Below are 57671 nucleotides of genomic sequence, written 5' to 3' on the forward strand. Positions count from 1 at the left end.
GTGACTTTAGACTAAAAACCTTAAGGTGGTTATTGCGGCGGGGCTCACCTCTTCCCATCCCGAACAGAGTAGTTAAGCCCGCCTGCGCAGATGGTACTGCAGTTATGTGGGAGAGTATGTCGTCGCCTTTCTTTTAAGAATCCTCATCATTTATTTGATGAGGATTTTTTCGTTTTACAATGGTTCCATTAAAAAAATCTACTCAAAAAAAATCAGGCTGTCTTAGCTACCCAGCAGGGTAACCTTTTACGACTGCTTAAATCTCCAGGGAAACCCATTCTGAAACTAATTTGTAAAAGATTTTGTAAAGAGCACATCAAGAAAAGTATAATGGTGTGAATTCTTCGAAAATATATTATGCTTTTTTCTGTGGTTTATATTGATTTGTGTTTTAATGCTTGTTTTCTTTGATTTTATAGTCTTTTGTTGCTCTTGCAACATCTGAAGTGAAATCAAAAGAATATGCTTTAGAATGTTTGTTTTTTTGCTTTGTGACTATAATGTTAATTAGTAGGTGCGATTGTAATTCAGACTTAAAATTATATTGATAAATTTGTTCAAGAATATCTATATTATGAGAGAGTTACTTGATGTAATTAATAGTTTTCAGGAGATCGATTTTGAAACTGAAAATGCGATAAGAAAATATTTTGTAGAGGAAAGTTTTAAAAAGAATGAATTCGTTGTTTTTGAAGGTAAAATATGTGACAAGATATATTTTATTAAATCAGGGGCTATAAGGAGATTTTGTCTCGAAAATGGAATAGAAGTTACCAGGTGGATTTATACTGATACTCAATTTGTAACATCATTGAGTAGTTTTTTTGAACAAAAACCTTCTTTTGAAAGTTTTGAGGCTTCTGAAGATACTGTTGTTTATTCGTTATCTCATAAAGATGAAATTTTTTTATTACAATATCCTTTATTTGTTAGTTTTCATATGAAACAGTTGCGTTTGTATCTTTCTGGAATTAATGAGTTTCATCATTTGTTCAGGGTAATGAATGCCAACGAGAAATACATGTTTTTGTTAAAATCATTTCCGGAAATTATTAAAAAATCTAAATTAAAGCATGTTGCGTCTCTTATAGGTGTAAGTCAGGAAATTTTAAGTCGAATCCGCGCTACAATTTTTTGATATTAGGTCAATAAAAAGGTTGTGCTTTTTTATAATATTTGTAGTTAATGAAATAACAAAATGTTGAATAAAAGTATAGTAGATCGTAAAGCAATTATTGGAGAGAATGTTCATATTGGAAATTTTACAACCATTGAGGATGATGTGGTGATTGGTGATAATACGTGGATTGGTAGTAATGTAAATGTTCTAAGGGGGACGAGTATTGAAGAAGGCTGTCAAATTCATTCAGGGGCTGTTTTGGGTGGCACTCCACAGGATTTAAAATATAATGGAGAAGAAACATTTTTGAAAATAGGTGCCAATACAATTATTCGCGAGTTTGTAACTATAAATAAAGGAACTTTATCTAAAGGAATAACAAGTATTGGTGAGAATAATCTAATTATGGCGAATGCGCATATTGGGCATGATTGTTCTATAGGGAATCATTGCGTTATTGGTTTTAATGTTGGAATGGCTGGTGAGGTAACTGTTGATGACTGGGCTATTATAAGTGGTTTGTCAGCAATACATCAGTTCTCTGTGATTGGTGAACATAGTATGGTTGGTGGAATGAGTCGTATCGTTAAAGATGTTCCGCCTTATATAGTTGCTGCTCGTGAGCCTCTTTCGTATGTTGGTTTAAATGTGGTTGGTTTAAGAAGAAGGGGTTTTGAATCTCGTAAAATAAATGAGTTAAAAGAGATCTATCGGATTATTTTTCAGGAAAACAGAAATATATCTTTTGCTTTAGAATTGATAGAAAATCAATTTGAAAAAAGTCCCGAGCGTGATGAAATATTAAGTTTTATAAAGCAATCTAAAAGAGGAATTGTAAAAGGTGGTCATTTGTGATTGTTTTGATGTGATATGTTCAGGTTTGTGGGCTAATTTATCGAGTGTGATTTTGTGATAAAAGAACTTGGTAAGAGAATAGGTAAAACTCCATTATTTCTAATGGAGTTTTTGCATTTATTTCTTTTTTCTCAATGAAATAATAGTTTGAAGAATGACTGAGGTCATCACGAAAAATAATCCCAAATAAAATGATTGACTCATTTCGTTGCCTTCATTAAAAAAAACAAATGCTAAAATAATGGCATAAATCGGTTCTAAGTTAAAGGTAAGATTGGTTGTGAAAGCGGGTATCTTTTTTAATGCTTCAGCAAATAAAACATACAAACCAACAGTGCAAAATAATGATAATGAAATCAGGTAATAAAAGTCGGTTGTACTTGGAAGGACAGTTTCTACAGGAAAGAAAATGAGATAAAAAGGCATAAAAAGTCCCAGGCAAATTGTGCCTCCTGCCATCTGGTAATAATTGATGACTTTGCTGTCATAGGATTTTACTAGTTTTTCATTATAAATGGTGTAAAGTGCTGCAAATGCTGACGAGAGGCATCCTAATAAAATTCCTGTATGGTAAGAACCGTCAAAATGGAAAATCAGACTAATACCTAATAGTGTTATTGCGCTAAATACCAGTTGAGAAAAAACAAGCTTAGTTTTATTGAGTAAAGGTTCGAAAATAGCAGTAAAAAAGCTAGTTAAGCAATAACAAACGACTCCTATCGAAATGTTAGAGTATTTTATACTGGCATAAAAAAATACCCAATGAATAGCTATGAAAATACCAATTTTACCAATATTTATTTTTTCTCTAATGTTAAGTTTTGTTATTACTTTAGTCAGCTTTATCAGAAAAAATAAGATAATGGCAGAAAAGAAGGTTCTGTACCAGACTAAAAGTCCTTCATTGAGAGAGATGAGTTTGCCGAAAATACCGGTAAAACCCGAAAGTATTACAGCTACGTGTAACTTTAGATATGAATTTTTCATGAAAAAGGTATGCTCGAAATCGAACAAGATTTAATTAATTACTAGTTAAATATGAAGTACACAGAAACAGTTGATGTTTTATCAACTTGTAACTTCATCTTATTTTAGAAAGAAATTAAACTCTTGGCGGAGGAAGGCAACCTTTTCTATTCATTTTTTTTTGATTTTTGATTTTTTCAAATTTATGAAAAATATTTTAAAGCTTGTTTGTTGAATTAGTTGTCTTATGCAGTTTTTTGTTGTGTATTTTGTGAAAGGGAAATATTTCTTTGATGGAAATTGATATAAGGATTTGAATCTGAATTTAAAACAATGTTAATTCAGATGAAATGTTTTTTGTATTAGCCGATGAAGAGCGTGTTGTTATTGTGTTTTATTTAGGGATTCTGACTTTTGTAATTTTGGAAGGGCGCCTTATAAAAGGCATAAAAAAAACTCCTTAATTTCTTAAGGAGTTTCTTGGTGGGCGATGAGGGGTTCGAACCCCCGACCCCCTCGGTGTAAACGAGGTGCTCTGAACCAGCTGAGCTAATCGCCCTATTTTACTAGGTTGCTATCGTTTGTGATTGCGAGTGCAAATATAAGCCACTTTTTCAGTTCTACAAAGAAAACGCGCTAAAAATTTAAAGTTTTTTTAAAGTTTTTTCTATCTCGTTGTAATTGAATTTATTATATAGCAAGATTTTTTAGCCTTTTTACAATAATTTCAAGTTCTGTTAGTTTAAAGGCAATTCAGCAACGACAAAAGTACTTCCGCCAACATAAATAAAATCGTTTTCCGTCGCATTTTGCTTCGCAGCAGCAAAAGCTTCCGCTACAGAATCGTATTTTTCTCCTAACAAATGATATTTTTTAGCAGCTTCTTTCAAAATTTCAGTAGCTAAACCTCTCGACGAATCAGGTCTGCAAAAATAATATTGTGCATTTTTAGGAAAAAGAGGTAAAATAGAATCGAGGTCTTTGTCGTTCACAACACCTAAAACAATATGTAATTTTTCAAAAGTTTCTTTCTGAATCTGATTCATCACAACTGCTAAACCGTGTTTGTTATGTGCAGTGTCGCAAACAATTTTCGGATTTACACCAAGTTGTTGCCATCTTCCTTGCAAGCCCGTATTTCTAACTACTTTCAATAAACCAGCTTTTAAGCTTTCATTCGAAGCCTTAAATTCATTTTGAGAATTCAAAACAGCGATTGTTTGCTGAACCGTTTTTTTATTATGAAATTGATAATCCCCAATTAAGTCCGACGGAAAAATTTCTGTAACTAAATCAGAAGCAAAATAAACAGGCGCTTTATTTTCTTTGGCTTTAGCCAAAAATACAGGCTGAGTTTCATTCGTATATTCACCAATAACAACCGGAACATTTGGTTTTATAATTCCCGCTTTTTCACCAGCAATTAGTGCCGGAGTATTTCCTAAAAACTGAGTATGATCTAAATCGATGTTCGTGATAACAGAAACTAATGGTGTAATAATATTGGTGGCATCTAATCTTCCGCCAAGTCCAACTTCGATAATAGCAATGTCAACTTTTTCTGCAGCAAAATAATCAAAAGCCAAACCTACAGACATTTCAAAGAAACTCATGTCATTGGCTTCAAAAAAAGCTTTATGTTTTGTGATAAACTGACATACAAAATCCTCTGAAATTTCTTTACCACTAATTTTAATTCGTTCTCTAAAATCTTTTAAGTGTGGTGAAGTGTACAATCCGACTTTATATCCTGCTTCCTGCAAAACCGAAGCCAACATATGCGAAGTAGATCCTTTGCCGTTTGTCCCCGCAACATGAATACATTTTAGCAGATTTTGAGGATTATCAAGATGTGCTGCCAATAATTTAATGTTGGTCAAATCTTCTTTATAAGCCGAAGCGCCTTGAAGCTGATACATTGGAAGTTGATTAAACATCCAGTTTGTGGTTTCCTGATAGTTCATAATTGGATAAAAGAGTTGTGGATTGAAATAATTTCCGTTTTTTTTAGTTTTATATTACAGCGAAAATTATCTTTATTGCAAATTTCAAATATTTTTTAGAATTAATTATTAAAAACCAGAATTAATATATGTTTAGTTTTATTCAATTACAGACAGATACCATTGCAAACGCCGCATCTAACGTAGTTATCGAAAAAATTGCCCCAAATACAGAAATCTCAGTTTTAGGATTTATCTTAAAAGGAGGATTTTTCCTGATTCCAATCGCCATTTTATTATTCTATACTTTTTATGTTATTATTGAACGCTATTTGTACATTAGCAAAGCTTCTAAAATTGACAGCAGACTAATGCAGGATGTTGGAGATAAATTAAATGCAGGTAATACCGAATTGGCAAGAACTATTGTAGAAAGAAGTAATACTGCTGCAGGAAATATTTTGAAAGAAGGTGTCCTGGTAATTGGAAGACCAATTGCTGAAATTGAATCAAATATGGATCGTGCTGCCGATATTGAGATTGGAGAAATGGAAAGACGTTTAGGCCATCTGGGGCTTATTGCCGGTATCGCGCCAACATTAGGTTTTATTGGAACAATTTCCGGAGTTATTAAGATTTTCTACAGCATCTCTGTTACGGAGAATATTAGTATTGGAAACATTTCCGGAGGTTTATACGAAAAAATGATTAGTTCCGGTTCAGGACTTATTGTTGGTATTATTGCCTATAGTGCTTATCACTTATTGAACGGAAAAATCGATGATTTTGCTTTAAAAATTCAGAAACAAATATTAGAATTTGTAAATATAATTCAAAGAGCATAAGATATGTCTATTAAGAGAAAAAGAAGATTTCATGCCGAAGTGGCGACTTCATCATTAAGTGATATTATGTTTTTCCTGTTGTTGTTTTTTCTTATTATCTCAACGCTTGCAAATCCAAATGTTATTAAAATGACTTTGCCAAAAGCGAAAGCGAATGAAAAAACAAACAAGCAATTAATTAGTTTATCCGTTACTGAAGATAAAAAATTCTATATTGACAAGGAACCAGTTGATTTTGAAAATCTGGAAACAAGTTTGATGTCTAAAATTGGAGCAGATAAAGAACAAACGGTAGTAGTCAGAATTCCGTTTAATTTGCAGGTACAGGACTTAGTTGATGTATTGCAAATAGGAGTGAAAAACAACTTGAAATTTGTCATCGCTACAAGTCCAAAGTAAGATTATCATCAGGGCGTGACCACAATAAAAAAATGGGCTAATCAGCATGACGTTGATTCGCCCATTTTTTTATTGTGGTCGGGCTATCCGCGCTACTTCGGTAGCCAGCTTCTATCCCTCACGCGTAAAAATAGAAAAAAGAGCATAGAAGAAAGATTAAAGAAAAAGTGGTCATAGAGTATATCATTTCGACGGAGAAGAAATCACACGTGAAACTCGATAAAGATTGGTGCTTTTAGTAACGGTTACCCGTGTGTCCTTCGACTTCACTCAGGATAACAAGTCAAACGATAAAACAATAAAAAAGGCTTTCTGAAAATTTTCAGAAAACCTTTTTTATTTGTGTAAATCTGTGCAATTCGTGTTTCTTAATCTAAACTAAAATTATAAATTATTTTTCCCACTTGTTTTGCCGGTGCATCAGCATCAGCATCCCATTTCGTATTCATTGCGGCAATTTTTGCCTGATCTAATAAACATCTTGCCGTATTTGTTGTTCCTTTTATTCCAGGAACTGCACTAATTGTTTTTCCGTTTTGGTCAACTGTAACTTCTACAACAACTTTTCCGGCTTCATCACAAGTGTATTTTGGTGCAGGTTTAGATAATGCTCTTCGATTTCCTAAGGAATAACCTGATCCGCCGCCAGAACCTCCGCCGCTGCCGGCTCCATAACCACTTCCCGTTCCAATTCCGTTTCCTGTACCATTGCCTCCACCGGTTCCACCACCAGAACCACCAGTGCCATAATATCCGTTAGAACTTAAACTTCCGTTTGCTTTTCCTTTATTTCCCGCTACTTTATCATCTCCATCACCACCTTTGTTAGATCCTTTTAAAATACTTGATAAAGCATCGTTTGTAGAATTTGAAACTTTTGGTTTTTCAGGAACAGGTTTTGTTTCTGGTTTTACAACAGGTACCGCTTTTTTAGGTTTTTCTTTTGTTGGAATAATTACGTCTTCGTCGTTAGTAGCTGTGTTTTCCTGTGTGATGATAGCTTCATCCGGAGTTGATTTTGCCGGAGCTTGTTTAACATTGTTTTTTACCTCCAGAACCTCACTTTTATAATTTGCCCCGGATCCTAAATCACTGTCTCCAAAGTTTACCGTTACGCCACCACCGCCACCGCCGCTTGCGAGAGCTGCATTGTTTTCCGGATTATAAGGAGGCCAAAAACGTATAAAAAATAGAAGCAATAATAAAACCGCATATATCGCTGTAGATATTAATAATGATTTCTTTTTATCTGAAGAATCCGTCGACGTCATTTTGATTCTGAGTTTTGTAATAGTATTTAATAAAAACGTTTAAAAGTAGTAAAAATTGTTTAGAATGAAAGCGCTGGGCTTAATTTAACCGCAGAGTTCGCAAAGCTTTTCTTTTTAATTTTTTCTTTGTGGCTCTGCAACTTTCCGAGAAATAAATTAGCGTGCTTTGCGGTTAAATAAAAAAACGAGCCAAATAATTAGCTCGTTTTAGAATAAAAGTATAAAGAAAATTATACTAATTGTTTCAATGCAATTTCAAAAGCAGTTGCACTAATATTTGTTTTTGACGAATTTAAAGCGTGAGCTTTTACAATCGCATTTTTTATAGTTTCTGATGTATCATTAAAGATAGCCTCATCTGTCATTTGAACTTTTTTCTCCATGAAATAAGCAAAAACTCTTGCCATTCCACAATTCGAAATAAAGTCAGGAATCAAACTTACTTTTCGATCTACTTCTTCCATAATAGAACCAAAGAAAATTTCCTTGTCAGCAAAAGGAACGTTTGCTCCGCAAGAGATTACTTCTAATCCGTTTGCAATTAAGCTGTCAATTTGAGCTTGTGTAACTAATCTTGATGCGGCGCAAGGTGTAAAAATTTCAGCACCAATAGTCCAGATCTTAGAATTGATTTCTTCAAACGGAATCATATTGTCGGCAACTAATTTGTTTCCGTCTTTGTTTAAAAACAGAGTTTTGATTTCTTCAAATGAAAAACCATCTTCCTTAATTAATCCGCCATCACGATCAATGATTCCAATTACTTTTGCACCCATTTCGGCTAAGTAAAAAGCAGCAGCAGAACCTACGTTTCCAAAACCTTGTACGATTGCTTTTTTACCTTTTATTTCTCCGCCATATGTTGCATAAAAATGACGAACTGCTTCTGCAACGCCATATCCGGTAATCATATCTGCAACAGTATATTTTCTGGTTACATCTGGTGAAAATTTAGGGTTTTCGATTACCTTAATAACGCCCTGACGTAATTGACCAATTCTGTTAATTTTATCAGCTTCCGTTGGTTTAAAATGTCCGTTAAAAACACCTTCCTGCGGATGCCATACTCCACATTCTTCTGTCATTGGGATTACTTCATGGATTTCATCAACATTCAAATCGCCTCCGGTACCATAATAGCTTTTTAATAAAGGCGAAACTGCTTTGTACCAACGCTGTAAAACACCTTTTTTACGAGGATCATTCGGGTCAAAATTGATTCCTGATTTTGCACCTCCAATTGCAGGTCCGGAAACAGAAAATTTAACTTCCATTGTTTTGGCCAAGGATAAAACTTCATTCATATCTAAGCCTTTTCTCATTCTTGTTCCTCCGCCCGCAGCTCCTCCGCGAAGTGAATTAATAACAGTCCAACCTTCAGCTTCTGTTTCAGAATCTTTCCAGTTAAAAACAATTTCAGGTGGTTTATTTTCAAATTGCTGTAATAAATCTTTCATTTTGTTGAGATATGTTTAGTTTGCGTAAAAGTATGAAATAGAATAATGCGAATAATGTATTTCATGTCAATTTTAACAAACAAAAAAAAGAAAGCCGAAAACGAACTCGTTTTCGGCTTTCGAATATGTGAATCATTTAAGATTATATTCCTAATAAATGTTTTTTCAGCGTTTCGTCAACTGGTTTGTTGGAAAGCCAGATACCAAATAATGCTTTTTTGAAATCAAATCCGGGAATTTTTCCTTTTAAAGTTTCATTTTTATAGACATTGATGGTTTGATCAAGTGGATTGTATGCCAGAATAAAAACATCTTTTTCAGTAATCGCATCACTTAAGAAAGTTTTAAATTCTTCTATTCTTGGTCGTAATTGTTCAAGATTGCTTCCGGCAGATTTTTCAAAACCGGTATTCATGGCCTTCGTTAATTTGTTTGAAGAAACCATTGAAGATGTAATTTCTATTCGAATTGCCATTTCTGTATCGCTGTCAATAATAAATTGCGGATCCTGACTTAACTGAGATAAGTATAATGCCTGGACATAAACTTCTAACCACATTTTTGATCTGCCACCAGCGCCATTAAGTTGCAAAGTCTTTCCCTGAAAATCAATTTTTCTTGGAACAGTAACGCCATTTACCTCTAATTGAGTCTGTGCAGAAACGGTCGAAAACTGTAAGCTAAAAAGGAGTGTAAATAAAAGTAAAATCTTTTTCATGTTCTGTCCATATTATAATTTTTAGGCAAAAATAATGTTAATTTATCAATTAAACCTCGTTATTAAACATGTTTTTTTATTCTTGATTTTGATTTTTTTTGTCGTATCCATTTAATAATCAAATTAGTAAGACTAGTTTTACGTGTATATACTCGTTTTAAGAATTGTTTAATCTTTTTTGATGTAGAATTTTACTAAAATGTTTAGAAATGCGCTATTTTAATCAACAATTTTATTCTTGAATTTTGCGGAAAATGTTGCAAAATTGATGTCAGTTACGCCAAATTTTAATAATATAACGAAAACGTTATCGTAATCATTGCTGATCTATTAATTTTGTATGCGCGCATTGTTAATTTGACATTTAAAAATTATCTTTGGAAGCCTTTTTACAGAAAAAAATCAATTCAAAAACAAAAAATTAACTATCACTAAACTGATTTTCCTGAAATGAGTTTAGAAAAACAATAAACATTTAGACTATGGATTTCAATCTTACCGAAGAACATTTAATGATTCAACAAGCTGCCAGAGATTTTGCTCAAAACGAATTGTTACCGGGCGTTATCGAACGTGACGAAAAGCAAATATTTCCAACTGAGCAAATAAAAAAAATGGGACAATTAGGTTTCATGGGTATGATGGTTGATCCTAAATACGGCGGAAGTGGCTTAGATGCTATTTCTTATGTTATTGCTATGGAAGAAATTTCAAAAGTTGATGCATCAGCTTCTGTAGTAATGTCTGTAAACAACTCATTAGTTTGTTGGGGACTACAGGAATTTGGAACCGAAGAACAAAAACAAAAATATTTACCTGGTCTGGCATCAGGCGAAATTCACGGAGCATTTTGCTTAAGTGAACCTGAAGCAGGAAGTGATGCAACTTCACAAAAAACTACAGCGATTGATATGGGCGACCATTATCTTGTAAACGGAACAAAAAACTGGATTACTAACGGAAACACAGCATCAGTTTATCTGGTAATTGCTCAAACTCATCCTGAATTGAAGCATAAAGGAATTAATGCTTTGATTATGACCAAAGATATGCCAGGTTTCTCTATTGGTCCAAAAGAGCAAAAAATGGGAATTCGTGGTTCAGATACACACTCTTTGATGTTTAGCGATGTAAAAGTTCCTAAAGAAAATAGAATTGGCGAAGATGGTTTCGGATTTAAATTTGCAATGAAAACACTTGCAGGTGGTCGTATCGGAATTGCTTCTCAGGCTTTAGGAATTGCTTCAGGAGCTTACGAACTGGCTTTAAAATATTCTAAAGAGCGTAAAGCTTTTGGAACAGAAATCTGTAATCATCAGGCTATTGCTTTTAAACTGGCAGATATGGCAGTTAATATTGAAGCGGCGCGTCATTTGTGTATGAAAGCAGCCTGGGATAAAGATCAGCATAAAAATTATGACGTGAGTGGTGCAATGGCAAAATTATTTGCTTCGCAAGTTGCAATGGATACTGCAGTTGAAGCTGTTCAGATTCACGGAGGAAACGGATACGTAAAAGAATATCATGTAGAGCGTTTGATGCGTGATGCAAAAATTACTCAGATCTATGAAGGTACTTCAGAGATTCAGAAAATTGTAATTTCAAGAGCTGTTATTGCGGGATAATTATACTTTTAAATATAATTTATTAAAAACCCTTTTAGACTGATTTGTCTAAAAGGGTTTTCTTTTTCTCCAAATGTCAAAATGTGAAAAAAAGTATCTACTAGATCTAAAGATTATTTAATCACAATTCTTAGTACTTTTTTTTAAATTCCTGAAAACTATAAATCATTAATTAACGTAAATTATAACAGGAGTAATACTAGTTTATTACACGTTTTAATTTTAAGTATCATATAGAAAAACTTATTTCAATATTAGAAACTCAAATAAAGAAAAAAGCCAACTCCATTTTATCGTATCCCTTGTCTAGAAATTAAACTTTAAAGAGAAATAAGTTTTTGATTTTAATCATCATCATTTTAATATGTTGCTTAAGATTACTTTGCTTAAATAAATCAATTATTTAATCTCTTAAATTAAACAGCCATGTTACTAAAATCAATACGTTACAGTTTAGATGAATTAATTTATCTGTTAGATCAGTTAACTGATAAAGAATATTCAGAAGTTCGCGATGCTTTAAATAATGCGACCATTGGCGAACACACCAGAACTATTATAGAAAAGTTTCAGTGCCTTGAAAATAGTTATGACTCAGGTATTTTGAATTATGATAAACGAGAGGTAAATGAACTAGTTCAAACAGAAACTAAATCGGCAAAAGAACAAATTACTGAGTTAAAAACAGGATTGAAAAGTGAAAACAAAATCATTTATTTAGAACAGGTAATTAATGGACTTGCGATCAGGATTCAAAGTAGTTACTACAGAGAATTACTTTATAATCTTGAATGTTGTAATCATCATCAGGCTTTAATAAAAGCGACTATTTCAAAATTAGGGAACACTTCGATGAATGCAAATTTTGAAATGGGACATTCTGCTATTAGAATATAGAAAACAATGTGCACAGTAAGTTATATTAATAATAACGGAGTTGTGGTGATTACTTCAAATCGGGATGAAAGAGTAATTCGGCCAGGCGCAATTTTGCCTAAAAGTTATTACCACAATAATAAAAATATTATGTATCCAAAAGACTCAAAAGCAGGAGGAACCTGGTTTGCAGTTGATGAATACGGAAATGTTTTAGTGCTTTTGAACGGTGGAATCGGAAAGCATGACCCAGTTTTTCCTTATAGAAAAAGCCGTGGATTAATTGCTTTGGATATTATCTCTGCTGATTCGGCAATAGAACTTTGGGAGCAAATTAATTTAGAAGACATCGAACCTTTTACGCTCATTTTGTATCAGAAATCAAAATTGTACGAGCTAATTTGGGATGGTTTTGTAAAAAGAACAACATCACTTAATGAGGCACAAAGTTATATTTGGTCATCTGTCACTTTGTATTCAAATGAAATTAGAAAAGAAAGAGCTTACTGGTTTGTGAATTTTTTAAGAAATACCGATGAAGTCTCAGCTTCTAAAATTTTTGATTTTCATCGTTATACAAAACCCTATGATTCTGAAAACGGTTTGATTATCAATAGAGAAAATACAATAAAAACCTTAAGTATAACTCAGACTGTCATAGAACAAAATAAAGGAACTATGCGGCATTATGATTTAGTTCATGCAAAAGATTTTTCGGCCTCTTTTATAAGTATTTAAAATAGGAGAAAGAATAAAATGTTTTTCTTTTGGTTTAAAATATATTTGCTTAACAGAAAGAGTATTACATAAAAAGAAACTTAAAATATTACTATATTGCATAAACTTTGACAAGCGTTCTTTAAGGAACGCTTTATGTTATTTTGTTTTTTTAAACAAATTATTTTAAAAGTATAAACTGTATGTTTTTCATTGTTTTAGAAATTATTCAAACAGTTATAGTGTATAAATATTTTAAATCATTTTCTTTAGAGATCTAAATCTTCATTTATGAAAAAACTTTACTTTCTGCTTCCTCTTGTTTTTTTGGCTTGTAAATCAAACCCGTCTGCGGGGGGTATAAACGAATCAAAATCTGTTTCTAAACCAATCGAAATTACTTATAAAGTAAAAGAGAATGAAGTTTCGAATTTTTTAAAATACCTTTCTTCAGATGAGTTAGAAGGTCGCGAAACCGGAACGAAAGGAATAGAAAAAGCAGCAGTATTTTTAGAAGATTTTTTTAAGAAGAATAATATAAAGCCATATTTTGCGACTTATAGAGATACGCTTACTAATTTTAAAGCGCCTGCTTTTAATATTGTAGGTGTTCTGGAAGGAACAGATCCGATTTTGAAAAAAGAATTTGTGGTTTTAAGTGCTCATTATGATCATATTGGAATTGAGAAAAAACAACAGCCTGATGTAATTTATAATGGAGCCAATGATGATGCGTCAGGAGTTACGGCTGTTGCTCAAATGGCTAAATATTTCAGCGAAACAAAATCGAACAAGCGAAGTATTCTGTTTGTATTTTTTGCAGGAGAAGAAAAAGGTTTGTTAGGATCTAAAAGTCTGGTTCAGAAACTTAAAAAACAAAACTTTAATCTGTACACACAATTAAATATCGAAATGATTGGTGTACCCATGAAACGTGATTATTTGGCTTATGTTACAGGTTTTGATAAATCGAATATGGCCGAAAAAATAAATGAATATACCGGAAAAAAAACAATCGGATTTTTACCAAAAGAAGCAGAATATAAATTGTTCTACAGATCTGACAATTATTCTTTTTACGATGTATTCAAGAAACCATGTCAGTCCATAAGTACTTTTGATTTTGAAAATTTTGAGTTTTATCACCATGTTTCAGATGAATTTAAAGTAATGGATATTCCACACATGACCTCTTTTATTCAGGAGTTTTTACCAGTTGTAACTAAAATCGCGACTACACCAACAGAAGAAATTACGATGAATAAATAATCTTTCGTTTTGTTGTATTTCCTTATTTTTGTGTTATGAAAAATATTATTGTTACCGGAACCAGTAGAGGAATTGGTTACGAACTGGCATTACAATTTGCTAATGCAGGCCATCAGGTTCTGGCCATTTCCAGAAAAATACCTCAAGCACTTTTAGAACATCAAAATGTGACTTGTCTTTCAGTTGACTTGTCTGATGAAGCTGCTTTAGCTCAGGTAGACCATTTTCTTTCTTCCAGCTGGAAAAAAGTTGATGCAGTAGTTCATAATGCAGGAGCTTTATTGTTGAAACCTTTTGCAGAAACTACTCAGGCAGATTTTGAAAGTATTTATAAAGTGAATGTTTTTGCAGTTGCAAATCTTACCAGAATTTGTTTGCCATATCTTCAAAAAGGGAGTCATGTTGTTACAATCAGTTCAATTGGTGGTGTAAGAGGAAGTCTTAAGTTTGCAGGATTAGCTGCATATAGCTCAAGCAAAGGAGCTGTAATTACTTTAACCGAATTATTGGCAGAAGAATATAAAGAGCAGGGTATTTTATTTAATGTTCTTGCTTTAGGTTCAGTTCAGACTGAAATGCTAAACGAAGCTTTCCCGGGATATCAGGCTCCAATTTCTGCCGAAGGAATGGCAACTTATATTTATGATTTTACTCTTAACGGAAATAAATACTTTAACGGAAAGGTTTTGGAAGTTTCTTCTACTAATCCGTAGTTAGTTATAAGTTATGAATTATGAGTGAAAGTGTTGTGAAAGTTAAAAGTTTTGAATTAGCTGTAAGAGGTGTTAATTTCTATAAATGGTTAGTTTTAGAAAAGAAAGAATTTACAATGAGTAAGCAATTTTTACGTTCTATTACTTCGGTGGGAGCAAATGTTCGCGAAGCAGTTAATGCTCAAAGTAAAGCTGATTTTATTCATAAATTATCAATTTCTCAAAAAGAATGTGATGAGTCTATGTATTGGTTAGAAATATTAAATGCAACAAATTACATTTCAACGGTTGAATTCGAATCCATACATCAACAATGTAGCGAAGTTTTAAAAATAATAAGAAGTATAATCATAACGTCAAAGAAAAATTCATAACCAATTTAACTCATACTTTATAATTCATAATTATTTTGAACGAAACTTTAGCTAAATATATACCAGAACATGCTGTAAGGCCTGTTTTTGAATTGATTGTAGCCAATCAGGTTCACCTTAAAATCGTAAATGAGCGTCAGACGCGACATGGCGATTACAGGAAAGGACCTGGTGGGAAACATGAAATTACGGTAAATGCCAGTTTAAATAAATATCGTTTTTTAATTACACTCATTCATGAAATTGCTCACCTGGTAGCATTTGAGAAATTTGGCAGAAATATAAAGCCACACGGAAATGAGTGGAAGTTTACTTTTCAGCGTTTAATGGTGCCTTATATCAGACCAGAAATTTTTCCAAATCATATTTTGCCTTTGCTGGCAAGACATTTTAAAAATCCTTCTGCGAGTAGCGATACAGACACTACATTGTCTTTGGCTTTAAAAGAATACGACAAAAGCAATGATAAGAATTATGTTTTCGAGATTCCGTATGGAAGCGTTTTTAGAATAAACAACGGAAAAATATTTAAGAAATTAGCAGTTAGAACCAAACGTTTCGAATGTATAGAAATAAGCTCCGGTAAAACTTATCTTTTTAATCCAAATGCGGAAGTAGAGTTAATAGATTAAAGTTTAAATATTTCAAAATAGAAAATTCCAAATTCCAATTTTATGTAAGATTGGGATTTGGAATTTTTTGTTGGAATTTGTCATAAGAAATTTAATATTAATTTTAAACGCAACTTACTCTACATTTGTAGAATTGCTATATCTTTGAAAAAATTAATTTTTTTATGGAAAGAATATTACTCAGCTTATTTTTTGTGTTGGTTTTCTCAAATTTTGTTTTAGGACAAGAGACTTCAAATTTGGAAAAAGAAGAAAAAACAAATCCTATAATCTACATTGAGGGTTTTGGAGGTCCAGCAGTTGTTAAAAATATTGGAATTGCCGGAGGTGCAGAATTAAATTATCAGACAGGAAAAAGCCTCTTTACTTTTAGATTCACAAATGCAGTTGGTTATGCCAGAGTTGAGGGCGATTATATTATAATTCCAAAGCGCTATAAAGGCGAAGATTTTAAAGAATATGCTTTATTGTATGGCAGACGATGGCTGAGTTCAAATCATTCATATAGTGTTTCTTTAGGGATAAGTCGCAACAACTTAGAAATAGCAACAAGAGATCTTGACGATAACCGTTTTCTGCGCGATGAAAATTATTATGGCGTGCCTTTTGAGGCAAATTATAAATGGTTTTACTCAAAAAAGAAACCAACACTTCTTTATTACATTCTAATACCTAGTGTTGGTGTTAAGTTTTATGGTAATATTGGGAAATATGCTTTTGTCGGCGTGGGAGTAACGTTTGGTTTTGGACTGAATAAAAAATACTAAATTAAATTCCAATATAAAAAATCCCAAATTCCAATTTTTACTAAGATTGGAATTTGGGATCTTTTAGATATGTAAACTAGGAGTTTTTTAAAACCCAATTATAGAGTTTTATAAACATTTGTTCCTGCTGTTGTTGAGAGGCTCCTTCGCCACCATGTCCTGCATTGGCTAAAATAAAAAAATCTGTATTTATCTCTTTTTCAATTAAAAGATTATGCATCAATTCAGATTGTTCAAGAGGTATAAATGTATCTTTTTCTCCATGGATAAAGAAAGTTGGTTTATAGTTATTTGAATAAAAAGGGCTGTATTTTTTATAAGATTCAGGTATGGTACCAGTCTCATTCCAATTAATGCCTGTCATAGAATTAATCATTTGAGGAATATTGTTATCAAATGATTGAAATTCATCTAGTTTTGTCGGGCCGCCATAAGATATTACCGCAGAAACCTGATTTAGAAAATCATATTTGTAAGCATATAACATGCTGAGATGTGCACCAGCACTAAAACCATATATTACAAAGCTATTTTTACGAATATTCCAGTTTTCTGAATTTTCAGTAATTTTTGTTAATGCAGAACCTATATCGTCCATCATGTCCTTGCAGGTTATGTCTTTATTGTTGGCTAATCTGTAATTTATATTCAGGACGTTAAATCCACTTTGTATAAAAAGCGTAGGATCAATATCGTTTTTATCTCCCTCTATCCATCCTCCGCCATGTATACAGATAAGCAACGGAGTGCTGGATGTTCTGCCTTTTTGTAAATAGATATCCATTTTTTGCAAAGAGTTCTTTCCATAAGAATAATTGAGCAATTTTACAGAGTCTGTTTTAGAAACCGCAGCTGTATCATCTGTGTCTTCTTTAGCACATGAAATTATAAAAACGGAGAATAGAGAAACGAGAATAAAGGTTCTGTAAAATTGACCGATGCATTTTTTTATTAAAACCCGGCTTTGAATCATAATAGTTTTTATATAACGTAAGCTGTAAAAGTATAAAAAATACTACAAAACAAAATTTATTTTTTGAAAGATTTTTCTTTTAATAAGAATGGGTTTTGCGCATAAATGAAAACGAAAACATAATAAATCTTTTGGTTTTTATAGGTTAGTATTATATTCTCTAGTTTTTAGAAGTAGAAATAAAGAATAAAAAATGATTGTAAAAGAATACATTGCTATTGTTTCCTGACCAATAAAAAAGGGATGTCAAAAAAATTGAAATCCCTTTTTTTATTTTTAAAACCCTTAAAGAATCTACTCCATGAGTTATCCTTTTAAATAAGCTTCTCTTACTTTTTTGAACAGGTTAGAAGAGTAAACAAATTTGACAATATCTTTGTTGTCTGTTCTAAAGATTTCTTCTTTAGTTCCTTGCCAGGCTTTTAGACCTTTTTTCAGGAAAACAATATTCTCGCCAATTTCCATTACAGAATTCATATCATGCGTATTAATTACAGTTGTGATATTGTATTCTTCGGTAATTTCTTTAATCAAATTATCAATCAAAGTAGACGTGTTTGGATCTAAACCTGAATTCGGTTCGTCACAAAATAAATATTTTGGATTATTTACAATAGCTCTTGCAATTGCAACACGTTTCTGCATTCCTCCTGAAATCTCTGATGGCAGTTTTTTATGTGCGTCAACTAGATTCACTCTTTCTAAAACAAAATCGACCCTTTCCTTAATTATTGCTTTATTTGAGTTGGTAAACATTTTTAATGGAAAAGCGACATTTTCTTCAACAGTCATAGAATCAAATAGTGCACTTCCCTGAAAAACCATTCCAATTTCAGTTCGTAGTTCTCTTTTTTCTTCTGGTGTTAAATCAGAATAAACTCTTCCGTCAAATTCAATAGTACCAGAATCTGGCGTGTGAATTCCTAACAGCGTTTTTAATAAAACCGTTTTTCCCGATCCACTTTGCCCAATAATCAAGTTGGTTTTTCCAGTTTCAAAAACGGTCGAAACACCTTTTAAAACTTTACTGTCACCAAATGATTTCTCTATGTTTTTTACTTCGATCATTATCCTAATAATAATTGAGTTAATATATAATTAAAAAGAATAATGCAAACAGAAGTCCATACAAACGATACTGTACTTGCTTTACCCACTTCTAATGCTCCACCTTTCATGTAATATCCGTGAAAAGATGGAATTGTTGCTAATAACATAGCGAAAATCAGGGTTTTAATAAAAGCGTATGTAATATGAAAAGGAATAAATTCCATTTGAGCACCCTGAATAAAGTCCTGACTTGTAGAGAATCCTCCGTATGCACAAGCAAGCCATCCGCCAAAAATTCCTAAAAACATACTAATTCCAATTACGAAAGGATACATTAATAAGGCTATTATTTTTGGAAAAACAAGATAGTTTAACGAATTAACCCCCATAACTTCTAAAGCATCAATTTGCTCTGTTACACGCATTGTTCCAATACTAGAAGTGATGTAAGATCCCATTTTTCCGGCCATAATTACCGAAATAAAAGTAGGGGCAAACTCCAGAATTACAGATTGACGTGTAGCAAAACCAATTAAATATTTTGGAATTAAAGGGTTTGTTAGATTTAGTGCAGTTTGAATCGCTACAACTCCTCCTATGAAAAAAGAGATAAAGCAAACAATACCAAGAGAGTCTATTATCAGATCATCGATTTCTTTGAAAATCAATTTTTTCATAACAGGCCATTTGGTCTGTTTATTAAAAATTTCTTTCAGCATTAAAAAATATCTTCCTATTTGAGATATATAACGAATTAACATCATAGTTTTTGAAATATTGGCTAAGGTAAAAAGAAGTTACGAGTTTTGGGTTATGAGACACAGTTTTTCGGTTTTTTTACCAATCAAATTAACTTTTGTTTCATTTTCTGAAAACGGTAATTTCTAATAAATTTAGCTTGTTCGGGGGTAACTAATAAAGGAGTTTTGGCTTTTTTTGCTTTCCAGAATCCTCTTATATAATCAAAAAACAACAAAGGCTTTTTTTTCATCATTGCCAGTTTGGCTGATGCGATTGCTGTAATCCAGAAACCGTATCCCAGAGTAAAAAAAGCTTCTCCTTGTTTATAACGTGCAGTCTTATTGTAATTTGCACCAGTTGGTTTTAAATGCTTTACATGTAAAGAAGAGTCTGTGACTATTTTCCAATCGTAATATTTACAAAGTAATTCGTCTACGGTATCCCAGCCCATAGCAGGTTTTAAACCGCCAATTTGCTGAAAAGTTGCTGCACGATATGCTTTTAGTGCACCGCGAATGTGATCTTTATCGGTTAGATTTTCTAAAATCCAGTCACCATTTTTTTCGATATAACAAAATCCGCCAGCCATTCCAATTTTTGGATCAGACTCAAAATGTTTGATGATGGTTTCAAAATAATTGGGAGGAAAAATTAAGTCTCCGTCGATCTTTACAATAATATCATAATTAGAATCCAGGGTTTCAAAACCTTTTTGAAATGCCTGAATCACTTTGCTTCCCGGTAAATGAATCGCATCTGAAGTTTTGTTTACAACAGAAATATATGGATTTTCTTTTGCGAAACTCAATACAACTTCTTCTGTCTTATCGGTCGAATTGTCGTTTACCACTACAACTTTTGATGGCAAAACAGTCTGAGAAACCAAAGACTGTAAAGTCAGGCCAATTAAATCTTGTTCGTTATGCGCGGGAATGACGATATAGTATTTCATTTTAAGAATTTTAGATTTTAGGTTTTAGATTCTAGATTGTTTGGAAGTCATCTAAAAATCAAAAATTTAAAATCGTTAATCTGCAATCTTAGTTCTTAACTTTTTCGGCAGCAACAATATAATATCTCGGGGTAAAATATCGTAATAAAGGTCTAAGTCCAAACTTTTTTACCGGATGTGTAAATTGTAAACGATCCGTTATTTTCCATCCTGTTTTTTCTAAAAGCCAGTCTAACTGCCAGTCTTCAAATTCATGATAATGTCTGTCCCACATATCTGTTTTAGAACGATATGCTGGTGAAAACCATAAACGTAACGGAATTGAAATTAACAATTTATCACATTTTACATTTTCTAAAATCGTATATGGATTTAATAAGTGTTCGAAAATTTCAAATGCTGTAAAAACAGTATAATCTTCTGTTTGTAAAGCCGTTTGATCGTTGTCTAAGTCTTCGCCTTTAGTGTTTTTTACCGTATAACCATTTTCTTCCATTATCTTAGAAAATGGATTTGGTACACCAAAATCAAAAATGGTTTCTGATGTGTTAACGTGCTTTTGTAAAAACTCTAAGGTAAGTTTGAATCTTTTATTCGGAAATGTTTTTTCGTACATTATATATGTTTTAAGCAACAAAGGCGCAAATATACAAAGTTATCTCCTTTCTTGTTTTTTTAATTGGAATGAAAATAGAAGTGTTTTTTTTGAAAAAAGTTTGGAATGAATTTCTCGCAAAGACGCGAAGTCGCAAAGTTTTGAAAAAAAATAACCATATAAGTGATGTAAGATATTTTAAGTTTTTTACTTAATTGAACTTATATCACTTTTATGGTTTAATAAACTTTGCGACTTCGCGTTTTTGCGAAATTATTTCACTCAAGATTGTATAAAAACTTTTTTAGTAGCGATAAACAAAAGCATTAATATTCATTCCGGCTCCAACCGAAGCAAAAATAACAACATCACCTTTGTTGATTTCGTGGTTTTCAATTTTTCCCTGAAGAATCAAATCATATAAAGTAGGTACGGTTGCAACACTGCTGTTTCCTAAATCATGAATACTCATTGGCATAATGTTTTTAGGAGCAGTTTTGTCATATAGTTTATAAAAACGTTCGATGATAGCTTCGTCCATTTTTTCGTTTGCCTGATGGATTAGGATTTTTTTGACTTCGTCAATGGCAATACCACTTTTATCCAAACAACTTTTCATAGCGCATGGTACGTTGCTTAACGCAAATTCGTAAATTTTACGTCCATACATTTTGATGTATTTAATATCGGGATCTAAATCAGGATTATATGATTTTCCAAAGTAAAGGAAATTAGCTTCTTCATTAGCATAAGTGGCGCTTTCATAAGAAAGTAAACCTGCATCATCTGTTGAAGCTTCCAGAATTGAAACTCCGGCTCCATCAGAATAAATCATAGAATCACGGTCATGATCGTCTACAACTCTTGATAAGGTCTCGGCTCCAATTACCATAACTCTTTTTGCCATTCCGGATTTGATGAAAGCATTCGCTTGTAAAACACCTTCGATCCATCCCGGACATCCAAAAAGAATATCATATGCTACACATTTTGGGTTTTTAATGCCTAATTTGTTTTTAACACGAGTAGCTAAACTTGGTAAAATATCCGTTTGATGTGTTCCAGTTTTTACGTCACCAAAGTTGTGAGCAAAAATAATGTAATCTAAAGTTTCGGCATCGATTCCTGCATTTGCAATTGCTTTTTGAGCTGCAAAAAAAGCCAGATCAGATGCTGTGTATTCCGGTTCAGCATAACGACGGTTTTGAATTCCGGTAATGCCTTTAAATTTTTTAATTACAACTTCATTCGGGTAACCAAAAGGAGTTCCATCTTCATTCAAAAAAATATGTTTGTCAAAGTCTGTATTTTTTACTTCTAAACCCGGGATATAACTCCCAATACCAATGATTTTTATTTTCATTTTTCCTTAATTATCCGATAAATTTATTGCTAAAGTATAAATAAAATCATGATAACTATCATAAAAAATACTATGCATGCATATAATTATGAAATAACAATTTTTTAGTTGATATATTGGTTATCTTCTAATGATTTTTTGATTTTTCCGAGATTTCAAACGTTTGAGATTGATTTAAGAGTTTGCTTTTATTTCGCTCATGTATTTTGAAATGTTATAAAAATAAATAAAACTAAAAGGAATGTTATAAAAAGAAAAAGTGTCTTCTTTTTAAAGTTTCAGGTTTCAGGTTTCACGTTATGTAGGAACCTGAAACCTGAAACCTGAAACAAAAATCAAAAAACAAACCCGACATGTTTTTAAAAACTTGTCGGGTTTTGTATGTATAGAAAAACTTATTTTTTAGTTTTCCATGTAAGCTTCAATAGGAGCACAGCTGCAAACTAAGTTTCTGTCACCATATGCATCATCTACACGACGAACAGATGGCCAGAATTTATTGTCAGCGATGTAATCTAACGGGTAAGCTGCTTTTTCTCTCGTATAAGGGAAATTCCAAGAATCTGTAGTTAACATTGCCAATGTGTGAGGTGCATTTTTCAATACATTGTTTTTATCATCAGCAGTTGCAGCTTCAATTTCTTTTCTGATTGAAATAAGTGCATCACAAAAACGATCTAATTCTGCTAAATCTTCAGATTCAGTAGGTTCGATCATTAAAGTTCCAGCAACCGGGAAAGAAACTGTAGGAGCGTGGAAACCGTAATCCATCAAACGTTTTGCGATATCACCCACTTCGATTCCGTTTTCTTTAAACGCACGGCAATCTAAAATCATTTCGTGAGCCGCTCTTCCGCATTCTCCGGTATAAAGAATTGGGTAGTGTCCTTCGAAACGCGCTTTCATGTAGTTAGCATTTAAAATCGCATGTTCTGTAGCACTTTTTAATCCTTCAGCCCCCATCATTGTGATGTAACCGTAAGAAATTAAACATACTAAAGCAGATCCGTAAGGTGCAGATGAAATAGCTGTGATAGCTTGTTCACCGCCTACTTTTAAGATTGGGTTTGTTGGTAAAAATGGAACCAGTTTTTCATTTACACAAATTGGTCCAACTCCAGGTCCACCACCACCGTGAGGAATAGCGAATGTTTTGTGTAAGTTTAAGTGACAAACGTCAGCACCAATTGTAGCAGGATTTGTTAATCCAACTTGCGCGTTCATGTTTGCACCATCCATATATACTAATCCGCCATTGTCGTGGATTAATTTCGTGATTTCAATAATTGAAGATTCGTAAACTCCGTGAGTAGAAGGATACGTTACCATTAAACAAGATAAATCATCTTTATGTTCAATCGCTTTTTCTCTTAAATCTTCTACATCAATATTTCCTTCCGGAGTCGTTTTAGTAACAATAATTTTCATTCCGGCCATAGCTGCAGAAGCAGGATTTGTTCCGTGAGCTGATGAAGGAATTAAACATACATTACGGTGACCTTCGTTTCTTGACAAATGATAAGCACGAATAGCCATTAAACCTGCATATTCTCCCTGCGCTCCAGAGTTAGGCTGTAATGTAGTTCCTGCAAATCCAGTAATTACATTTAATTGCTCTTCTAATTTTTTAAGCATCGTGATATAACCTTCAGCTTGTTCAACTGGTGCAAAAGGGTGAATGCTGTTCCAGTTTGGCATTGATAGAGGCAACATTTCTGAAGCTGCGTTTAATTTCATTGTACAAGAACCTAATGAAATCATCGAGTGATTCAACGATAAATCTTTGCGTTCTAATTTTTTGATGTAACGCATCAACTGACTTTCTGAATGATGATTGTTGAAAACATCATGTGTTAAGAAAGACGACGTTCTTTCTAATGAAGCTGGTAATTGACTAGTTTCAGTTAATTCAGAAACAGAAACAGTTTCTTTTCCTAAAGCTTCAGCAAAAATGGCAATAATTTGGTTGATGTCAGCAATCGAAGTTGTTTCGTTTAATGAAATCGAAACGGAGTCGGCATCTGGGTAGAAGAAGTTTACTTCGTTTTTCTCTGCAACTGCTTTTACTTTTTGAGCATCTGCTTTTACTAAAATAGTATCAAAGTAAGCTGTATTAGTTTGGAAAACTCCTAGTTTGTTTAAAGCTTCAGCAGTAGTAACCGCTGATGCATGAACTTTGTTTGCAATATATTGTAATCCTTTTGGTCCGTGATAAACCGCATACATTCCGGCCATAACCGCTAGTAAAACCTGAGCGGTACAAATGTTTGAAGTTGCTTTTTCACGTTTAATGTGTTGCTCACGAGTTCCTAAAGCCATACGTAAAGCACGGTTTCCGTTTACATCAATTGAAACTCCAATAATACGACCTGGCATAGATCGTTTGTATTCATCTTTAGTTGCAAAAAACGCAGCATGAGGACCACCATAACCCATTGGTACACCAAAACGCTGTGTAGTTCCAACCACTACTGCAGCTCCCATTTCTCCCGGAGAAGTTAAAGCAGCTAATGATAAAATATCAGCAGCAAAGGCAACTTTGATTTCGTTTTCTTTTGCTTTGGCAACAAAAGCACTGTAATCGTTTACTTGACCATATTTTCCCGGGTATTGTAAAATAGCTCCAAAGAATTCATTCGAAAAATCAAATGTTTCGTGGTTTCCAACAACTAATTCAATTCCAATTGGAGTCGAACGTGTCTGAAGTACAGATAAAGTCTGAGGTAAAATTTCTTCAGAAACGAAGAATTTATGTGTATTGTTTTTCTTTTGATCTCTTGTACGAACATCAAATAATAACGCCATAGCTTCTGCAGCAGCAGTTCCTTCATCCAATAAAGAAGCATTGGCAATTTCCATTCCTGTTAACTCGATAACAGTAGTCTGGAAATTTAAAATAGCTTCAAGACGACCTTGAGCAATTTCTGCCTGGTAAGGCGTGTAAGCAGTGTACCATCCCGGGTTTTCGAAGATATTTCTCTGAATTGGAGCCGGAACAATAGTGGGATGATAACCCAAACCAATATATGATTTGAATACTTTATTTTTCTTTCCTAATTGTTGAATATGATTTGCAAATTCATACTCTGTCATTGCAGGATCCAGGTTTAAAGGCGCTTTTAAACGAATATCGTCCGGAAGGGTTTCATAAACAAGTTGTTCAATAGATTCAACACCAATGGTTTGTAACATGTGTTGAAGATCTGTTTCTCTTGGACCAATGTGTCTTAAAGCAAAAGCATCTGTTTTCATTTGTAGTAGTCTAGTTTTTAAAGATCAAAAGTAATTTGCCGGGTGTTTTTATTTGAGTTAATCTCATGCTACACAAGGTTTATTACATTTTATAGTAAATGTGTTGTTTTTTTGTGGCGCAAAATTAAGTATTATTAATAATTTAATAGGTATTTTTAACTTCAATTTTTATCAATTTTATAACTAAAGAGTTGATTTGTTACCAATTGATTAGATTTGAGGGATGAAGCTTCTAAAACAAATTTTCGATTTTTATTTAAACAGCAGCATTCACGTGGCTTTATCATGTTATGCTTTGGTTAGGATAACGTTTTATTTTTTTCATATTCAATATGATGAGCCAATGGCTTTGTTTGTTTTTTTTGGAACAATTATAGGCTATAATTTTGTAAAATATGATGCTTTGGTTCGTGTTAAAAGAAAACCGGTTGGCAATCAGTTAAAAATTATTGCTGTACTAAGTTTTATTTCATTGTTTGCAGCAGGATATTATTTTTTTCAGTTAAAACGAATTACTCAAATTGTTTCGTTTGCCATATTTGCAGTTACGGCATTGTATACACTTCCGTTTTTTCCAAATCGTAAAAATGCCAGGAACTGGGCTGGCGTTAAAATTTATATTGTTGCACTTTGCTGGGTTGGGGCCACTTTGGTCCTGCCGTATATAAATGCCGAAATTCCGTTTACTGCTAACTTTTTTATCAAATGTATTCAGCGTTTTGTCCTGGTTTTTGTTTTGATTTTAGTTTTTGAGATTTTAGATTTGGCTAATGATGATCCGCATTTAAAAACAGTACCACAAACCATAGGTGTAAAACGAACAAAAATTTTAGGATTCTTGCTTTTAGTTCCGTTTTGGATCGTTGGTATTTTAACCTTTAGTATTCATGACCTCATTATAAATCTTATTATGGTTGTGATGTTGATGTTGTTTATATTATTTGCCAATCAGGAGCGCTCTAAGTATTATACTTCTTTTTGGGTAGAAAGTGTACCCATTTTCTGGTGGCTAATGATGGTGTTTTTCTAAATTTCTTTAATCTTCATAAGAAGTTTTTCTAAATATTTTTGATTTTTTTACTGAATATGTCTCTTGTTTTGTTTTTGTAAGGTGTTCATTTTTAAATATTTGTACTTTTTTTATTCCTTCATTATAGCATTTTTCTTTAAAAAATATATTTTAAGAATAATCTTATGACTCATTTTCTTTGTTTCATGACAAAGAATCGTTTTCCTGTAGCATTTTTTTGATGAAACTCAAATGTCTGATATAGTTTTGGTAGAGAAAAGAAGTAAAAGCTAGCTAAAATTATTTTCAGTATTTGTTTTTGGAATGTTTTTTAAAACTTTGATTTCGAGTTTTTTACATGACTTGAAAATACTTTTTATTGAAATGTTCTAAAAAAAGTAAATCAAAAAAGTGGAGCAGACCCCACTTAAAAAAACGAGGCGGATCTGAAAAGCCTTATGAGTAAGAAAACTAAACAAACAATGTCATGGAAAATAATCATAGTCAAGTATTGACTTCAACTCAGAAAGAAACAGGAGATGCATCGCTACCAAATTCTACCGCAGGATTATACAATACCCTTTGCGAAGCTTTGCATTTGAGTGACAAACAGTTTCAAATGATTCAGGGAGTTTTACCTGTTCAGACAGATGCATCCGGAGTGTATAATTTTGTTGATGGAATCCCACCAGTATCAGTTTCAACATTATACACCAGTAACCCAATTAATGGATTAAATGGTAATATGCAAATTGTTATTAGTGATGCAAAACCAAGTTTTTTAAGCAAACTGGCACAGGATAATTATGTTAATGAAAAATATTGGGTGGACGGGAATGTTGCCGTAGATCCAATTTATGCTCCAAATTTTGCAGATTTATACAATCAGGTAAATAATGGTTCATCAGCTAATATCATTTTTGATTCTGCAACTGCTGATACCAATATTGACTCTTCATGGGCCAAAAGTACAGGTTCTGCAGGAGTTGGTTTCTGGGGAACTTCTTCAAGCTCAGTTTCTACACAATTAAACCAAAAAGCATCTTCTTCCAGAATTACTGTAAATGTTACTATTGATAAGTACGCTTTTTTACAAGTACGTGCCGGTGGATGGTTTACTCAGGGCTTTTTTACAAACCAATACAAAGATCCTAATAAATGGCTTCAGGGACAGGCTGATTGGGATAGGGTTTTTGGACCTCAGGGTTCATGCCAAAATATCGCAAATCAAGTGCTTTTGGTAAACGGATATACAATCACTACTACTTCTTATGCTACTTATTCTGAATCAGAATATCAACAAATCGTAACCAGTAAAGATACAAATGTGTGGCCTTTTTATACTTCTCACTCTAGTTCTACTGTAACCCAAACTCACACACATGATTCAGAGGGATACATTACTACAACAATTACTTGTAAACCGGGAAGTTTGCAAATTTTAGGAATGGGAGTTATTCCAACTAAACTTGCTATCGAAGGGCCATCAGCTTCCAGATTAATCTAATTTTATTTAAAAAGTAAAACTATAGAGAGCACAGTTGATTCTGTGTTCTCTTTTTTTAATTGAACTTCAATTTTCAATTGTCTGAAATTGTAAAAAATAGATTTCGATATTTGATCAGGAAGTTCATTCGCAAACAGTTTTTACATTAATTTAATACTATCTAGTTATGATAAATATTTATGAAGAATTAATTATTAAAAAAATTGTATCGAGTCTTACTTTAGATTCTTCAAGTTTGAGATGGTTTCCTGTTGTTCCAATGCTTCCTTCAAATGATTGTGATTTGTTTAGTTTATTTGATATTGTACCTAATGATACATTTATTGCTAATACAAATGATCAGAGTCCTCTTTTTAGTACAACTTATGGTAAATTACTTGATGCTCAGGAAAAAACTTTTATAAGTGATCTGGCAAAAAAAAATTATGCAAATGAAAGCTATTGGTTAAACTGTAGTACAACCAAAAAGCCAATATTCAAACCAAATTCTGCCGAAATTACTACTGGATTATCAGGCGGATCGTCATTTGATTTTACTTTTGATTCCTCTAATTATCCAAGTCCGCCAAAAGAATTATTTCCATCTTATCCTAGTTTTTTGGTTTTTCAGCCTTTTTTAAATTTTAATGAAACGGCAGAGAATTCAAGATTTGTTTTCAAATTACACTTTGATAAGATCGCTCATATTTCTACACAATTAGGCGGGTGGTTTACTCAGGGCGCTTTTGTTAAAGCTTATCAGGATAAGAGCACCTGGAAAACAGGAAGTAATCTTGTAACCTGGGATGAGTTGTTTGGTACCAACGGAATTTTAAATTGGGTAACGAATGGTTTGTTAGTTGCCTCCGGGATGACTCTCGAAATTCAAATTTTTGGAAAGTATGATTTAAAAACTTTATTCTTTTTAAAAACCAATTTATTGACCTCTGTCTGGCCATTTTATTTGAGTCCGGAAAATACAACAAATAGTTTTGATATGTCTGAAGATGGCAATATTACAATTACAGTTACTACCTCAAAAACGCAGAAATTATTGCTGGCATTACAGGCTGAATCAATAAATGGTTTAATTACCTCAAACCATTAAAAAGGTCTTAGTACTCTTTAAATTTACCTCTATTCAAAAAAAATAACTGTAAAAAATCATTGTATAAAGAAAACCCGATGTATCAGCATCGGGTTTTTTATAAAAGGAAACCAAGTAATTACTTTGTTTTTTGTTCTGCCAACGCTTTATTTAAATCTGCTTTGGCTTCATCCAGTTTTTTTCTTTTCTTGTCAATTTTTTCTTTACTCTCCTGATTTTTAATTGCTTTATTTAAATCATCAGTTCTTTCTTTAAACTTTTGCTGTTTTTCTTTAACCTTTTTGTCAAGGTCAGTTGTAACTGTTTTTGTTGTACAATTTTTTTTGGTTTTCGCTATCGCTTCTTCAACCCCTTTTATTTGGTTTTGATTACCGGCTTTTTTTGCTGCAATTAATTTGGTGTTTAACTCGCATAATTTTCGTTCACAACCTTTTAAGTTTTTACAATTACTTTGCGCAAAACCTATGCAAACCATCATAAAAAATAATACAGTTAAAATTTTAGTCTTTATTGTCATAAGTTTGATTTTAAATTAAATACTGAGATTACTTATAAAAGTAAGAAATTTATTTAAGATTGTTTTTCTGAAACTTCTTTCAAAATTTTATTTCTTTCCAAGAGAAAATTTGTAAGGTGTTTTTCTAAAAATAAAATATCAAAAAGTTCCCCAAAAATTCCGAATGGCGTTTCATATTGCAATTTGTCTTTCATGATTGTAAAGCCGTTTTTTTCTTCAAAAACATGCTCATGTCTGAAAGATTTAAATTTGCCTCGTTCCATTTCATCCACAAAATAATCGTAGAAATTCATTGCTGTAATTCGGCTTTTGTGTGTGAGATAAAATCCGAAATGTTTACCACGCCAGGTTACCGTTTCGTTTAAATTAATCAAGCCAGAAGTTATTCCGGCAATAGCCACTTCACTAGTCTTACTCGCTGATTGTTGATGAATGTCTATGTCTCGTGAAACATCAAAGACGATTTGTTTTGATGCTTTTATTTTTGTGGTGAGATTTATTGTTGTCATAATTAGTTAGAATATTTTACTCCGCCGGAATAATACATAAGAATTTTTGACGGGTAAATTCAAGTCCCAGAGGGACGATATATTTGTAGAAATATGCAGTAAAAATTGTCGAGCCCCAGCAGGGTGAAATATTTATTAATTAGTACAAGATATTGCTATACCTATCCCTTATCATTTTTAAAATGCATTGTAAAAAAGAATGTTGCAATAATAGTTGAAAGTGAATACGAAATCGCAAGGTCAAACCACACAGTTCCATTTATAAGTGCTGTAGTTATAAAAACTCCGCTTATTACGAATATGATTAATATTGTTTTTTCATGAACTATTTTTATGTTTTTGTTTTTTAAAACAGTAGTAATGAAAATATATAAAAGATAAGTTGGTAAGGAGAGAAGTAATCCTATAATTACCATAAATGGATATAGTTGAAAAAAATCAGAAAAATTTCTTGAGCTCCAATTAGCACTATATCCATTTATTATTGAAAAGATGATTGTTCCCAACAATAATGTAAAAATCCAATGTCTTAAGAGAAAAATAGCATTCATTTTCTTAGTAAGTTTTTAAAAGCTTTATCAATATCCCCAAACTTAAATTCAAATCCATTATCCAAAAGTCTTTTCGGAATTACATTTCTGCTTTTCAAAACCAATTCAGTTTCTGTCCGAATGAAGAAAGATCCAATTTCAAGGAAAAATTGATTCAATGGAATTCCAAATGGAAAACCAACAGCTTTTCTAAGCTTTTTCATGAAATCTAGATTACTTATGGGCTTAGGAGAAACTACATTTATAACTCCGGTAATTTCTTTTTTGATGATAAGATCAACCGCATTCGCAAAATCTTCCTCGTGAATCCAGCTGATAAACTGATTTCCTTTTCCTTGTTTTCCTCCAAATCCTATTTTTGCCAAAGTCTTTAACGGAATTAAAGCGCCTCCATTTTTTCCTAAAACAATTGAAGTTCGCAAAGCTGTTTTTAAGGTATTTGGCGTTTGGGTTTTAAAGAATGCTTTTTCCCACGAAAGCGCCACATTTATAGAAAAATCATTTCCAATTTCACCCTCAGTTTCATCCATTTGTTTGTCTAATGAAAATCTATAAATTGTTGCTGTAGATGAATTCAGCCAATGTTTCGGCGGATTTTTACAATTTAGAACCGCTTTATTTAAAATTTTGGTACTTTCAATTCTGGACCATAAAATTTCTTTTTTGTTCTTTTTGGTATAACGGCAATCAACAGATTTTCCTGTGAGATTGATTAGAACGGTTGCGTTTTCTAATTCCTTTTCCCAGCCCGAAAAAGTTCGGGCATTCCAGTTTACATATTTAATTCCGTCAACGGATTGTGATTTTCCTCGTGTCAGAATTACAATTTCATCAAATTTATCTTTGAAATGATTAACTAAAACGTGTCCTAGAAAACCTGTTCCTGCTGCGATTATGAGTTTTTTCATTGGTGTAATTTCAAAGTCAATAATTCACGGATTTTTATTGTAAAGTAATTTTTTAAATTCGTGGCGAACATTATTTGTCAATTAAAAAATATTCTTTTTCTCGATATTAGGAAGTGCTTCATCAATTCTTCTAGCCAGTTCCGGAAGTTTAATCGTGGGAACTGCTGGGAATAAATGATGTTCTAAATGATAAAACATACTAAAAGTCATTTTGTTTTTCCAATTCCCTCGTTGCGTTCTGGCAAATTCTGGTGATTCTTCTGTGTCATGATGAACCGTCCAAACTGCAAAGAAAGCCATTAGAAATTCGGCGAAAACCATAATTATTATGTGATAAATCAAAAAATGAATTTGAAAATAAAAAATAAGGAATGTTACAATCGCAATAGAAACTAATTCTAAAATTACATTCTTGACATAATTTCTATTTCCTTTCTGTAAGGTAACTTTATGAATCAAAAACATATGAATTGGACCATAAAGTATAGCGCCGTACCAAGTCATACGAGCTGATTTTCCTTCATAATCTTCTTCAGACAAACAATATTTATGGTGACGAATATGATTGAATTTGACAGCATGAATTGAAACCATCAATAAAATACTGTTCGTATACAAAGTAAACCACGTTAAAAATTTATTTGTTCCTAATGAATTATGAAATCCATTATGAACTTGTCGTAATCCGGCTAAAAAGAAAAAAGCTGAAAAAGGCAGAGCAAATAAATAATATCCAAAATAAGCCAGCGTCATAGAAATTAAAAACCACGGAATGGTCAAATTGTTTTCAATCAGCATTTCTTTGAAAGTGAGATTTTTTAAATCTTTCCATTCTACCTTTTTGAGTATTTCCTGATGTGTCATTTTTTTATGATTTAGGTTTTTTTTTAAAACCCGACAGTCCCGAAGCCTCGTGATAAAACCTGTCGGGTTTCTGAATCAAATTAAGCTTTAAAAACTAATCTTTCTTCTCGTTGCGCTTCTTTAGCTTTTCTTTTTCCTCTAAAAAAGAAATATAAATTGAAGAACAACATGATGCCAAGATAAATAGAAAATCCTCCAATTTTATAACTTAATCTTTCAATTAATTCTTGATAACTGTCTTTGTTTAATTGCAGTTCCAAAATCATTAAGGCAAAACCAATATTTAAAAGATAGAATCCCGTTTCAAATAGTTTGTTGGTTGCTTCAGCGATTTCTTCTCGGCCTTTAAAAATGTCAAGCATAAATATTTTTCCGTTTTTGAAAAGTGTTTTAGAAACATAATAAGTTAAAAATAAAGCGACTGGTAAATAAATTCCGTAACCGATTAAGATTTTTGTAGTTTCCATAATATTTGAATTTTAGTTGTTATTTGATTAATTTTTGAATGTATTTGGTTATGATGAATATGTTGAGGTAATGTAATATCGAAATGATGAATACAATAATGGATGTTTTGATTCCGATGGTTTCTATCAATTGAGAAAACGAAACGATTTTTTGCCAGGAAATCAATGTCATGGCACAGTAACCAATGTTTAAAAGATAGTAAGCCAAAAGCAAAACCTGATTTATTTTTTGACAAATATCCGCGTGATTTGGGATTAAATCTGCAACGTAAATATTTCCGTTTTTATAGCAGATTTTTCCAACTTTTAGAATGATGAAAATCGTAATGCCGAGATATATAAAATATCCAATGATATTGAAATTCATGACTGTTTGGTTTATTGGTTTTTAATACATTTCTTCTAAGACTGGAATCAGCTCAATTTTTCTTTTGTTTTTAACCGTAATTTTTGATCCTTCAGCTAAGAAAACTGAAGTTGGTTTTTGAGTTTGAAGAAATCCAAAATCACGTCCATAATTTTTTTCGAAATCAATATCGATTTTATGGTTCAAAACTTCTAATTGTTCCCACCTTGGATGTGTCACCTCGTATTCAAAAGTTGTTGTTTCGTCTATTTTTGTATATCCAAAATAATGTTCTGTAATGAATTCAGCTTCAGAATCAATATCGATTTTATTTAAGCTATTTTTGGTTTCAATTTCAATTGTATTCCATTCTTTATCATTCTTCCATTGATAAATAAAAGTATTGCTGTTTTCGTTTTCAATGATTTCATGTCTCATTTTCTGGGTTTCATAATGTTCCTGATACAAAGTATTGGCAATAAAAGTGATGGCTTTTTTAGGAACAATTTCTTTGATGAAAACTACTCCGCGTTTCCATTCGCCGTTTTCAAAACGTTTTACATAGAATCTTAAATTAACCTCTTCAAAATTGATATGAAACGGAACTTTCAATCCTAGAACTTTGGTATTTTTAAACATAAAACCCACCAGGCTTACATAACATTTGTTGTTCCAGATATCTATTTCGGTTCCCGCAGGAACATATTTTTCTAAAACATCTCTATCAATCTGATAATTAAATAAGGCTAAATTTTTCCATTCTGCTTTTAAGAAATCCATGGTTATTGTTTTTAATTTTTTAAACTTTCAGAAAAAAATGAAAGTTTGAGTTAAATTTTTTTAGTTCAGTATTTTATTTCATCATTTTGATGACCAGTTTTCCCAACCAGTTATCATTAAACTCAGTCATTTTGTCTAACATATTATCAGCCTTTAAAACAAAATCGTATAATTTAGAAGTCTGATCTACAAAGTGTTTTTCTTCAGCAGAATCTTTTGCTTCAATTGTCGAAACTTCTTTTAAGATTTTAAGTGCAGGTTTAATTTCTCTTTTGCTTCTTTCTCTTGAAATTTTAACAGCTAATTCGTCCAGATCTTTTTCGGCAGTAAAAAATTCTCTGCGTTCTCCAACTTTAAATTCTTTGTAAACAATTCCCCAATCCATTAAAGCTCTTAGGTTCATGCTGGCATTACCACGGGAAATCTGTAATTCTTCCATAATATCTTCCATAGAAACAGCTTCGTTTGAGACCATTAATAATGCATGGATTTGTGCCATGGTTTTATTAATTCCCCATTGAGAGCCTAATGCTCCCCAGGTTTGTACAAACTTGTTTTTTGCTTCTTTGAATTCCATAAGTCAAATGTAATTAAAAGTTTTTAAACTTTCAAAAATAATTGAAAGTTATTTCTTTTTTTCTTCAGCAGGGGTTTTTACGTGTCGAATTATTTAGTGCTGTTCTTTAATTGTTTCATACCTAATTATGTCCATCTTATATCATTTTTTCTATTATGTCTACTTATCTGCTATAGTTTTGATGTAGAAATAACCCCAACTATTATTTAAAATGTTTTCTGAAATGTTTGAATAATAAAATGACAAATCAAGTAAGTGGAGCAGAACCCACTAAAAAAAACGAGGCGGTACCGAAAAGCCTTACGAGTAGGAAACCTAAATCACAAAGTTATGGCAGATTTATTAGCAGGTGCTTATTTAGCAAAAGGCACAATTGGAAATGTTGGAACACCAGGTGCTCCAATCGCAACATTTAGTTTAGTTGTTGTACCATCACAAAATTCTGTTTCTGGTACAGTAGTAATTACTCAGGCTGTAAATGGTCCTGATAGTCATATTGTAGTTCCTGTAAAAGGTAGAATTTATGCTACCGGTTTTGGAAATTTTACAAAAGTTGTTAGTCTTCAGGGAGAATATGTTCAGTCTTTCCCACCTCCTGCAATTGGTGCTTTTTTAGCTGAGTTTGATGCTCATTTAGCTATCGACAATGAATGGAACGGAACAGGTGGTTTCTCTTACTGGAGACACAATGTTGAAAATGTACCAGTAAAGGCAGCTAAAGAACTTAAAAGCGAATTAGTTTAAAAACTAAATTCTCTCTAAAGCAATTCTGATTTAAAAGGCTCGTCTTTACAGGCGGCCTTTTTTGTTAGATTTTTTTTCTGAGAAATACTTCAAATTTCGATTTAATCGACCTCAATTCAGTTTCCCAATAATTAACCATCAAAAACAAAATGAAAAGAAAACCTATAATTATTAGTTTATTAGTTGTTTTTATAATAGCAGCGACCTCAATATTTTTTTTGAATAAAGAAAAAATAATGGAAAAAGTTGGAGTTTCTTCCGGTTATGCTAAAAATACAACTGAATCTTGTAATTGTGAGGATAGCTGGTTTCCTCATACACAAACTCCCGCTCCAAAAGAAGGCGATGGAAGTCCGTTTGATTCTTCAAATACCACAAATTGTATTTTTCATCAATGGTCCTGGCAAAAATTTCTGTGGTTAACAAAACCTTTAGCAAACGGAAATCCTTTGTTCTTAGATTCTCTTACTGTAGTAAGTCCTGAAATGGCGCCTGTAAGTCCGCAATTAGGATTAAAGTTAGTATTAAGCTCCATCAATCAGGCTGGTCCTGAAGGTGTTTTGGTTTCTAATCCAAAAGTTGTTCCCGGAAAAAAAGCAGGAGATACAGTATTTTACTCTATTCATGTTAATAAGATATTATACGATAAAGCAATCCTGGCAGCAACTAAGATCAATAGCGGAGAAATTCTTCCGGATAATTTAGAAACTTTTCCTGTTGGTGCACTTGAATTAAAAGTGTCCTGGATTAGTACAACAGCTATTCCAAAAGAAAAAATTGCAGGTTATTTTGTTACCAAAGCCGCTGTTAAAAACAGTAAAGGACAATATGAGTCTAAATCTGTAGCATTATTAGGAATGCACGTTGTTGGGGTTGTAAAAAACCATCCTGAATTTATTTGGGCAACTTTTGAACATCAGGATATGGCACCGGTTTATAACTGGAAAGATAACTCTGTAGATTCTGCTACTGAAAAACTTTTTTATGAAAAAGGAAAAACTTCGGGATTAGGAGGAATCAACTATGATAACAATAAACCATTAGTGCCAAACAAAGCCTTTGTTTTGTATGAATATGGAGTGCCAAAGGTGTTAACGTCTAATGAATATATGAAAACAAGCCAGGCTGAACCTGCCAATTTTGATAACATAGATAACATCAATAAGTGTGTAGCTTCTAAACTAAAAGATGTTTTTAGAAATTATTTCTATAACGGATCGATTTGGTTAAACACTGACGGATTATCTCCTGTTCAACAGGCAAAAACCATTGTAAAAAGTAAAATATCAAGTGTTTTACCGGATTCATTAGCAAGAGGTTCTTCGAACTTGGCCAATATTACGATGGAAACTTATACGCAAACATTCAAAAAAGATGTACATGCAATCACTGCCGCTAATTTGGTAAACTGTTTTACGTGTCATCAGTCTAAAAACTTTGATACCATACGTAAAGGAAAATCGCCATTGTATTTAAGTCATGTTTTTGAATCTTATTTATTGGTAACGAAACCTAAGTTACAAAGCAATAAAAAGACTCTCGAAACAAACAATCGTATAGAAGAAACAAAAGCTTTAAAACTGAAACAGTTTGAACAGTTTGTGAAAGAGAACAAATAAAATGAACTATTCGTTTCTAATTCGAATGAATCCTATTTCGATAAAAAACAATCTGTCTTATTTTTTATAAAGGCTAAGACAATATTATAATTTCAAACAAATAACCCAAAAACAACTATTATGACCACATTTTCATCAAGCCCTAATTTTGCGAATGGCTTTCCTACGCCAGGACCGCAAGATCCAACACCTCAGAAAGTTTTGGATCACATATTTTTTCTTTCAGAAACAGATTGGAAAATTACAAGAGAACAAGAACATTTTGATTTTATTATAATTGGTAGTGGTTTTTGTTCTTTGGCTTTTGCCGAAAGAACTTTAGCTCAAAATCCAATGTCTAAAATTTTAATTGTAGAACGTGGACCTTTTTTCCTGCCAGAGCATTTTCAGAATTTACCTATTCCATATCAACATGTGCTGGGTGGATTATCAGAAACATTTCCGTGGACACTTTCGAGTAAAACGGCATTACAGCCACCGGGAAATATCCAGTTTCAACACGGAATGATTCCTTTTTTTGGAGGAAGAAGTATTATGTGGAGCGCCTGGTGCCCGAGACCAACTCAGGAAGAAATGCAATACTGGCCACAAGAAACCATAGATGCAGCAAAAGCGCATTTTAAATCGGCAGAAATTTTATTGAATGTAGTTCCTGCTGACAAAATTGACAGCGATTTAGATCCGTCAGTTTTAAAACACGTTGCATTGCAGCGTCCAGTTTATGGAGTCCTGCAAACAGAACTTCAGGAAATGCTGGCTTCTAATTTGGGCAAAGTAACTTCGGCAACGCGTAGTATGGCTGCACCATTGGCTGCTGGTTCAGGTGTACAGGAAGGTTTAGATTTTGCTAAATTTTCTACACCTTCAGTAATGTTGGATCTGGCTATCAAACAATCTGATTTAAGCAAAAAAGGACAAGGTAGTCCGTTAAAAATGGTTGCTAATTGTGTTGTGGAGCGCATTCATCAGCAAGATGGAGTGGCTACAGCTTTAGAAACTTCGAGAGGTGTTGTAAACGTTGGTGATGCTAAAGTAATTTTGGCTATGGGAACACTTCCTCCAACAACATTGATCTTAAATTCTTTTCCTCAGGTTAAAAAAGCCGGAGAACGTTTTACAGCACATTTTATCACTTCGATTGTGGCACGTATTCCACGCAAGGATTATGATTTTGCAAATCAGTTAAGTGAACTGGAACTTGCCGCAATTTATATGGCAGGAGTAAATTCAGAAAGCGGTATGCAGTATCATGTTCAGCTTTCGGTTTTATCAGATAAAGATCCGGTTAAAAATGCTCAAAAAGCAGCCCGCTATATGCCGGATGTTGTAGCTACAGCTTCTATGGCGCAACTTACAAGTTCTGAAGATTATTTGGTATTTGTATGTGCAGTTCTGGGAGAAATGGATTTTAGAAATCCGGATAATTACCTGCGTCCAAACGGACAATCTGATCCAACAACCAATGTGACACTTCAGGCAATAGCCAGTAAAACTGACTTGCAAACCTGGGATACTATGGATCACGGTACTTTTCAAATGCTGGAAGATGCACTGTCTCCAAAAGGAAGTACGGCTGTAGAATACTGGCATGGAAATCCAGATGAAGGTGTCTGGATGAGTGAACGTCCTCCTGTTAATCAACGCAGAGTGGGTGGATTAGTTCATGAAGGTTCCAGTCTTTGGATTGGAAAAGACGATGAGGGAGTTGTAGGACTTGATTATCGTCCAAACGGAGTAGAAAATGTATATGTTACCGGTGGTGCACTTTGGCCAGCAAGTGGTTCATGGAATCCAACAATGACAATGGTTGCTCTGGCTCAGGATTTGGCAGATAACCTGCATTATGAGTCTCATACCAAAATTAAAACCAGTTCTAATTCTTTTGTTTCAAATTAGTTCGTTATGGAAGATCAGGTATTAAGCGAATTACTCATAGATTTTAATAGTACACCATTAGATACAAAACCGCCAATGACAGTAGGTGATGTATTGGACAAAACAGATGGCGTTTATTTTTGTATAAAAAATCACGATTCGGTTTTTTTATGGGTAAATAAAAACTTTGCAGACTTAGTCGGGCAAAAACAGGAAGATATTATTGGTACAAGAGACAGTCGTGCCGCTCATGTCGCTCACGATCAGGAAGTGATGAGAAGCGGTGTTCCTTTACTGAATTTTTATGAAACAATTCAGGTTACTGAAGCTGACGGATCAATGGCCGATTTGGAAATTGTTACTCAAAAAGGACTTTTACGCAAAAAAGGCGGAAATGAAATCATAGGAATTACGGTTTGTTTTTCTAAACGATTTCCTGATGCGCATCGTGAAGCAGACCAATTGATTCAGAAGTTAAAGATGTTTCCAACCGGAATTGGCGGTTATTTGGCTCATGGTACAGAAAGCGATTTGACAATCTCAGAAGAAGCTTTGCCGAAACGATTTGTTGGTAGCAGAAAAGCATACTCTACTAATTATTTTCTTTTAAAAGAAGGTGAAGTGCTTAAAATGCATGCACTAAATCAGGATGAACAATGGTTTTTTCACCAGGGAAGTGCGATCAGGCTTCATATTTTTTCAGAAGAAGGGGAGTATAGTACTGTAACATTTGGAAGTGATCTCGATCAGGGACAATTCTTACAAGGAATTGCAGCTCACAATCATTGGTTTGGTGCTGAATTGTCAGGTCCGGATTATGCCTTAGCGAGTTGTAGTCTTGCACCTGCCTGGGATAAAAGAGACAGCTTTCTTCCAACTCCTGAACAAATTGAAACGCTTAAAAGAAAATTTCCGGAACAGCTGGAGATTATCAACAAACTTTTGTAGCAATACAATTGGCTTGTAAAATAATGTTGAAACTAAATGAAAACCGAGATAGTAATGTCTCGGTTTTCTATTTGTTATTTATCTTTTTAAAGTCCTGTTTTGAGGAAACTATAAAATTTTAAGAATAGTATAAAGCTTTTTTTTATGAATTATAAAGTTATGTTAATTCAGGAAATGAAATTTTGTATTAGATAATGGAAATTTATTTTTGTAAAAATCACTTTTTATGGAACTATATTACACCTTTTCAATACTCATAGTATTGGCTTCTTTCTTCGCCTATTTAAACCTAAGATTTTTAAAACTTCCCGGAACGATTGGAATAATGATTATTGCCATGTTAGTTTCAGTAGGAATTCGTCTTTTAGGAGATTCCTATTTTCCGGCTACTACAAAACATTTTTTTGAATTGATAAAAGAATTTGATTTCAACGAAATCTTAATGGGAGCAATGTTGAATTTTCTTTTGTTTGCAGGTGCACTACATGTAAATATGTCTGATCTTAAAGAACAAAAAGTTCCCATTATGATTTATTCTACAGTAAGTGTAGTATTATCGGCCTTAATCATTTCTGTACTGCTTTATAATATTGCCCCACTTTTAGGAATAAAAATTCCTTATATATTTTGTTTGGTTTTTGGAACCTTAATTTCTCCAACTGATCCCATCGTAGTATTGGGTGTTTTAAAAGAAGCTAAAGTTCCTAAAAGAATAGAAACCAAAATCGTTGGTGAATCATTATTTAATGATGGAGTAGCAGTTGTAATGTTTGCAGTTGTTTTAAAAATGGCAACTGATCCAACATTTGATTTAAGTTTTGGTTCTATAGCCTGGCTTTTTGCGAAAGAAGGAATAGGCGGACTTTTATTAGGAGCTGTTTTTGGATTTACAGCATCAAAGGTGATGAAGAAAATTGATGATTATAAAGTTTCAGTTTTAATCACACTTTCTATTGTAATGGGAGGATTTTTGATTGCTCAAAGTCTTCATGTTTCCAGTCCACTGGCAATGGTTGTTGCGGGACTGATCATTGGTAATTACGGAAAAAAAGTTGCCATGAGTGAAGTAACAAAAGACTATTTAGGGAAATTTTGGGAACTTGTTGATGAAATACTAAATGCTATTTTGTTCTTATTTATTGGCTTTGAATTGTTGTTGTTACCAGATTTGAATAAACAATTATTAACCGGTTTTGTCGCTATTTTTATAGTGTTATTCTCCAGAATTGCTTCTATAGTTTTACCCTGGAAATTCTTCGATATATTCAAGTTTTTCGGGATCAAATCTGCCTACAATAAAGGCTCTTTAATGGTGTTGGTATGGGGAGGAATTCGGGGAGGAGTTTCTATTGCGCTGGTACTTTCTATGCCTGAAGGAGAATATAAAAACCTGCTTCTGGAAGTAACCTATATTGTAGTGTTATTTTCAATCGTAGTACAGGGACTGACTGTTGGGAAATTAGCAAAAAGAGTTTTAGAGAAAGAGTAGAAGTAGAGTTAAGAACAAAGAAAATAGAGTTAAGAATAAAGAGAAAAGAGTTTCTGTCTTTTCAGTTATTTTACCAGAAAACGGGCTGTCTCAGAAATGATTCAGCCCGTTTTTTTAGATTGTCTCAGCGGAGCATAATATCTACAGGAAAAGGATTATGACTTGGTGCAAGCTCCGGAAGAGCGATATGATATATTTATTTTGATGTTTTCTATCTTTTATCTTCTTTAGAATAATTGGATTCTCCGTTAATATTAATTTCTCCGCCTAAAAAACGAGGTTCCCTATTTCTTAAAACATCTAAGAATGCTTTGAAAACAGAACCATATTCTCTAAAAGTTACATATTTATAACCCAAATATTCGCCCGAATTGGCAGAATATCCAACTGATTTAATTCCGAGTTTTTGCCCGATGTAAATAGCACGGTTCAAATGATATTCCTGAGAAATCAAAGTAGCTTTTTTAATTTTGAAAATATATTTAGCGCGATACATGGTCGAATAAGTGTCAAATCCGGCATAATCAATAAATATCTTTGTGGTGTCAACGCCGTGATTAAAACAGTAGTTTTTCATTACCGTTAATTCATCATATTCATCACGACCATTATCTCCCGAAAGTAAAATTTTATTGATTCGGTTTGCTTTGTACAATAAAATTCCGGCATCAAGACGGTCTTTTAAATATTTACTGGGTTGATCTCCATTAATTCCGGCACCAAAAATAATTCCGGCATCATTTTTTGGAAACTTTTTAAGTGAATAATAAATATGGGTTTTGGTTGTAGACTTAACATACCAATTTACAACAAGTATTGCTGCCAGTCCCACAATTGCAAGGTAAAGTAAGATTTTGAAATATTTTTTCACGGCTTATATTTGTAAGATTAAGATTTAAAACACGAAGATAGTTAAAGTAAAACCAAATAAAAAACCGAAGTATTTCTACCTCGGTTTCTAATATTCTAAGAAGTCTAAAAAAGTCTATAACAATCCCGCTCTTTTTAATAAAGCTTCCGGTTTTGGCTCCTGACCTCTGAAACGTTTGTACAAAATCATTGGGTGTTCTGTTCCTCCTTTTGAGAGTACATTGTCTTTGAATTTTGCTGCAACTTCAGGATTAAAGATTCCTTTTTCCTGAAAGTATTCAAAAGCATCGGCATCCAGAACCTCAGCCCATTTGTAGCTGTAATATCCGGATGAATAACCGCCCTGAAAAATATGAGAAAAAGCCGTACTCATTGCATTTTCTTTTACATCAGGATACAATTGCGTGTTGGCAAACTGTTCTGTTTCGAAAGCCTTTAGGTCTGAAATATTGGTTGGATCTTGTCCGTGCCATGCCATATCTAATAATCCGAAACTTAACTGACGCAAAGTAGCGATACCTTCCTGGAAACTCGCACTTTCTTTAATTTTCTGAACATATTCTATCGGGATAATTTCTCCGGTTTCATAATGATTCGCAAACAAAGCTAAAGCTTCCGGTTCGTAACACCAATTCTCCATAATCTGACTTGGTAATTCTACAAAATCCCAGAAAACAGAAGTTCCGGATAAACTAGGATAAACGGTGTTCGCCAGCATTCCATGTAAACCATGACCAAACTCATGGAATAAAGTAGTTACTTCATTAAAGGTCAATAAAGACGGTTTTGTTTCGGTTGGCTTGGTAAAATTACAAACATTCGAAATATGTGGTCTTTCGTTTACGCCGTCTTTTATAGATTGCGATTTGAATGAAGTCATCCAGGCACCGTTTCTTTTTCCTTTTCTCGGGAAGAAATCAGCGTAAAAAATCGAAACCAAATTGTTTTCAGCGTCTGTTACTTCGTAGGTCGAAACTTCTTCGTGGTATTTATCAATATCAAAAACTTCGGTAAAAGTTAATCCATATAATTTTTTGGCAACAGTAAAGGCGCCTTCTAAAACTTTCTCTAATTGAAAATAAGGTTTTAGTTTTTCATCATCTAAATTAAAAAGCTGTTGTTTTAATTTTTCAGAATAATAAGCACCATCCCATTTTTCTAATTCTTCGATTCCATCTAATTCTTTGGCGAAAGCGGTTAATTCAGCAAATTCTTTTTGAGCTGCCGGTTTAGCTTTTGCCAATAAATCATTTAAGAAAGAGAAAACGTTCTCCGGACTTTCTGCCATTCTTTCTTCCAGAACAAAATGAGCGTGTGTTTTATAACCTAACAAATTGGCTCTTTCAAAACGCAATTTGGCAATTTTTAATACATTTTCCTGATTGTCAAATTCGTTATTCTGAAATGCTTTTGCTCCAAAAGCGATTGCCATTTTTTTACGTAATTCACGATTGTCTGCATACGTCAGAAACGGAATATAACTTGGATGATCTAAAGTAAAAATCCACCCTTCTTTTTCCTGACTTTTAGCCAATAATCTTGCAGCTTCAATAGTTCCTTCCGGTAATCCGGCTAAATCTTTTTCATCTGTTAAATGCAATTCAAAAGCATTGGTTTCTGCCAGAACATTTTCGCCAAATTGTAAGCTTAACTTTGACAATTCCTTGTCAATTTCTCTTAACTGATCTTTTTTATCTTCTGGTAAATTCGCTCCGTTTCTTGAAAAGCTTTTGTATTTTTTATCTAAAAGCGTGGTTTGTTCCGGATTTAGGTTAAGAGTTTCTTTTTGATCGTAAACTGCTTTTATTTTAGCAAACAAAGCAGCGTTTAACGTAATGTCATTTCCAAATTCAGATAATAAAGGCGAAACTTCCTGAGCGATTTTCTGCATTTCATCATTGGTCTCTGCCGAATTCAAATTGAAGAAAATACTGGAAAGACGATCTAAAACATCGCCCGAAAAATCCATGGCAACAACAGTGTTTTCAAAAGTTGGCGCTTCCGGATTGTTTACAATAGCATCAATTTCGGCTTTAGCCAAAGCAATAGCTTCCTGAAAAGCAGGAAAATAATCTTCGATTTTAATTTGCGAAAAAGGTGCTGTATTATATTTGGTATTAAAATATTGTGTTAAGATGCTCATAGTGTTATTGTGTTACGCAAAGTTTCATTAAGAAGGCGCAGAGCTTCGCAAAGTTTAGAAAAAAAATGTTTAAATCATTCTTTGTGAATCTTTGTGTCTGTTTTGTGAATCTCTGTGAAATTAACTTATTTATTTAGACCTTCAGCCGCTTTATTAACCGCTGCTTTCAATTCTTCTTTATAAGAAATAATAGTGTCAAGCACTTTTTTATCGTGACTTCCGATGATTTGTGCTGCTAAGATTCCTGCATTTTTTGCTCCGTTTAAGGCAACTGTCGCTACAGGAACTCCGCCCGGCATTTGCAGAATCGATAATACCGAATCCCAGCCATCGATAGAATTACTTGATTTTACAGGAACTCCAATTACAGGAAGTGGAGACATTGAAGCTACCATTCCGGGTAAATGTGCAGCACCACCAGCTCCGGCAATAATAACCGAAATGCCGCGAGTATGTGCATTTTTGCTGAAATCAAATAATTTCTCCGGTGTTCTGTGCGCCGAAACGATATCGACTTCAACTTCTACATTAAATTGTTTTAATATGTCGATGGCATCCTGCATAACTGGCATGTCTGAGATGCTTCCCATTATAATGGCTACTTTGCTCATGTGTTTTTTGTTTCAGGTTTAAAGTTTAAAGTTTTGTTGTAACTGAAAACTGTTTTTATTTTGTTGGTTTATGATCTTAATTTAAGTAAAATTGTATAAATCAGAAATAAAAAGAAAAATATTAATGCTAAGGTACATATGACGAGAATTATAAATAAAATGAAACTTTTTATTCTTTCGCCCTTATATTCGTATTTGTTTGTGAATTTTTCAAAATGAATTTCAAACAAATTTGATTTGTCATCTAAACTAAGAAGATTCATTAATATTTCTACAAAATCCATTAAGACTAATAAATTGGTTTATTTGTTAACTGACCACTAAAATTACTGACCACTGATCACTTTAATAGTGTTCTTAACTTCCTCAGCAATTCGTCTTGCTTCGTTCATATTCTCGTTGACAATCGTAACGTGTCCCATTTTTCTAAAAGGGCGTGTTTGTTTTTTACCGTAAATATGCGGTGTAACGCCATTCCATCCTAAAATGGTTTCGATATTTTCGTAAACAACATCTCCGGAAAAACCTTCGGCACCTACCAAATTTACCATAATTCCGGCAACTTTGCTGTCTGTGTTTCCTAACGGAAGATCTAAAATAGCACGTAAATGATTTTCGAATTGTGAAGTATAACTTGCTTCGATAGAATAATGTCCTGAATTGTGCGGACGCGGTGCTACCTCGTTTACCAGAATTTCATCATCGTTGGTTTGGAACATTTCAACAGCCAAAAGTCCAACATGATTAAATTTCTCCGAAACATTCAAGGCAATTGCTCTTGCTTTTTCGGCTACTTTTTCATCGATTCTGGCAGGACAAATTACATATTCTACCTGATTGGCTTCCGGGTGAAATTCCATTTCGACAACCGGATAAGTTTTGATTTCTCCTGATGGATTTCTGCAAACAATTACAGCCAATTCATTTTTGAACGGAACCATAGTCTCTGCAATACATTCTACATTTGGTAAATCATCCATATCAGAAATCTGACGAATTACTTTTACGCCATTTCCGTCGTAACCAAATTCAGTACATTTCCATACAAACGGAATTGTGATTTCATTATTTCCAACTGATTTTTGTAAATGTGCCGGACTTTCAAAACGTAAATAGGCAGCTGTTGGAATATTACTTTCGATATAAAAATCTTTTTGGGTTCCTTTATTCTGAATTCCCTTTAAGGTTTTTGGAGAAGGATATACTTTTAAGCCTTCATTTTCAAGTTGTGTTAAAGCTTCAAGATTTACCAGTTCGATTTCAAAAGTCAGAACATCGACTTGCTTTCCAAAATTGTAAACGGTTTCATAATCCATCAAATCGCCCTGAAAGAATTTATTACAGGCAATTTTACTTGGAGCTTCATCGCTCGGATCTAAAACATAAGTTTGTATATCAAATTTTCGGGTGTCAGATAACAGCATTTTGCCCAATTGTCCTCCGCCTAATATTCCTAATTTAAAATCAGAAGAAAAATAATTCATTGTAGTTGTGTTTTTGCAAAGATACTTGATAAAATAGAAATGCCAATTTATTGTGTATTGAATTGCTGTTTTTTCATTTTAATAAGTCAAAAAAAACGATCCTTTAAAATGTTAAAATTTTTTAAAATATCTGGTTTGAAAATTTTGTTTAGTAGGTGTGAATTCCGTACGTTTGGCATCATTTTTAACCGCCGTTGATTTAATAAAGTACATGACCACAAACGATTGGGCAAAACATCTTGAAAAGTTTCTTTTTTTATTAAAAGATGACTTTTTTGAATTACCATATCTGGCCAATTCTCCTCAATTGATGTTAGACAGTCTTATCAAAACGCCCATAATTAAACATAATGCCTTAAAGCAAATTATTTCTTCTGATAATGCTTTTTGGAAAGGTAAAATGCGCTATCGAAAAATAGAAGATGGTTTCTGGATTTTAGAGACCAATATTGAACTTAAAGAAAATATTCTCGCCAAAGCAACTTATACTAAAGATCACTTAAAGGATTATTACATATTATCGTTTTCTGTTTTCGAATATAAATTTCCTTTTAAAGATGCTGATCCAATAACTTTACTAAGTACCTGTTGGACTTTTCATAAACCCGAAACTGAAGTAGCGACCTATTTTTATAAAGGTACGCAAGGCAAATTCTTTAATATAGCGATGAACAAAGAATGGGTTGATCAGAATATTAAATCGGGTAAATTTTGCGGGAAAGGTATATTAGAAAGTTTTTTTAATACCCAAAAAGGATTTTATACCTGGCTCGATATTGCCCCAAAGGCACATTTGATTTCTAAAAAAATATCAAAAATTCTGGAAGCTGAAGATGAAATACATCTTAATACTACGGAATTGCGTAAATCTTCTATGAAGTTAATTAAGGAATTTTTTACGCATTCGTTTCAGGACAGCCGTATTGCAGATAATATTTCGTTAAGCAACTTAGACTATTATCATGTTGCAAAAGCCGAGAAAATGATTTTGCACAATTTGCAGTCAGCATTTTTAGGTATTGATAAAATTGCCGATGAGGTAAATACTTCTCCAACAAAATTGAAAGCTAATTTTAAAATTGTATTTGGATTTTCAATGCTGCAATATCATAAGGAGAAAAATATGCTTCTTGCGAAACAATTGCTTCAAAATTCTGAAGTCGAAATTCAGATAATTTCGGCGATTACAGGTTATGAAAGTGCCAGTAAATTTACGGCAGCCTTTAAGAAAAGATTTGGCGAATTACCATCCGTTTTTAGAGGGAATTAAAATTAGAGTAACAATATATGAATGTAGGGAAATGGGTTAAATTTATAAAAGAGAATATAAATTTTTATAAGGACGGTTTTTTTGAATTACCGTATTTATCAAATTCTCCTGAAATTATTGTAAAAAGTATTGTCAATTCTCCATCAGTAAAACATGTTGTAGAAGAACAGGCAGTTTATAGAAATAATCCTTTTTCTAAAGGCGTTATGCGTTATCGTGAAATCGAAGACGGTTTTTGGATAATAGCTACCAGTATCACTTTTAAGAAGAATGTGATGCTTAAAGCGATTTACGATGAAGAATTTCCTAGCGATTTTTATACCCTTACATTTTCGGTTTTTGACAGCGAGGTAAAATTGCAGAATACATTTGCTGATAAAACACCTTTTTCCAGTAAATATTGGGGGTTTAAAAAACCGGGAACACCTGTTGGAGCTTATTTTTACAAAGGTTCTGTTTGCGAATTTTATTTGTATGCTTTTAGTAAAGACTGGGCAGAGCATAATTTTTCTTTTCATGCACTTCCGGAAGAAAATCATATTAAAAAGTTCCTGAATTCAGATAATGGTTTTATCACCTATCAGAATATCGTTCCAAATGCAGCAGAATTATCAAAAGAGATTTTGACTAATCTGGAAAATAATAAAAAAGATTTGTTTAGTAAGTCGATTTTAAAAACGCAGGCCTTTCAATTAGTCTCAACTTTTTTTAAGAATGCTTTTTTGGATCAGCGGGAAGGTAATTATTCTCCAATTGAAACTCCTGATTACAGAAAAATAGCAAAAGCTGAAAAACTACTCCTGGATACAATTACCGAACCTTTTTTGGGAGTAGAATTTATTGCAGACAAAGTAGGCATGTCTGCTACAAAACTCAAATTAACTTTTAAATCTGTTCATGGTATTTCGATGATGCAATACCATAAAGAAAAAAAACTGCTTCTTGCCATGCAGATGATTCAAAACACCGATTTGCAGATAAAAAATATTGCTTTGGCAACGGGATATAAAAGTTCCAGCAAGTTTACGGCAAATTTTAAAAAACGTTTTGGAAAAATGCCTTCGGAAATACGGTCTTAATCACTGTAAAATTCTTTCTTTTCAGGGCTTTACCAATCATAAACTGTATTTTTTTTGATGACTTTATCAACACCGTAGTTATACCTGTTTTTATTTTTATTTCATTGTTTTTCAGGTTTTTACATTTGCTCTTTCTTAAGTTTTAAACATGCTGTTTTGTTTAGCAAATTGTGCTGGTCGTTTCGGGCTATTGATGTGTCCGAATGGGCTATTCGACGATTTTATTTCAATATATTTTTGCGACTAAATAATCTAAACAAACCAGTATGAAATTAAAATTACTCTTTTTAGTGAGTGTCATATTTCTTTTTTGCAATATGATACACGCTCAAAATCCTCCTATTGTAAAAACAAAAAACATTACTGTCAAGCTGGATGCTGCCGGAAATGTTACAGTGAATGCTTTAGATGTGGATAACGGATCTACTGATAACACCGGAATCGCCAGTTATATGCTGACAACTTCTGATGCCGGTACTGTTTGCGCTACAGCAATTGAGGGCAATGACTTGAATATTACAGCTCCAACGGGTTCAATATTTACAACTGTAGATTTTGCAAGTTACGGAACACCAAACGGAAGTTGTGGCAGTTTTAGTCTCAGTTCCTGCCATTCGGCGAATAGTCAGTCAGTGGTTTCATCTTATTTGATAAATAAAAATTCAGCTACTATACCTGCTAATAATACTGTTTTTTTGGGTGATCCTTGTGGTAACATAGGGAAAAGGCTTTATGTAAGTGCTTCTTATGAACCAACTGCGGCAACCTTAAAACCTTCTTTAAGTTTTAATTGTTCAAACATTGGTGATAATACGGTCACTTTGGTTGTTACAGATACAGACGGAAATAAAAGTTATGCAACAGCGACAATTAAGGTTATAGATGATATTGCGCCAATTATAACGTGCCCTGCTAATATCTCTGTTAATAATGATGCAGGCAAATGTGGTGCGGTTGTTACTTTTGCTACGCCATCTTTTACTGATAATTGTGGCAGTAATGGATTACCGGTAGTACTTACGTTTACAAATGCTGGTGCATTAGAAAGGTTTGGACCAACTCAGGCACAATGTGATGGTGTTTATGGTGCGGGAGTTGTTACTATAAATACTCAGGGAATTCAGGAATGGAAAGTTCCTACTACAGGTAAATATTCAATACGTGCCTTAGGTGCTCAAGGAGGTTTAAATTCAGTAAATACGATAGCAAAACCAGGTTTAGGTGCAGACATGTATGGAGAGTTTAATCTTGTTGCCGGAGATGTCCTTAAAATTTTAGTGGGACAAACAGGTGGTGAGACAAATATAGCTTGTACAGCTGCATACCGAGCTTCAGGTGGTGGTGGTGGATCTTTTGTTACTACTAGTTCTAATGTTCCTTTAATTGTTGCCGGTGGTGGAAATGGAGTGGGATGGCAGTCATTCACTGCAAATGGTCCCGGAGCTAAAGTAACCAACACCGGAACCGGCGGTGGTACTAAAAAGGGACGTGCAGGTAGTGGCGGTGGTTTAGTAGGTAATGGTATATCTTACAGAGGGGCCGATTTTGGACTTTCTTTTATTAATGGTGGTGCTGGTGGTGATCGTTCTCAATGTTTTAGTGGTGTAGGAGGATTTGGAGGAGGATCAGGTTCTGAATATGAAGGTGGAGCCGGAGGCGGATATACAGGAGGGAATTCTGTTACAACAAATAGTTATAGTGATCCTAACCTTGATGATGGAGCAGGATCTTTTAATGCTGGTACAAATCAAACCAATATCGGGAATGCAAATTCCGGAATGGGTAAAGTAGTGATTACTTTATTATCATCTCCACTTGTGCCCTCTCAAACTGATGTTACAGGATTGACTTCGGGTTCTCTGTTTCCAGTAGGAACTACAACTTTAAAATATAAGATAACAGACAAAAGTGGTAATACTAGTACAGAATGTTCGTTTGACATTACTGTAACTGACAATCAAAAACCGGTAATTGTTTCAAATGGAAATAAAAATGTAAATGTTGATGCAGATGTTTGCGGTGCAAACGTAACAGTTTCAGCTACAGCAACAGATAATTGTACTGTTGGAACCCCAACCGGAGTGAGAAGTGATGCTAAATTACTTACGGATGTTTATCCTGTAGGAACAACAACAATTGCCTGGAACGTAACAGATGTTAATGGGAATAATGCTCTTGAAGTTATTCAAACTGTAATTGTAACAGACAATCAAAAACCAGTAATTGTTTCAAACGGAAATAAAAATATAAATGTTGACACAGATGTTTGTGGTGCCAACGTAACAGTTTCAGCATCTGCAACAGATAATTGTACCGTTGGAACCCCAACAGGAGTACGAAGTGATGCTAAATTACTTACTGATGTTTATCCTGTGGGAACAACAACAATCAACTGGAATGTAACAGATGTTAACGGAAATGATGCTGTTGAAGTTATTCAAACGGTAACCGTAACAGATAATCAAATTCCGGTGATTACTTCAAATGGTGATCAAAATGTAAATGTTGACACAGATGTTTGCGGTGCTAACGTAACCGTTTCGGCAACAGCTACAGACAATTGTACTGTTGGAACTCCAGCCGGAGTAAGAAGTGACGCCAAATTACTTACTGATGTTTATCCTGTAGGAACAACAACAATTGCCTGGAATGTAACAGATGTTAACGGAAATGATGCTGTCGAAGTTATTCAAACCGTAACGGTAACAGATAATCAAGTTCCGGTGATTACTTCAAATGGAGATCAAAATGTAAATGTTGACACAGATGTTTGTGGTGCCAACGTAACAGTTTCAGCATCTGCAACAGACAATTGTACTGTTGGAACTCCAGCCGGAGTAAGAAGTGATGCCAAATTACTTACTGATGTTTATCCTGTAGGAACAACAACAATTACCTGGAATGTAACAGATGTTAACGGGAACGATGCTGTTGAAGTTATTCAAACCATAATAGTAACAGATAATCAAATTCCGGTGATTACTTCAAATGGTGATCAAAATGTAAATATTGATACCAATCTTTGTGGAGCAAACGTAACGGTTTCGGCATCGGCAACAGATAATTGTTCAGTTGGAATTCCAACCGGAGTAAGAAGTGATGCCAAATTACTTACGGATTTGTATCCAGTAGGAACAACAACAATCAAATGGAATGTAAAAGATGTTAACGGAAATGATGCTGTCGAAGTAATTCAAACCATAACGGTAAGAGATAATCAAATTCCGGTAATTGTTTCAAACGGAAATAAAAATGTAAATGTTGATACCAATGTGTGTGGAGCAAATGTAACGGTTTTGGCTACGGCTACTGACAATTGTACCGTTGGAATCCCAACGGGAGTAAGAAGTGATGCCAAATTACTTACGGATGTTTACCCTGTAGGAACAACAACTATTAAGTGGAATGTACAAGATGGTAGTGGAAATAATGCTGTTGAAGTGGTTCAAACTGTAACGGTAACCGACAATCAAAAACCAGTAATCGTTTCTAACGGAAATAAAAATGTAAACGTTGATGCCAATCTTTGTGGAGCAAACGTAATCGTTTCGGCTACGGCTACAGACAATTGTACCGTTGGGACCCCAACAGGAGTACGAAGTGATGCTAAATTACTTACTGATGTATATCCTGTGGGAACAACAACAATCATCTGGAATGTAAAAGATGTTAACGGAAATGATGCAACTGCTATAACTCAAACGGTAAAAGTAACAGACAATACTTTGCCAACAGTTCGTACTAAAAACTTAACAGTTGCACTAGATGCAGCAGGAAATGCTTCAATAACAGCAAATCAAATCGATAATGGAAGTTCTGATGCGTGTGGAATAGCTTCTGTAACGGTGAGTCCAAATACTTTTAGCTGTAATAATGTTGGAGCTAATACCGTAACATTGACAGTAACAGATGTAAATGGAAATAAGTCTTCGGCTACGGCAACTGTAACAGTTCAGGACAATATTTTACCAGTTGCTAAAGCAAAAGATCTTACTGTTGAACTTGATGATGCAGGAAATGCTTCAATATCAGCAAATCAAATTAATAACGGAAGTTCAGATAATTGCGGTATTGCTGGCGTGACGCTTGATAAGCTTTCTTTTAATTGTACCAATGTTGGTGTAAATACAGTAATTCTAACGGTTAAAGATAAAGCTGGAAACACAGCTACAGCAACTGCAAAAGTTACAGTTGTAAATACTTTTGGAGATAATGACAAGGATGGAATTCCTGATAATTGTGATGACGATGATGACAATGACGGAATCTCAGATTCGCTGGACAATTGCCCAATTACCTTTAATCCATATCAGGAAGATCGTAACCATAATGGAATAGGGGATGCTTGTGATAAAGATCAGATAAATATCTCTGAAGCTTTTACTCCAAACGGAGATGGTATAAATGATACATGGGTTATTTCTAATATTGAGTATTATCCTGCTTCAACTGTTCGTGTATTCAATCGCTGGGGAACTGAAGTATTTGTTGCCAGAAATTATCAAAATGACTGGGATGGACATTACAAAGGAAATTCAGGTTCATTGCCAGAATCAAGTTCTTATTACTATCAACTTGATTTAGACGGAGATGGTAAAATTGACAGAGAAGGCTGGATATACATTAACAGGTAATTGAAAAAATAAAATTTTAGAAATGAAAATAATTAAAAATATATTGGCGGGAGCATTACTACTATTTAGTAGTATGCTTTTTGCCCAACAAGAAAGTCTTTTTACAACGTATCGTTATCACATGAATATTGTAAATCCTGCTTATGCAGGTGTAGATGGTGAAACTGTTTTAGCCACTACAATTCGTCAGCAATGGACAGGGATTAAGGATGCGCCAAAAACACAGGCAGTTTCATTTGGAACATCAGTAGGAAGTCATCTTGGACTTGGTGTTTCTATGGTATATGATAAAACCTTTGTAGAAAAACAAACTCAATTAGGTCTTGATGTATCGTATAAAGTTCAGGTGGGAGCCCTTACGGATTTGTATTTAGGAATAAAAGCCGGAGGAAATTTTTATAATGTAAACACTTCAGGTCTTGAAACCTACGTACCACAATCAGATCCTGCTTTGGCAACCATCAATCAGTTTAATCCCAATGTAGGTGTTGGAGCATTATTAAAAAATGATAAATTTTTTGTATCCCTTTCTGTGCCAAGAATATTGAATACTGAACGCGCAAGAAATAAGGATGGTTATACTGCTGTTGCTACAGACAGAGCCCATGTTTATTTAAGCAGTGGTTATGACTTTGATCTTGAAACGGCAACATCTTTAATTTTAAAACCGTCATTTATGATGCGTTATGTTAATGGTGCACCTCTTTCAGTAGATCTTAATCTGATGTTGCAAATCGAGAAATTTTTAGAAATAGGAGGAAGTTACAGAGTAGATAATGCTTATGCAGGAATACTGGGACTAAATATTAGCAACCGTATGACATTGGGTTATGCGTACGAAGTTAATACAGGCAAAGTAATAGCAAGTGCTAAAAACTCAAATGAATTCTTTCTTCGTTTTAAGTTTTAGAACTATAAGAACACAATCATCTGAACTGTGTTATTTTTTATTTTTTGAGTAGGAAAAAAGAGGGTATCTGTAGGTAGATACCCTCTTTTGATTTTATAATATTCTCTTTTGAAAATCACCAAAGTATTATTCTATCTTTTTAAGAACTTCTCTCGCAACCGCTTTATAAGCCGCTGAATGATTGCCGTAATCTTTATTCAGTATAATTTGTAGTTCAGGATGAATCCAGTCGTAATAATTTCCCAAAACATACAATGTTCTTATCGAATAAGCTTTTGTAGCTACTTTGATATCATTGATAAGCCAGTCGAAAGAAGCCTCAATGCAATCCTGCAGATTAGTTTCAGAAAGTGAAACGCCGTTTTCATTTTTCTTATAATGCGATTTGATTAAAAGCTGTACCACTTTTGCAATAGGCCTAATCGAGCTTTCGTCTTTGAGGACTTTTAAGTTTGCACAAAAAAAATTAAGATGAGGCTGAAGCCAGATCAATTCTTCGTAAGATACAAATTCTAAAATCCAGCAGGCTTTATGATTGTTTTTGTCTGATGGAGAGAAACAAATTGTAACCAATTCATCAAACAACGAAGGATTCTCTAAAACATCCTGAGCGACTTTAAGACGGTTTTCTCTGTACGCACTTACGTAATCGAGTTTTGTTTGTAATTCAGAATACATTTTTTGGGGTTTAATACACATCTAAAATAAATAATTTAGTGAAACAGTACCATAATAATTAACAGGGAGTCCGGGATAATAATATCGAGGAGTGGCATTGCCAACGGCAACTGCATTAGGTAAAATCAAAGAAGCATATTTTTCATTGGTAACATTGTTGATCCCAAAAGCTAAATTGGTATTTAAATTTGGGAGAATTTCAAAACCATATCCTGTTTTAAAGTTGAGAATAGTATACGAATGAGAATAAACAGTATTAGCATCATTGAGCGGAATTTTATCTGTAAACTGATAATCGGCAGAAAAATAAAGACCCAAGTTGGTGTTTAAACGAATTCCTGCATTTACTTTATTGGCAGGGACACCTGTTAGTTTATTCCCTGAATAATCATTTCCATTGTCAACAAAATTTTTAAATTCATATTTTCCTAAAGAAACGCTGATAAAGGAATTCAAAGTAAAAAAATGATGTATTGACCAATTGTGTTTGGCTGTAATTTCGATTCCTTCATGAAATGTTTTTCCGGCATTAATTCCTTCGTATTGATCGTCACCAATTCTTTTGGCTACCAATAAATCTTTTATTTCCATTCGATACACAGCAAATTCAGTATAGAGGCTTTTACTGAAAAAATAGAATTTTCCGCCCATTTCAAAATTATAACCACTTTCCGGTTTTATATCCGGATTAATGTTGCCGGTACTTGTGAGAGTTTCTTCAGTTGCAGGCAGTGAAAATCCGCGGCTAGCCGAAAAGTATAAAGTTTTTTCGGTATTAGGTTTGAAGAGAAAAGACAATTGTGGCGAAAAGATTCCGTTGTAACTGTACTTTTCAGTTGAGACTCTTTGAGGCAAAAAGTTAGTCAGTTCAAAATGCGTTTCATTATAATTTAGTCCCGCCTGAATTTCGAATTGATCAGAAAGCAAAGTTCTAATCTGCGAAAAAACATTGTAAAATTGTCTTTTCTGATCAGTTTCAGTAAGCAGCTTACCTTGCAAACTGCCTTGGCTGTTATTCGTTTTATATAAATTTTCGAAAGTATTTCCGTTATAATTGTCCGTAAAATATTCAATCCCAAAAATAAACTCGTTTTCGATTTTACTAATTTTAAAATTTCCTGAAAACTGCGTTCTTCCACCAGTGCCAAAAGTATATTGACGTAAAATATCAAATGGCCGGGGTTCATTACTATCCTTATAATTTATAAAAAATGAAGTCGAATTATTCAGATGATCATTAATTTTAAAATCATAAGCCAATCCTGCCAAAGTCGATTTGTATTCTTTAAATCCTTTAGATGCTACCCAGGTTGGAGCACCCAATTTCGGGTTATAATCAAACACATCTTTGCTGATAGAACTAGGAATATAAGCCTTTAGATAAGTATAATTAGAGAAATACGTTAGTTTGTGGTGCTTCTTTTTAAACAATTCTCCTGCTAGTGTGATACCTTCACGATTGTAGGAGCTGTTTGCCCGCCATCCATCGGTTTTAAGTTTATGATAGCTAATATTTAAACTTGAACTTTTCTCCGTTAAGCTATAATTCAGGCTATTTTTGAGCAACCCAAACGAACCAAAAACACTACTGATACTGGCATTTTCTCCCTGCGTTTTTGAAAGTTGAGGTGAAATTAAAATCGCACCACCCAAACCAGCTCCGTAAATACTCGAAAGCGGACCTTTGATCACTTCAACTTGTCCAATGTTTTCCAGGTCAATATCATCAATTACCGTTTCGCTGTTTCCGGAAGTCAGCGGAATACTGCCATAAAAAGCCCTGATTTTATTTGTTCCGTAAGGCGTTCTTGCGCCAATACCACGAATCGAAATTCGGCTTGTAGTAAAATTAGAAGACTGCATAAAAACTCCCGGAATCGTATTGATTACCGTGCTAATATCTGTGGCGTTATTTTGCAAAAGATCTTTTTTGGATAAAATTCCAATCGAAGCAGGTGTATTCTGCAATCGATTATTAACATGAAGCGAACTAATAACAACTTCGTCCAGTTTTTGTGTTTTTACAGAATCAATAGTTTTGCCTTCTTTTTCTTGTGCTTTGCTATTATGAAAAATGCAAAACACAAAAAAGAGAAAACAATATTTTTTTAAAATCATAAAAAGAGTTTGTTGAGCATAAAAAAATTAGCCACAAAGTGCGCAAAGTTTTATTTTCTTTGCGACTTTGCGAGATTAAAAAAACAAAGCTTAGCGTTCTTTGCAGTAAAAAATCATGTATTTAAAATTCCCATTAAAATTGGAATTTTGAAAAATTTGAAATTTACTTGTTCGCAGTAACCTTCCAAATCGTATTTCCACTGTCGTCATTCACCAAAAGCGATCCGTCTGGCGTAACCGTTACCGCTACAGGACGACCAAAAACTTCCGCTTTATCAGCATTTGAAACAAAACCGGTTAAAAAGTCTTCCGGTTTTCCTGAAGGTTTTCCGTTTGTAAAAGGAACAAAGACTACTTTATAACCTGATATCTTAGCACGATTCCAGGATCCGTGTTGTCCTACGAAAACCCCGTTTTTATATTTAGAAGGAAATGCATTTTTATTATAAAAAGCCAATCCTAATGAAGCTGTATGAGCACCAACCGGAACATCAGGAACAATTGCTTTTGCTACTAAATCTTTTCGTTCACCTTTCATTCTCGGATCAGGAATGTTTCCATAATAAGAATAAGGCCATCCATAAAAACCGTCTCTTTTTACACT

The 57671-nt window shown here is 33.5% G+C and carries 51 protein-coding genes, 1 tRNA gene, 1 rRNA gene and 1 pseudogene (1 of these 54 running past the window's edge); 25 read left to right on the forward strand and 29 right to left on the reverse strand.

The window, feature by feature from the left end:
• Positions 1-21 precede the first annotated feature (21 nt).
• From rrf to lpxA, 3 genes are all read left to right on the forward strand, one after another.
• Positions 22-131 (forward strand): 5S ribosomal RNA (gene rrf / locus A4F88_RS16270).
• A 443-nt stretch (positions 132-574) separates the two neighbouring features.
• Positions 575-1138, forward strand: a complete 564-nt coding sequence (locus A4F88_RS16275; protein ID WP_068843715.1) for a Crp/Fnr family transcriptional regulator — start codon at positions 575-577, stop codon at positions 1136-1138.
• 60 nt (positions 1139-1198) lie between these two features.
• On the forward strand, positions 1199-1975 hold the full coding sequence (gene lpxA, locus A4F88_RS16280; protein WP_143155042.1) for an acyl-ACP--UDP-N-acetylglucosamine O-acyltransferase: 777 nt from the start codon (positions 1199-1201) through the stop codon (positions 1973-1975).
• A gap of 117 nt (positions 1976-2092) precedes the next feature.
• Here lpxA and A4F88_RS16285 read toward each other — a convergent pair whose 3' ends face one another.
• From A4F88_RS16285 to A4F88_RS16295, 3 genes are all read right to left on the reverse strand, one after another.
• Positions 2093-2962, reverse strand: coding sequence for a DMT family transporter (locus tag A4F88_RS16285; protein WP_068843716.1), 870 nt, complete (start codon positions 2960-2962; stop codon positions 2093-2095).
• Positions 2963-3422: 460 nt separating this feature from the next.
• Positions 3423-3500, reverse strand: a tRNA-Val gene (locus tag A4F88_RS16290).
• Between the two features lie 178 nt (positions 3501-3678).
• Positions 3679-4905: a bifunctional folylpolyglutamate synthase/dihydrofolate synthase gene (locus A4F88_RS16295; protein WP_068843717.1), complete on the reverse strand. Its 1227-nt coding sequence runs from the start codon at positions 4903-4905 to the stop codon at positions 3679-3681.
• 128 nt (positions 4906-5033) lie between these two features.
• Between A4F88_RS16295 and A4F88_RS16300 the strand changes: the two genes are divergently transcribed.
• Together A4F88_RS16300 and A4F88_RS16305 are read left to right on the forward strand one after the other, a co-directional pair.
• Positions 5034-5729: a MotA/TolQ/ExbB proton channel family protein gene (locus tag A4F88_RS16300; RefSeq protein ID WP_068843718.1), complete on the forward strand. Its 696-nt coding sequence runs from the start codon at positions 5034-5036 to the stop codon at positions 5727-5729.
• Positions 5730-5732: 3 nt separating this feature from the next.
• A complete protein-coding gene (locus tag A4F88_RS16305; RefSeq protein ID WP_041516210.1) occupies positions 5733-6128 on the forward strand; it encodes an ExbD/TolR family protein in 396 nt (131 codons plus the stop codon).
• 368 nt (positions 6129-6496) lie between these two features.
• Here A4F88_RS16305 and A4F88_RS16310 read toward each other — a convergent pair whose 3' ends face one another.
• The 3 genes from A4F88_RS16310 to A4F88_RS16320 form a co-directional block, all read right to left on the reverse strand.
• Complete coding sequence (locus tag A4F88_RS16310) at positions 6497-7399, reverse strand: hypothetical protein (RefSeq protein WP_068843719.1); 903 nt, start codon at positions 7397-7399, stop codon at positions 6497-6499.
• Between the two features lie 230 nt (positions 7400-7629).
• Positions 7630-8856 (reverse strand): Glu/Leu/Phe/Val dehydrogenase dimerization domain-containing protein, encoded by a 1227-nt coding sequence (locus tag A4F88_RS16315; RefSeq protein ID WP_068843720.1) that lies wholly within the window; start codon positions 8854-8856, stop codon positions 7630-7632.
• Between the two features lie 142 nt (positions 8857-8998).
• Complete coding sequence (locus A4F88_RS16320) at positions 8999-9574, reverse strand: chalcone isomerase family protein (protein WP_068843721.1); 576 nt, start codon at positions 9572-9574, stop codon at positions 8999-9001.
• A 482-nt stretch (positions 9575-10056) separates the two neighbouring features.
• Between A4F88_RS16320 and A4F88_RS16325 the strand changes: the two genes are divergently transcribed.
• From A4F88_RS16325 to A4F88_RS16360, 8 genes are all read left to right on the forward strand, one after another.
• Entirely contained in the window at positions 10057-11199 is a 1143-nt protein-coding gene (locus A4F88_RS16325) for an acyl-CoA dehydrogenase (protein ID WP_068843722.1), read from the forward strand.
• A gap of 426 nt (positions 11200-11625) precedes the next feature.
• The gene (locus A4F88_RS16330) at positions 11626-12096 is read left to right on the forward strand and encodes a DinB family protein (protein ID WP_245179145.1); all 471 of its coding nucleotides are present in this window, start codon (positions 11626-11628) and stop codon (positions 12094-12096) included.
• A gap of 6 nt (positions 12097-12102) precedes the next feature.
• Positions 12103-12813, forward strand: a complete 711-nt coding sequence (locus A4F88_RS16335; RefSeq protein ID WP_068843723.1) for an NRDE family protein — start codon at positions 12103-12105, stop codon at positions 12811-12813.
• Between the two features lie 270 nt (positions 12814-13083).
• On the forward strand, positions 13084-14061 hold the full coding sequence (locus A4F88_RS16340) for a M20/M25/M40 family metallo-hydrolase (RefSeq protein ID WP_068843724.1): 978 nt from the start codon (positions 13084-13086) through the stop codon (positions 14059-14061).
• Between the two features lie 35 nt (positions 14062-14096).
• Entirely contained in the window at positions 14097-14774 is a 678-nt protein-coding gene (locus A4F88_RS16345; protein WP_068843725.1) for an SDR family NAD(P)-dependent oxidoreductase, read from the forward strand.
• Positions 14775-14794: 20 nt separating this feature from the next.
• Entirely contained in the window at positions 14795-15148 is a 354-nt protein-coding gene (locus tag A4F88_RS16350) for a four helix bundle protein (RefSeq protein WP_068843726.1), read from the forward strand.
• A 35-nt stretch (positions 15149-15183) separates the two neighbouring features.
• Positions 15184-15780 carry a SprT-like domain-containing protein gene (locus A4F88_RS16355; protein ID WP_068843727.1) on the forward strand — a complete coding sequence of 199 codons (597 nt, stop codon included), beginning with the start codon at positions 15184-15186 and terminating at the stop codon, positions 15778-15780.
• 164 nt (positions 15781-15944) lie between these two features.
• Complete coding sequence (locus tag A4F88_RS16360) at positions 15945-16547, forward strand: hypothetical protein (protein WP_068843728.1); 603 nt, start codon at positions 15945-15947, stop codon at positions 16545-16547.
• A 76-nt stretch (positions 16548-16623) separates the two neighbouring features.
• On the opposite strand, the gene A4F88_RS16365 is transcribed toward A4F88_RS16360, so the two are convergent.
• The 7 genes from A4F88_RS16365 to gcvP form a co-directional block, all read right to left on the reverse strand.
• Entirely contained in the window at positions 16624-17520 is an 897-nt protein-coding gene (locus A4F88_RS16365) for an alpha/beta hydrolase (RefSeq protein WP_068843729.1), read from the reverse strand.
• Between the two features lie 306 nt (positions 17521-17826).
• On the reverse strand, positions 17827-18588 hold the full coding sequence (locus A4F88_RS16370) for an ABC transporter ATP-binding protein (RefSeq protein WP_068843730.1): 762 nt from the start codon (positions 18586-18588) through the stop codon (positions 17827-17829).
• Positions 18588-19334 (reverse strand): MlaE family ABC transporter permease, encoded by a 747-nt coding sequence (locus tag A4F88_RS16375; protein ID WP_068843731.1) that lies wholly within the window; start codon positions 19332-19334, stop codon positions 18588-18590. Before A4F88_RS16375 ends, A4F88_RS16370 begins: the two co-directional genes overlap by 1 nt.
• Before the next feature lie 80 nt (positions 19335-19414).
• On the reverse strand, positions 19415-20263 hold the full coding sequence (locus A4F88_RS16380) for a glycosyltransferase family 2 protein (protein WP_068843732.1): 849 nt from the start codon (positions 20261-20263) through the stop codon (positions 19415-19417).
• Positions 20264-20351: 88 nt separating this feature from the next.
• A complete protein-coding gene (locus tag A4F88_RS16385) occupies positions 20352-20879 on the reverse strand; it encodes a methyltransferase (RefSeq protein ID WP_068843733.1) in 528 nt (175 codons plus the stop codon).
• Between the two features lie 283 nt (positions 20880-21162).
• The gene (locus A4F88_RS16390) at positions 21163-22221 is read right to left on the reverse strand and encodes a 3-oxoacyl-ACP synthase III family protein (RefSeq protein WP_068843734.1); all 1059 of its coding nucleotides are present in this window, start codon (positions 22219-22221) and stop codon (positions 21163-21165) included.
• 402 nt (positions 22222-22623) lie between these two features.
• Positions 22624-25473 (reverse strand): aminomethyl-transferring glycine dehydrogenase, encoded by a 2850-nt coding sequence (gcvP, locus tag A4F88_RS16395; protein WP_068843735.1) that lies wholly within the window; start codon positions 25471-25473, stop codon positions 22624-22626.
• A 223-nt stretch (positions 25474-25696) separates the two neighbouring features.
• Between gcvP and A4F88_RS16400 the strand changes: the two genes are divergently transcribed.
• The 3 genes from A4F88_RS16400 to A4F88_RS16410 all read left to right on the forward strand — a co-directional run bounded on the left by A4F88_RS16400 (position 25697) and on the right by A4F88_RS16410 (position 29076).
• On the forward strand, positions 25697-26503 hold the full coding sequence (locus A4F88_RS16400) for a UbiA prenyltransferase family protein (RefSeq protein ID WP_068843736.1): 807 nt from the start codon (positions 25697-25699) through the stop codon (positions 26501-26503).
• A 466-nt stretch (positions 26504-26969) separates the two neighbouring features.
• Positions 26970-27989 carry a hypothetical protein gene (locus A4F88_RS16405; RefSeq protein WP_068843737.1) on the forward strand — a complete coding sequence of 340 codons (1020 nt, stop codon included), beginning with the start codon at positions 26970-26972 and terminating at the stop codon, positions 27987-27989.
• A 166-nt stretch (positions 27990-28155) separates the two neighbouring features.
• Positions 28156-29076 carry a hypothetical protein gene (locus A4F88_RS16410; RefSeq protein WP_068843738.1) on the forward strand — a complete coding sequence of 307 codons (921 nt, stop codon included), beginning with the start codon at positions 28156-28158 and terminating at the stop codon, positions 29074-29076.
• Positions 29077-29194: 118 nt separating this feature from the next.
• Here A4F88_RS16410 and A4F88_RS16415 read toward each other — a convergent pair whose 3' ends face one another.
• The 9 genes from A4F88_RS16415 to A4F88_RS16455 all read right to left on the reverse strand — a co-directional run bounded on the left by A4F88_RS16415 (position 29195) and on the right by A4F88_RS16455 (position 34595).
• Positions 29195-29593, reverse strand: coding sequence for a DUF1090 family protein (locus A4F88_RS16415; RefSeq protein WP_082815793.1), 399 nt, complete (start codon positions 29591-29593; stop codon positions 29195-29197).
• Between the two features lie 53 nt (positions 29594-29646).
• Entirely contained in the window at positions 29647-30102 is a 456-nt protein-coding gene (locus A4F88_RS16420) for an SRPBCC family protein (protein WP_068843739.1), read from the reverse strand.
• Between the two features lie 161 nt (positions 30103-30263).
• Positions 30264-30653 (reverse strand): hypothetical protein, encoded by a 390-nt coding sequence (locus tag A4F88_RS16425; RefSeq protein ID WP_068843740.1) that lies wholly within the window; start codon positions 30651-30653, stop codon positions 30264-30266.
• The gene (locus tag A4F88_RS16430; RefSeq protein WP_068843741.1) at positions 30650-31561 is read right to left on the reverse strand and encodes a TIGR01777 family oxidoreductase; all 912 of its coding nucleotides are present in this window, start codon (positions 31559-31561) and stop codon (positions 30650-30652) included. The genes A4F88_RS16425 and A4F88_RS16430 overlap by 4 nt, the downstream gene beginning before the upstream one ends.
• A gap of 81 nt (positions 31562-31642) precedes the next feature.
• Positions 31643-32425, reverse strand: coding sequence for a fatty acid desaturase family protein (locus A4F88_RS16435; RefSeq protein ID WP_068843742.1), 783 nt, complete (start codon positions 32423-32425; stop codon positions 31643-31645).
• A gap of 80 nt (positions 32426-32505) precedes the next feature.
• Positions 32506-32892 (reverse strand): hypothetical protein, encoded by a 387-nt coding sequence (locus A4F88_RS16440; RefSeq protein ID WP_068843743.1) that lies wholly within the window; start codon positions 32890-32892, stop codon positions 32506-32508.
• A gap of 19 nt (positions 32893-32911) precedes the next feature.
• Complete coding sequence (locus A4F88_RS16445) at positions 32912-33259, reverse strand: hypothetical protein (protein ID WP_068843744.1); 348 nt, start codon at positions 33257-33259, stop codon at positions 32912-32914.
• Positions 33260-33280: 21 nt separating this feature from the next.
• Positions 33281-34018, reverse strand: a complete 738-nt coding sequence (locus tag A4F88_RS16450) for a YqjF family protein (RefSeq protein ID WP_068843745.1) — start codon at positions 34016-34018, stop codon at positions 33281-33283.
• A gap of 73 nt (positions 34019-34091) precedes the next feature.
• Positions 34092-34595 carry a GbsR/MarR family transcriptional regulator gene (locus A4F88_RS16455; protein WP_068843746.1) on the reverse strand — a complete coding sequence of 168 codons (504 nt, stop codon included), beginning with the start codon at positions 34593-34595 and terminating at the stop codon, positions 34092-34094.
• A gap of 330 nt (positions 34596-34925) precedes the next feature.
• Here A4F88_RS16455 and A4F88_RS16460 point away from each other — a divergent pair, with 330 nt between their 5' ends.
• From A4F88_RS16460 to A4F88_RS16480, 5 genes and pseudogenes are all read left to right on the forward strand, one after another.
• Complete coding sequence (locus A4F88_RS16460; protein ID WP_068843747.1) at positions 34926-35339, forward strand: DUF1842 domain-containing protein; 414 nt, start codon at positions 34926-34928, stop codon at positions 35337-35339.
• A 236-nt stretch (positions 35340-35575) separates the two neighbouring features.
• Positions 35576-36958 carry a hypothetical protein gene (locus tag A4F88_RS16465; protein ID WP_068843748.1) on the forward strand — a complete coding sequence of 461 codons (1383 nt, stop codon included), beginning with the start codon at positions 35576-35578 and terminating at the stop codon, positions 36956-36958.
• Positions 36959-37078: 120 nt separating this feature from the next.
• Positions 37079-38854 carry a GMC oxidoreductase gene (locus A4F88_RS16470; RefSeq protein ID WP_068843749.1) on the forward strand — a complete coding sequence of 592 codons (1776 nt, stop codon included), beginning with the start codon at positions 37079-37081 and terminating at the stop codon, positions 38852-38854.
• A gap of 6 nt (positions 38855-38860) precedes the next feature.
• On the forward strand, positions 38861-39781 hold the full coding sequence (locus A4F88_RS16475; protein ID WP_068843750.1) for a cupin domain-containing protein: 921 nt from the start codon (positions 38861-38863) through the stop codon (positions 39779-39781).
• A gap of 226 nt (positions 39782-40007) precedes the next feature.
• A pseudogene (locus A4F88_RS16480) lies at positions 40008-41323 on the forward strand (cation:proton antiporter); the annotation flags it as partial.
• Between the two features lie 158 nt (positions 41324-41481).
• Here A4F88_RS16480 and A4F88_RS16485 read toward each other — a convergent pair.
• From A4F88_RS16485 to A4F88_RS16500, 4 genes are all read right to left on the reverse strand, one after another.
• The gene (locus A4F88_RS16485) at positions 41482-42141 is read right to left on the reverse strand and encodes a SanA/YdcF family protein (RefSeq protein WP_068843752.1); all 660 of its coding nucleotides are present in this window, start codon (positions 42139-42141) and stop codon (positions 41482-41484) included.
• 114 nt (positions 42142-42255) lie between these two features.
• Entirely contained in the window at positions 42256-44283 is a 2028-nt protein-coding gene (locus tag A4F88_RS16490; RefSeq protein WP_068843753.1) for a M3 family metallopeptidase, read from the reverse strand.
• A 125-nt stretch (positions 44284-44408) separates the two neighbouring features.
• A complete protein-coding gene (gene purE, locus A4F88_RS16495; protein ID WP_068843754.1) occupies positions 44409-44894 on the reverse strand; it encodes a 5-(carboxyamino)imidazole ribonucleotide mutase in 486 nt (161 codons plus the stop codon).
• 326 nt (positions 44895-45220) lie between these two features.
• Positions 45221-46378, reverse strand: a complete 1158-nt coding sequence (locus A4F88_RS16500) for a 5-(carboxyamino)imidazole ribonucleotide synthase (protein WP_068843755.1) — start codon at positions 46376-46378, stop codon at positions 45221-45223.
• A 211-nt stretch (positions 46379-46589) separates the two neighbouring features.
• Here A4F88_RS16500 and A4F88_RS16505 point away from each other — a divergent pair, with 211 nt between their 5' ends.
• The 4 genes from A4F88_RS16505 (at position 46590) to A4F88_RS16520 (ending at position 54271) form a co-directional block, all read left to right on the forward strand.
• Entirely contained in the window at positions 46590-47648 is a 1059-nt protein-coding gene (locus A4F88_RS16505; RefSeq protein WP_068843756.1) for a helix-turn-helix domain-containing protein, read from the forward strand.
• A 17-nt stretch (positions 47649-47665) separates the two neighbouring features.
• Positions 47666-48727, forward strand: coding sequence for a helix-turn-helix domain-containing protein (locus A4F88_RS16510; protein WP_068843757.1), 1062 nt, complete (start codon positions 47666-47668; stop codon positions 48725-48727).
• A gap of 266 nt (positions 48728-48993) precedes the next feature.
• The gene (locus tag A4F88_RS16515) at positions 48994-53361 is read left to right on the forward strand and encodes a T9SS type B sorting domain-containing protein (protein WP_082815794.1); all 4368 of its coding nucleotides are present in this window, start codon (positions 48994-48996) and stop codon (positions 53359-53361) included.
• A 22-nt stretch (positions 53362-53383) separates the two neighbouring features.
• Entirely contained in the window at positions 53384-54271 is an 888-nt protein-coding gene (locus tag A4F88_RS16520) for a PorP/SprF family type IX secretion system membrane protein (protein WP_073075444.1), read from the forward strand.
• Between the two features lie 126 nt (positions 54272-54397).
• Here A4F88_RS16520 and A4F88_RS16525 read toward each other — a convergent pair whose 3' ends face one another.
• From A4F88_RS16525 to A4F88_RS16535, 3 genes are all read right to left on the reverse strand, one after another.
• Positions 54398-54949: a hypothetical protein gene (locus A4F88_RS16525; RefSeq protein ID WP_068843760.1), complete on the reverse strand. Its 552-nt coding sequence runs from the start codon at positions 54947-54949 to the stop codon at positions 54398-54400.
• Between the two features lie 21 nt (positions 54950-54970).
• Entirely contained in the window at positions 54971-57067 is a 2097-nt protein-coding gene (locus tag A4F88_RS16530; protein WP_068843761.1) for a TonB-dependent receptor, read from the reverse strand.
• A 163-nt stretch (positions 57068-57230) separates the two neighbouring features.
• Positions 57231-57671, reverse strand: the end of a protein-coding gene (locus tag A4F88_RS16535; protein ID WP_068843762.1) for a PQQ-dependent sugar dehydrogenase. It continues 834 nt past the right edge of the window; 441 of the gene's 1275 nt are visible here — the last part of the coding sequence; its start codon lies beyond the right edge, outside the window; the stop codon is at positions 57231-57233.

The sequence above is a fragment of the Flavobacterium chilense genome (assembly GCF_001602525.1).
Lineage (GTDB): Bacteria > Bacteroidota > Bacteroidia > Flavobacteriales > Flavobacteriaceae > Flavobacterium > Flavobacterium chilense.

Excerpts from the sequence above, each read along its gene's own strand:
- A4F88_RS16275 (WP_068843715.1), top strand. The coding sequence starts at position 575 with ATGAGAGAGTTACTTGATGTAATTAATAGTTTTCAGGAGATCGATTTT.
- A4F88_RS16315 (WP_068843720.1), bottom strand. The coding sequence starts at position 8,856 with ATGAAAGATTTATTACAGCAATTTGAAAATAAACCACCTGAAATTGTT.
- A4F88_RS16370 (WP_068843730.1), bottom strand. The coding sequence starts at position 18,588 with ATGATCGAAGTAAAAAACATAGAGAAATCATTTGGTGACAGTAAAGTT.
- A4F88_RS16455 (WP_068843746.1), bottom strand. The coding sequence starts at position 34,595 with ATGGAATTCAAAGAAGCAAAAAACAAGTTTGTACAAACCTGGGGAGCA.
- A4F88_RS16530 (WP_068843761.1), bottom strand. The coding sequence starts at position 57,067 with ATGATTTTAAAAAAATATTGTTTTCTCTTTTTTGTGTTTTGCATTTTT.
- A4F88_RS16445 (WP_068843744.1), bottom strand. The coding sequence starts at position 33,259 with ATGAATTTCAATATCATTGGATATTTTATATATCTCGGCATTACGATT.
- A4F88_RS16440 (WP_068843743.1), bottom strand. The coding sequence starts at position 32,892 with ATGGAAACTACAAAAATCTTAATCGGTTACGGAATTTATTTACCAGTC.
- A4F88_RS16310 (WP_068843719.1), bottom strand. The coding sequence starts at position 7,399 with ATGACGTCGACGGATTCTTCAGATAAAAAGAAATCATTATTAATATCT.
- A4F88_RS16400 (WP_068843736.1), top strand. The coding sequence starts at position 25,697 with ATGAAGCTTCTAAAACAAATTTTCGATTTTTATTTAAACAGCAGCATT.
- A4F88_RS16375 (WP_068843731.1), bottom strand. The coding sequence starts at position 19,334 with ATGATGTTAATTCGTTATATATCTCAAATAGGAAGATATTTTTTAATG.
- A4F88_RS16515 (WP_082815794.1), top strand. The coding sequence starts at position 48,994 with ATGAAATTAAAATTACTCTTTTTAGTGAGTGTCATATTTCTTTTTTGC.
- A4F88_RS16350 (WP_068843726.1), top strand. The coding sequence starts at position 14,795 with ATGAGTGAAAGTGTTGTGAAAGTTAAAAGTTTTGAATTAGCTGTAAGA.
- A4F88_RS16300 (WP_068843718.1), top strand. The coding sequence starts at position 5,034 with ATGTTTAGTTTTATTCAATTACAGACAGATACCATTGCAAACGCCGCA.
- A4F88_RS16500 (WP_068843755.1), bottom strand. The coding sequence starts at position 46,378 with ATGAATTATTTTTCTTCTGATTTTAAATTAGGAATATTAGGCGGAGGA.
- A4F88_RS16285 (WP_068843716.1), bottom strand. The coding sequence starts at position 2,962 with ATGAAAAATTCATATCTAAAGTTACACGTAGCTGTAATACTTTCGGGT.
- A4F88_RS16390 (WP_068843734.1), bottom strand. The coding sequence starts at position 22,221 with ATGAAAATAAAAATCATTGGTATTGGGAGTTATATCCCGGGTTTAGAA.
- A4F88_RS16330 (WP_245179145.1), top strand. The coding sequence starts at position 11,626 with ATGTTACTAAAATCAATACGTTACAGTTTAGATGAATTAATTTATCTG.
- A4F88_RS16320 (WP_068843721.1), bottom strand. The coding sequence starts at position 9,574 with ATGAAAAAGATTTTACTTTTATTTACACTCCTTTTTAGCTTACAGTTT.
- A4F88_RS16430 (WP_068843741.1), bottom strand. The coding sequence starts at position 31,561 with ATGAAAAAACTCATAATCGCAGCAGGAACAGGTTTTCTAGGACACGTT.
- A4F88_RS16510 (WP_068843757.1), top strand. The coding sequence starts at position 47,666 with ATGAATGTAGGGAAATGGGTTAAATTTATAAAAGAGAATATAAATTTT.
- A4F88_RS16450 (WP_068843745.1), bottom strand. The coding sequence starts at position 34,018 with ATGGATTTCTTAAAAGCAGAATGGAAAAATTTAGCCTTATTTAATTAT.
- A4F88_RS16490 (WP_068843753.1), bottom strand. The coding sequence starts at position 44,283 with ATGAGCATCTTAACACAATATTTTAATACCAAATATAATACAGCACCT.
- A4F88_RS16385 (WP_068843733.1), bottom strand. The coding sequence starts at position 20,879 with ATGTACGAAAAAACATTTCCGAATAAAAGATTCAAACTTACCTTAGAG.
- A4F88_RS16520 (WP_073075444.1), top strand. The coding sequence starts at position 53,384 with ATGAAAATAATTAAAAATATATTGGCGGGAGCATTACTACTATTTAGT.
- A4F88_RS16505 (WP_068843756.1), top strand. The coding sequence starts at position 46,590 with ATGACCACAAACGATTGGGCAAAACATCTTGAAAAGTTTCTTTTTTTA.
- A4F88_RS16425 (WP_068843740.1), bottom strand. The coding sequence starts at position 30,653 with ATGAATGCTATTTTTCTCTTAAGACATTGGATTTTTACATTATTGTTG.
- A4F88_RS16420 (WP_068843739.1), bottom strand. The coding sequence starts at position 30,102 with ATGACAACAATAAATCTCACCACAAAAATAAAAGCATCAAAACAAATC.
- purE (WP_068843754.1), bottom strand. The coding sequence starts at position 44,894 with ATGAGCAAAGTAGCCATTATAATGGGAAGCATCTCAGACATGCCAGTT.
- A4F88_RS16325 (WP_068843722.1), top strand. The coding sequence starts at position 10,057 with ATGGATTTCAATCTTACCGAAGAACATTTAATGATTCAACAAGCTGCC.
- A4F88_RS16415 (WP_082815793.1), bottom strand. The coding sequence starts at position 29,593 with ATGACAATAAAGACTAAAATTTTAACTGTATTATTTTTTATGATGGTT.
- A4F88_RS16435 (WP_068843742.1), bottom strand. The coding sequence starts at position 32,425 with ATGACACATCAGGAAATACTCAAAAAGGTAGAATGGAAAGATTTAAAA.
- A4F88_RS16340 (WP_068843724.1), top strand. The coding sequence starts at position 13,084 with ATGAAAAAACTTTACTTTCTGCTTCCTCTTGTTTTTTTGGCTTGTAAA.
- A4F88_RS16305 (WP_041516210.1), top strand. The coding sequence starts at position 5,733 with ATGTCTATTAAGAGAAAAAGAAGATTTCATGCCGAAGTGGCGACTTCA.
- A4F88_RS16475 (WP_068843750.1), top strand. The coding sequence starts at position 38,861 with ATGGAAGATCAGGTATTAAGCGAATTACTCATAGATTTTAATAGTACA.
- A4F88_RS16295 (WP_068843717.1), bottom strand. The coding sequence starts at position 4,905 with ATGAACTATCAGGAAACCACAAACTGGATGTTTAATCAACTTCCAATG.
- A4F88_RS16460 (WP_068843747.1), top strand. The coding sequence starts at position 34,926 with ATGGCAGATTTATTAGCAGGTGCTTATTTAGCAAAAGGCACAATTGGA.
- A4F88_RS16365 (WP_068843729.1), bottom strand. The coding sequence starts at position 17,520 with ATGATTCAAAGCCGGGTTTTAATAAAAAAATGCATCGGTCAATTTTAC.
- A4F88_RS16410 (WP_068843738.1), top strand. The coding sequence starts at position 28,156 with ATGATAAATATTTATGAAGAATTAATTATTAAAAAAATTGTATCGAGT.
- A4F88_RS16335 (WP_068843723.1), top strand. The coding sequence starts at position 12,103 with ATGTGCACAGTAAGTTATATTAATAATAACGGAGTTGTGGTGATTACT.
- gcvP (WP_068843735.1), bottom strand. The coding sequence starts at position 25,473 with ATGAAAACAGATGCTTTTGCTTTAAGACACATTGGTCCAAGAGAAACA.
- A4F88_RS16525 (WP_068843760.1), bottom strand. The coding sequence starts at position 54,949 with ATGTATTCTGAATTACAAACAAAACTCGATTACGTAAGTGCGTACAGA.
- A4F88_RS16380 (WP_068843732.1), bottom strand. The coding sequence starts at position 20,263 with ATGAAATACTATATCGTCATTCCCGCGCATAACGAACAAGATTTAATT.
- A4F88_RS16360 (WP_068843728.1), top strand. The coding sequence starts at position 15,945 with ATGGAAAGAATATTACTCAGCTTATTTTTTGTGTTGGTTTTCTCAAAT.
- A4F88_RS16470 (WP_068843749.1), top strand. The coding sequence starts at position 37,079 with ATGACCACATTTTCATCAAGCCCTAATTTTGCGAATGGCTTTCCTACG.
- A4F88_RS16405 (WP_068843737.1), top strand. The coding sequence starts at position 26,970 with ATGGAAAATAATCATAGTCAAGTATTGACTTCAACTCAGAAAGAAACA.
- lpxA (WP_143155042.1), top strand. The coding sequence starts at position 1,199 with ATGTTGAATAAAAGTATAGTAGATCGTAAAGCAATTATTGGAGAGAAT.
- A4F88_RS16345 (WP_068843725.1), top strand. The coding sequence starts at position 14,097 with ATGAAAAATATTATTGTTACCGGAACCAGTAGAGGAATTGGTTACGAA.
- A4F88_RS16465 (WP_068843748.1), top strand. The coding sequence starts at position 35,576 with ATGGAAAAAGTTGGAGTTTCTTCCGGTTATGCTAAAAATACAACTGAA.